This is a genomic window from Lentzea sp. NBRC 105346 (assembly GCF_030269605.1).
Lineage (GTDB): Bacteria > Actinomycetota > Actinomycetes > Mycobacteriales > Pseudonocardiaceae > Lentzea.
In genome coordinates this window covers 1-57,671 of the sequence record NZ_BSTQ01000009.1, presented here as the reverse complement: position 1 = coordinate 57,671, position 57,671 = coordinate 1, and the positions used below count along the sequence as shown (strand labels likewise).

Sequence of the window (57,671 nt, the reverse complement as noted above, 5' to 3'; positions counted from 1 at the left end):
AGGTGCTGGCCGAGGGCGACAAAGCCTTGTGCTTCACGCAGTTCACCGAGTTCGGCAGCATGCTGGTGCCCTACCTGAGCGCGCGCTTCGACACCGACGTCCTGTTCCTGCACGGCGGCACGAACAAGGCGCAACGCGACGCCATGGTCGAACGGTTCCAGTCGACGCGCGGCCCGTCGATCTTCCTGTTGTCCCTCAAGGCAGGCGGCACGGGCCTCAACCTGACGGCGGCGAACCACGTGATCCACCTCGACCGCTGGTGGAACCCGGCGGTCGAGGACCAGGCGACCGACCGCGCGTTCCGCATCGGCCAGACGCAGAAGGTGCAGGTGCGCAAGTTCGTCTGCATCGGCACGCTGGAGGAGCGCATCGACCGCATGATCGAGGAGAAGCGCGCCCTCGCGCAGCTGGTAGTCGGCGCGGGCGAGAACTGGCTGACCGAGCTCTCGACAACTCAGCTGCGCGAACTGCTGGCCCTCTCCGGGGAGGCCGTCGGTGAGTGACCACTGGTCCGGCTACGGCCCCTATCAGAAGCCCATCCGAGTAGAGGGCGGCCTGAAAGCCCGCAGCAAACGCGGCGAAATAGGCCAAACCTGGTGGTCACGCCGCTTCCTGGAAGTCCTGGAGTCGTTCGGCATGGGCGGCCGCCTCACGCGCGGCCGCGCATACGCCCGGCAGGGCCAGGTGCTGAGCCTGTCGCTGTCGACGAGCATGGTGATCGCCCTCGTCCAGGGCTCGCGCCCAACCCCGTACAAAACGCGCATCGCGATCAAGGCCTTCACCGCCGCGGAGTGGCGCCGCATCGAGGAAGCCTTGGCGGGCAAGGCTTTGTACGCGGCCAAGTTGCTGGCCGGCGAGATGCCTCCGGACATCGAGGACCTGTTCGCAGAGCTGGGTCTGCGGCTTTTCCCGACGTCCATGCGCGAGTTGACTATGGATTGCTCGTGCCCGGACTGGGAAGTTCCGTGCAAGCACCTCGCCGCAACCTGCTACCTGCTGGCCGAATCGTTCGACAAGGACCCCTTCGAAATCCTCGCGTGGCGCGGCCGCGGCCGTGACGACCTACTCGAACGGCTCCGCACCCTGCGCGGCGCCAAGGTGCGGGCCGAGCAGCGACTGGCGGCGGTCGGCGAGGGGGACGCACCGCCTCTGACGAAGTGCCTGGACACGTTCTGGACGAAGCAGAACACCATCGCCCTCGGCGGACCGCCCGCGGCGCTGACGGGCCGGCCCGATGCGGTGCTCGACCAGCTCGACGCCGTGCCCGTCACCGTGCGAGGTGCCGGCCTCGTCGACGTGCTCCGGCCCGCGTACCAGGCGCTCGCGGATCCGCCGGCCGAGGCCTGATCGCTGGGGCGGGGCGGCATCGCTGGAGCGGCATCGCTGGGGCGGGCGGCGGCGAAAGCCGCGAGGAAGGCAGTGCAGCGGTGGCCAACGCAGCAGGGCGACCGCGCGCCCCGCTGGCCTGGGGGCGTGACCGCTGGGCGGGCGGCGAGCTGAGGCAGCGGACGCGGTGGCCGGTGCGGCAGGGCTCACGGACGAGGCGTGACGCCGCAGGCATGATCGCTGGCGAGATACCCGGCGAAGGCGGCGGAGTGGCGGCGAACGGGTCGCTGTCCGAGCCGGACCGGGGGGCCGCGGTCCGCCGCACCTGGGGCTGCTGGACGGGTCGGACCCGAGGCCGCTGCCGGTCGATGGCCAGGCGGGACCTGAGGCCGCTGGCCTAGCCGGACCCGAGGCCGCTGCCGGTCGAGCCGGACCTGGGGCTGCTGGCCTAGCCGGACCCGAGGGCACCGCCGGTCGAGCCGGACCCGAGGGCGATGGCCAGGCGGGACCTGGGGCTGATGCCGCTGCCCCCGCGCGCTTCCTTGTTGCGCAACGATTGAGCGGGCCGGTTCGTTCCGCGCGATTGCGGTCAACGGCCCGTTCGCGACACCTATGTCCGCGCCGCCTCGGCGGGTGGGGCGGTACCAGCACAGAGACCAGCAGCGACCCTGCCCGGCGAGCCACGCCAAGACCGGCCACGCGAAGGCGAGCCACGTGGAGACGGGGCTTGGCCGACGCGGGGTGCGGGGCAAGGTCAGCCGCCCGCTACCGACGGGAGGATCTGGATCTCCGCGCCTGGGTTGATCGGCGTTGCGGCGCCGTCCAGCCGGCGGCACTCCTCGCCGTCCACGTAGAAGTTGACGTAGCGGCGCAGGCCCGCGCGCTCGTCGCGGAGTTTGCGGTCCAGCGCCGGGTACTGGGAGGCCAAGGAGTCCAGTACGGAGCCCAGAGTTGCGGGGGCGGCTACATCTACGTCCAGGCGGGACGCGCCGCCCACGGCAGTGCGGAGGACGCCGGGGACTAGTACGGAGACCCTCACGAAGCGATCACCGCCGCTCGCACCGACAGGACGTCCGGGAGGTTGTCCGCCACCAGGTGCCAATGGTCGCCCTCGTCGGGTGACGCGTAGACCGAGCCCGAGCGGGACCCGAAGTAGATGCCCGCCGGCGAGCCGGAGTCGGTGCACATGGCGTCGCGCATTACCGCGGTCCAGAAGGAGTCGGGTAGGCCGGAACCCAAGGCCTCCCAGGTGTTGCCGGCGTCGCGGCTGCGGTACACCCGGCACTTGCCCTCGGGCGGGAAGCGGCGGCCGTCCGTCTCGATCGGGAAGTTGTAGATCGTGTCGGGCTCGTGCGGGTGGACGACCATGGCGAAGCCGAAGTCCGTCGGCAGACCGTCCGCTATGGACTTCCAGGTGACGCCGCCGTCGTCGCTGCGGTACACGCCGTGGTGGTTCTGCAGGTAGAACCGCGAAGGGTTCGAAGCGTGCTGGGCGATCTTGTGCACGCATTGGCCGAACTCGGGATACGGGTCCGGCATGAAGTAAGCCTTGATGCCCGTGTTGCTGGCCTCCCAGGACGCGCCGCCATCCGACGTCCGGTACACGCCGCCGGTCGACATCGCCACGGTCACCCGGGAGGGATCATCAGGCGAGGGCACGATCGAGTGAACTGCCTGGCCGCCGAAGCCCGCGCCCCACTCCGTGCGGTGCGGGTGCTTCCACAGGCCCTCGATGAACGAGTACGTCCGGCCACCATCAGTAGAGCGGAACAGCGCGGACGGCTCCGTGCCCGCCCACACCACGCCCGGCTGACTAACAGACCCCGGCTGCAGTTGCCACACCCGCTCCAAGGACGCATCAGCGGGAAAGGCGATGGGAGCGTGATCGGGTTCGTCCCAGGTGACGCCCAAGTCGTCGGACGTGGCCACCGACGGGCCCCAGTGCTCGGACGTCACGCCGGCCAGCAGGCGAGGTACAGCCGGACGCGTGTCGATCGCCACGGCGTACACGCCCGTCATCGGGTGATGTGGCCCGTCCAGGTGCCACGAAACGCGATCCTCGCTGGTAGCGACCCACAGGCCCTTGCGGGTGCCGATCGCCAGCACTGCCTTCGAAGCCATTGCCGACCTCCCCGGAGTTGTGATGTGGGGCACGTTACGCCGGGGGTCTGACAATTGTGGAAACACCACTTAGCCCCTCAAGTTACTCGCTGGTAGCCTCCGCGGAGACCAAGGAGGTACCAGTGCTGCTCGACCCCAACACCTACGACGCCAAGCACCTCGACGCGGAGACGCAAAGGCTGCTCAAAGCGACCATCGACTGGTTCGAGAACCGCGGCAAGCGGCAGCTCATCGCCGACGCCCAGGACAAGGTCTGGTACAGCGAGTTCCTGGACTTCGTGAAGCGCGAGAAGCTCTTCGCCACCTTCTGCACACCTCAGGCCCAGGACGAGACCAAGCGCTGGGACGCCGCCCGCAACGCCGCGTTCAGCGAGATCCTCGGGTTCTACGGCCTGCAGTACTGGTACGCCTGGCAGGTCACGGTGCTGGGCCTCGGCCCGATCTGGATGAGCGCCAACGAGGAGGCCAAGCGGAAGGCCGCGAACCTCCTCGACAGCGGCGCCGTCTTCGCGTTCGGCCTGTCCGAGAAGGAGCACGGCGCGGACGTCTACTCGACGGACATGATCCTGACGAAGACGCAGGACGGGTACAAAGCCAACGGCAGCAAGTACTACATCGGCAACGGCAACGTCGCCGGCATGGTCAGCGTCTTCGGCAAGACCGACAGCGACGACTACGTCTTCTTCGCCGTCGACAGCCAGCACAAGAACTTCAAGCTCGTCAAGAACGTCGTGGACTCGCAGATGTTCGTCAGCGAGTTCCGCCTCGAGGACTATCCCCTCACGGAACAGGACATCCTGCACCGCGGCCCCGAGGCGTTCTCCGCCGCGCTCAACACGGTCAACGTCGGCAAGTTCAACCTGTGCACGGCCAGCATCGGCATCTGCGAGCACAGCTTCTACGAGGCGATCACGCACGCGAGCAACCGGATCCTCTACGGCAACCCGGTCACGGACTTCCCGCACGTCAGGCAGAACTTCGTCGACGCCTACGCCCGCCTGCAGGCGATGAAGCTCTTCGCCGACCGCAGCGTCGACTACTTCCGCACCGCGGACGAGAACGACCGCCGCTACCTCCTCTTCAACCCCATCACGAAGATGAAGGTCACCAGCGAGGGCGAGCAGGTCATCGACCTGCTGTGGGACGTCATCGCCGCCAAGGGCTTCGAGAAGGACACCTACTTCACCCGCGCCACCGCGGACATCCGCGCGCTGCCCAAGCTCGAGGGCACGGTGCACGTCAACCTGGCACTGGTGCTGAAGTTCATGCCGAACTACCTCTTCAACCCCAAGCAGTACGACGAGGTTCCGAGCCGCCACGAGCCGAAGGACGACGAGTTCTTCTGGCGCCAGGGCCCCGCGCGCGGCCTCGGGAAGATCCAGTTCCACGACTGGGAGCCGATCTACACCGAGCACGCGGACATCCCGAACGTCGCCCTGTTCCACGAGCAGGCCACGGCGATCAAGACGCTGCTGACGACCGCGGCTCCGGACGCCGAGCAGCAGAAGGACCTCGACTTCCTGCTCAACCTCGGCCACCTGTTCACGCTCGTCGTGTACGGCCAACTGGTGCTCGAGCAGGCGAAGATCACCGGCGTCGACCACAAGGAGATCGACCAGATCTTCGACGTCCTGGTTCGCGACTTCAGCGCCTACGCGGTCGCGCTGCACGGCAAGACCAGCTCCACCGAGGCGCAGCAGAACTGGGCACTGCAGCAGGTCAGGAAGCCGAAGACCGACCAGGCTCGCTTCGACCACGTCTGGCAGCAGGTCCAGGCACTGTCCGGTAAGTACGAAATGCGCCCTTGACGCATCACACGATCGAACGTTTTGATGTGTCCGATCGTGTTCAACCTTGTTCCACTTTGAGGTCCGCCGCCGCCAGTCCGAAACACAGGAGGCGCGTGCCGTGGATCAGCGCAGATCGAAGTGGCGCACAGTCGTAGTCGCGGCGGCCGTCGGCGCGGGAGTGCTCAGCACCCCGCAGACGGCCGCCGCCATCGATGACGGCCTGGCCCTGACCCCGCCCATGGGGTTCAACAACTGGAACTCCACGCACTGCCGCGCGGACTTCAACGAGGCGATGGTCAAGGGCATCGCCGACATCTTCGTCGACAAGGGGCTGAAGGACGCCGGCTACCAGTACGTCAACATCGACGACTGCTGGGCGCTCCCGCAACGCAACGAGCAGGGCGACCTCGTCCCCCACCCCGAGCGCTTCCCCAACGGCATCAAGGCCGTCGCGGACTACGTACACGGAAAGGGCCTCAAGTTCGGCATCTACACCAGTGCCGGCACCAAGACCTGCAACAAGGACGGCGGTTTCCCCGGCGGCCTCGGCCACGAGGAACAGGACGCGAAGCTCTTCGCCAGCTGGGGCATCGACTACCTCAAGTACGACAACTGCAACAACCAGGGCGTCGACGCCAAGCAGCGCTACACCAAGATGCGCGACGCGCTGAAGGCCACCGGCCGCCCGATCGTCTTCTCCCTGTGCGAGTGGGGCCAGAACAAGCCGTGGGAGTGGGCGAAGGACGTCGGCCACCTGTGGCGCACCACCGGCGACATCGGCGACAACTGGAACTCCATGGTGTCCATCGCCAAGCGCAACATGGTGCTCGCCGACTACGCGGGCCCCGGCCACTGGAACGACCCGGACATGCTCGAGGTCGGCAACGGCGGCATGACCGACGTCGAGTACAAGAGCCACTTCGGGCTCTGGGCGATCATGGCGGCACCGCTGCTGATCGGCGCGGACCTGCGCAAGGTCACGCCGCACACGTTCGAGATCCTGGGCAACAAGGACGTCATCGCGGTCGACCAGGACAAGCTCGGCGTACAGGGCAAGGCGATCCGCTCCGAGGGCGGCCAGTACGTCTTCGTGAAGCCGCTCTCCAACGGCGACAAGGCCGTCCTGCTGTTCAACGAGAACGACAGCGGCGCGCAGATCAGCACCACGGCCCAGGAGATCGGCCTGCCGAAGTCGTTCGCCTACACCGTCCGCGACCTCTGGGCGAAGACCACTGCACACTCCGCGGGCTCGATCAGCGCCGCGCTCCCGCCGCACGGCAGCGCGATGTTCCGCGTCAGCGCGGGCGGCGACTGGTACAGCTACCCGCCCGCCGTCACGGCCGGCGCCGACGCGGCGGTGCTCTACCCCGGCGCGATGCCGCTCGTGACGCCCGGAAAGCCCGTCACCTACACGACGACCGTGCGCAACACCGGCCGCACGCCGATCATGAACCTCTCGGCCAAGCTGTTCGTGCCGGACGGCTGGAGCGTGCAGGCGAAAACCTCCACCACCAAGCTGATCCTGGCCGGCGAGAAGCAGTTCCAGACCACGTGGGAGGTCAACGTCCCGACCACCGCGGAGCCGGGCCGCTTCCCGGTCAACGCCGCGTTCGCCTACACCACGCCGCAGAGCCGGACACCGGTCAGCACGGGCTACCAGACCGAGGCCGTGGTGCCCGGCGCGGCGCCGACCGGCGTGAAGTTCCTCAGCGACCACAAGTGGTTGCGCGCGGTCAACGGCCACGGCCCGGTCGAGCTCGACACGACCAACGGCGAGGCCAAGGCCGGTGACGGCGGCCCGATCTCCATCCGCGGCCAGAAGTTCACCAAGGGCCTCGGCACGCACGCGCCCGCGCACATCGAGTACTACGCGGGCGGCAACTGCACCAAGGTCACCGCGGTCGTCGGCATCCAGGACAACAAGGTGAACCCGCTGAGCCTCGTGACCTACGAGGTGTGGGGCGACAACACCAAGCGTTACGAAAGCGGACCGGTCACCGGCACCGATCCCGCCAAGGAGCTCAGCGCGGACGTCACCGGCGCCACGGTCGTCCGGCTGATCGTCACCGACGGCGGCAACGGCAAGTCCTACGACCACGCCAACTGGGGCGATCTGAAGATCACCTGCGCCTGATCGACCTAACCGACCTGGAGGCCGTGTCGCACCGCCAGCGACGCGGCCTCCAGCCGCGAGTGCACCCCGAGCTTCGTCAGCAACGACTGCACGTGCGTGCGCACGGTCGTAACGGAAACACCGAGGCGCTGCGCCATCGCGGCCGTGCCCAGCCCTTCGACCAGCAGCCCGAGACATTCCCGTTCGCGTGGCGTCAGGTACGCGGCCAGCCGCCGCACGTCGGAGCACGGAAACCCCTGCCACGCCGGGACATCCACCACGGCCTCGCCACCGGCGACCCGGCGGATCGCCCGCACCAGCGCCGCCACGTCCCGCGACTTGTGGACATAACCGAGCACACCCCGGTCCAGCGCCCGCATCGCCGCGTCCGCGTCGCCATCCGCCGTCAGCACCAGGACTTTCGCGCCGGAAGCAAGAACACGAGGCAACACCTCGACGACGTCGCCGTCGGTGAAGTGCCGGTCGGCCACGCACACGTCGGGTCGCACGGCGTGCACGCGTTGCAACAGGGCGGCCACCGATCCCGCGACGGCCACCACGTCGAAACCGTGCTGCCGCAACACGGTTTCCAACGCCTCAAGGAACACCTTGTGGTCGTCGGCGAGCACCAGGCTGATCACGGCGACCAGCGTCGGAGGACCGGCCGGGTGAGAGCTAGAGGCAAAGGGCCTACTTTACGAACTACCTACGTAGTAACGAAATCACGGTGTGTGGCCGCACCCCCGCCGCACGGGCGACGGACATGGCCTCCAGCCGGCTGTGCACGTCCAGCTTGGCGAAGATGCTCTGCGTGTGCGTGCGCACGGTGTTCGCGGAAACGTTGAGCTGACCGGCGATCTCGTCGCCGCGCCGCCCGTCGACCATGGCCTGCAACACCTCGCGTTCCCGCGCGCTGAGCACGTCCAGCGGATCGCCGCCTTCGCGGAGATCCCGCAGCACCGCCCCGAGGTGCTCGGGCGGGAAGTACGCGTCACCGCGGCACACGCCGTGCAGCACCTCGACGAGATGCTCGACCGGACAGGACTTGTGCACCCACGCGTCGGCCCCCGCCCGCGCCGCTTCGACCACCTGCCGCCGGTCGCGGCTCGCGGTCAGCACGACCACCCGCGCTGCCGCGCCCACAACGTCGTGCACGTGGTCGGCCTCGACCGTGATGACGTTGGGGCGCAACCGGAGCACCATCTCGGCGAGGCCTTCCTCATCGGGCACGCACGTGCCGGCGACCCACAGGCCGGGCTCCGCGGAGAGCCGCACGGCCAGTGCCTCCGTGAGCATGCGGTGGTCGTCGACGAGCAGGACCCGCAGGAGCTTCACGCCACCAGGGTCCTCCCGAAAAGCGCCCGTGTCCTCGTGCGAACGCATTAGTCGCGCGGGTAGTCCTCGAGCGCCTTGATGAGCAGTTCGAGGCCGAACTCGAACTCCAGGTCGTGGTCGTACTCGCCGAGCGAGTCGAGCACCTCCGCCGTGCGCGGAAACGTCATGGCGTCGACCGGTTGGTACGGTGAGAGCGCTACCCCGCCGAGCTCCGGCGTGGTCGCCATCTCCCGGATCAGCGTGCCGAGCAGGAACGACACCAGCACGCGGATGATCCGCACGGCCGTGTCGCCGCGGAACCCGGCGCGTTCCATGTTCCTCAGCCCGGCCTCGATCGGCCGCACCCCGGTGTCCGAGCTCATCCGCCGGGTCGCCAGCAGCACGAACGCCCTGGGGTGCTTGCGCGCGTGGTCGCGTACCGCACGCGCGTGCGCCCTTATGTGGTCGCGCCAGTCGTCACCGTCAACGGTGTACGCCTCGACGTCCTCCATGATCCGCTCGGCCGCGAGGTCCAGCAGCGCGATCTTGCTCGGCACGTGGTTGTACAGCGACATCGTGCCCGCGCCGAGCTCAGCGGCCACGCGGCGCATCGACACCGCCCCCACGCCCTCGCGCTCGATCAGCCGCACCGCGGCATCCACGATGCGCGCGCGGGTCAACGGTTCACGAAGTTCGGACACTGGCGCAAACGATACGTGGTGGAGTAGCTTCGCTGCGACGTACGGCGTACGTAGGAGGATTTTCCGGCATGACCGAATCCAAGGCGCTTCGAGCGCTGCGCGAGGCGATCGTCCTGGAGCACATGGACTCGGAGAACGATCACGAGTTCGAGACGACGCTCTCGACGTTCCACCACCCCCGCTACGAGATAGTGGCGACCGGGCAGGTGTTCGACGGGCCGGAAGAGGTCAGCGCGTACTACGAACGCACCCGGCAGGCCTTTCCGGACCAGCGCAACAAGCTGATCGAACTGCACCACGCCGACGACGCGGTGATCGTGGAGTTCGAACTGGAGGGCACGCACCGGGGCAGCCTCATCGGCGAGGAGCCGACGGGCCGGCCGTTCAAGGTGCGGATGACCGCGTTCTTCCTCTTCGAGAAGGACCGGCTGGTGTGTGAGCGCGTTTACGGCGACATGGCGACCGTGCTGGCGCAGCTGGGGATGGCTCCCGAGTTCACCATGTGACGTGGCTGGACGGCGCTCGACCGCAGACCGAGGCGGGCGTCCCCCCGGCTTGGGGACCCCCTGCTTTCATTCTCCCAGCCGGCACCGACAGTTCCGGGCACTCACCACGTGACCCGGACCTCGCCCACCACCTGATCCCCACCGGTCACCGGCACGGTCAGCAGGGCCGAGGCCGGCGACACGTCGAACCCCATGGCGGACAACGCGGTCAGCCCGATCGCGGTCGTGGCACGCGGGTTGCCGTCGATCACTTTCACGGCCACCGCGTGCCCCAGAGCGGTCCCGAGCACGAGCACGCCCTCGGCCCCACCCTTGGCCACCACACCGGGCAGCAGCCGCATCACCGAGGTGTTGACGTGCCCGGTTCCCCCGACGTACTCGGGGTGCTCGCGCATCGCCGACGCGACCGGCGTGTCCATCAACGACCGAATCGCCCTGGCCAGCCCGACGAGTGAGAGCGCAACCAGCGGCGCCCCACAGCCGTCGACCGCCACACCGGCGGACCGCTCCTCCGCCAGCTCCTCGTGGGTGCGCAACACCAACTGCTGCAACGGATGCCCGAAATCCAGGTAATCGGCGGTCGGCCACCCGTTGACCACACAGGCGGCGAGCATCGCGGCGTGCTTACCCGAGCAGTTCATCCGGATCCGCGACGGCGCCGAGAGCCGGGCTCGCGTCTGCTCGTCCTCCGGCCACGACTCGGGGCACTGCAACGCCGAGACCGGCAGCGAACCCAGCAACGCGCGCACCACGTCGACGTGCCGCTGCTCCCCCGTGTGGCTGCCGGCCGCGATCGCCAGCGAGGCACCCGAAAGCGACGCCCCGGCCGACAGACAGGCAAGCGCCTGCAGGGGTTTGCCGCACGACCGGGGCAGCACCGGGTCGGTGACCGGGCCGCGGGAGACCTCGACGGCGCTGTTCGGGCCGATGCCGACGACACTGCCGTGGTGCAGGCTCTCCACGAACCCGGACCTGGTGACCTCAGCGAGCAGTGCGTGCAAGGGATGCCTCCAGATGGCGCGAGAACGACGACAACGCCAGGTTGACCACGAGGTACACCAGCGCGATGACCAGATAGGTCTGGATCAGCAGGTGGTTGTAGTTCGCCAGCACGCGGCCGGTGTACAGCAGCTCCGTGTAGCTCACGACGAACCCGAGCGCGGTGTCCTTCAGCAGCCCCACGGTCTGGCTCACCAGCGACGGCAGCATGTTGCGGATCGCCTGCGGCAGCACGACGAACCGCAACGTCCCGCGTTCCGTGAGACCGAGCGAGAGTCCGGCCTCACGCTGGCCGGGGTCGACCGAGGCGACACCCGCCCGGAAGATCCCGGCGAACAACGCCGCGTGCGACAGCGCCAGCGGCACCACGAGCTTCCAGAACAGAGGGAGGTCCAAGCCGTACGACGGCAGCACGAACAGCATCACGTAGATGATCAGCAGCACGGGAACCGTGCGCATGATCTCGACGTACCAACGGGCGAGAAAGCCCTTCGAGACAGCCAGCAGCAACCCGAAAACAGCCGCGATCACACCCGTGGCGAACGCCGCCAGCACGGTCGCCCACGCGCCGGTCAGCAGGAACCGCCACACCGGCCACGTCAGGAACGGCCGCCACTTCGCGAAGTCCAGCTGGCCGCTGTCACCGAACCGCCGCAACGCCAACAAGACCAGCAGCGCAACGACCACAACGGACACGAGCGACACCAGGCGGATCCGGCGGCGAGCCCGCGGGCCAGGAGGATCGAACACGTCAGGCGAACCGCCGTTCCAGCCGGAAGACCACGGCACCGATGCCCGCCGCCAGCACGAGGTAGCACAGCCCGGCGCCGGTGAAGATCAGCAACGGCTGCGCCTCGGCCAGGTTGATCCGGTTCGCCGCTCGCGTCAGCTCGACGACCCCCACGGCGCCGGCGAGCGAGGTCGCCATGGTCAGCGCGATGAAGATGTTCCCCAACGGCTGCACCACCTTGCGCGCCGCCTGGGGTACGACGACGTGCCGCAGCGACTGGGCGAACGTCAGCCCCAGCGCCCGCGCCGCCTCGCCCTGGCCGTGCGCCACGGCGTTGACGCCCGACCGCAGCGCCTCCGCGACGTAAGCCGCCTCGTACAAGGAGATCACCACCGCGGCGGTCCAGAACAACGGGAAGCTGATCCCGATCTCCGGGAGCCCGAACACGAACAGCACCAGCCACACCAGCAGCGGCACGTTCTGGAACGTCTCCACGTACGCGGTCCCGATGCCGCGCAGCACCGGGACCGTGCTGATCCGCAGCACCACGACCACGATTCCCAGCAGGCACGCGGACACGAACGACAGCCCGGTCAGCGCGAGCGTCGTGAGCAGGCCCTCGACGAGCAGGCTCACGAGCCCTGGGCCGACCCGATCGCGGGCGGCACGGGCGCCTCGCCCTTCACGACGGTGCCGATGGAACCGCGCCACACCTCGTGCCACAGACCGGACCGCTGGATCTCGCGCAGCCAGTCGTTGACGAACGTCTTGAACTCCGCGTCACCGTGCTTGAGCCCGATGCCGTACGGGTCGGTGGTGAACGGGTCGCCGACGAGCTGGATGTCGCGGTCCAGGCTGGCGTCCGCGATGAGGATCGACTGGTCCTGCACGTACGCGTCCGCGCGGCCCTGCTTCAGCGCGGTGAGGCATTCGGGGTCGGAGCCGAGCTCGAGGATCTTCGCCTTCGGCGCCACCTGCTGGATCGCCGTGACCGCCGGCGTGTTGGCGCCCGCGATGACGGTCTTGCCGTCCAGGTCGGCTGGTTTCGTCACGCCGGAGGTGCCCTTGCGCACCGCGATCGACTGGCCCGACTCGTAGTACGGACCGGCGAACGCCACGCGTTCCGCGCGCTTGGGAGTGATCGTGTACGTCTGGAAGATCACGTCCACGGTTCCGTTGGCCAGCAACGGTTCCCGCGTCTCGGACGTCGCCGTCACGAGCTTGGTGCGCGGCTCGCCGATGATGTACTTGGCCAGCAGCCTGCTCAGCTCGGCGTCGAACCCCGTGACCTCGCCCGTCGCCGGGTTCTGCTGCGACAGCAACGGCGCGTCGAGCGAACCCCCGACCAGCAGCTCACCGCGTTTGCGGATCTTGTCCATCGTGGACCCGGCCGGTAACTCACCCGCGACCGGCGCCTTGGCCATCAGTTGGTCTGCTGTGGTGGTAGACCCCGGGACCGCGCTCTCACCACCGGCGCAGCCCGTCAGCAGCAGCGCCAGTGACAACGATGTCAACAGCTTCCCCATGTTTTGGAACGCTACTGGGCGCGTTCAAGCGTGCACAAGGGGTATCTCACCTGGTCACGGGTTCAGTCCTCATCGCTGAACACGAGCTTCTTCGCCTCCGTCCGCCGACCGCGCAATCTTCCGAGGACACCCGGCGCGTACGGCAGCAGCAGCGACAGCACCGCGAGAGCGAGGATCACGAGCGTGAGCGGACGGCTCACGATCGCCCCGAAGTTCCCGTCGGAGATGACCAGGGCGCGGCGCAGCTGCGTCTCCATCATCGGCCCGAGGATGACGCCGAGGATCACCGGCGCGATCGGGAAGTCGTGGCGCCGCATGAAGTAGCCGAGCACGCCGACGCCGTAGGCGATGAAGACCTGCAACACGTTGCCGGACAACGAGTACACGCCCAGCGTCGCGAGCACGAGGATGCCGCCGTAGAGCAGCGGGCGCGGCACCAGCAGCACCTTCACCCAGATCTGGATCAACGGCAGGTTCAGCACGAGCAGCAGCACGTTGCCGACGAAGAGCGACGCGATCAACGCCCACACGAGCTCACTGGACGTCTGGAACAGCTGCGGCCCCGGCTGCAGGTTGAAGATCTGGAACGCCGCCAGCATCACCGCCGCGGTCGCCGACGTGGGCAGCCCCAGCGTCAGCAACGGCACGAGCACGCCGGAGAAGCTCGCGTTGTTGGCCGCCTCCGGTCCGGCCACCCCCTCGATGGCGCCGCGGCCGAAGTCGTCGCGTCCCGCCCGTTCCGCCCGCCGCTTCTCGAAGGTGTACGAGAGGAACGTGGGCACCTCGGCGCCACCCGCGGGCAGCGCGCCGAACGGGAACCCGATCGCCGCGCCACGCAACCACGGCCGCCACGACCGCGACCAGTCCTCACGCGACATGTACCCGGTCCGCAGCCGCGCCTTCTCCAGCGGTTCGATGGTGTCGTGCCCGGTACGCACGCGGGACGCGACGTACAGCACCTCACCGATCGCGAACAGGCCGACGATCACGATGGTGATGCCGATGCCCTCGGTCAGCACCGGCGCGCCGAACGTGAAGCGCGTCTGCCCGGTCACCTGGTCGAGCCCGACCAGCCCCAGGAAAAGGCCCAGCACCAACGAGATCAGCCCGCGCACCAGCGACGCGCCGAGCAGCGCGGTCACCGACACCATGGCCAGTACGGCGAGCGCGAAGTAGTCGGCGGCCTGGAACTTCACCGCGAGGTCGCCGATCGGCTTCGCCACGAACGCGAGCAGCACGGTGGAGATCAGGCCGGCGACGAACGACCCGATCGCGGACGTCGCCAGCGCCGCGCGCGCTCGTCCGCGCCGAGCCATCAGATGCCCCTCGATCGCCGTGGCGACCGAGGCCGACTCCCCCGGCGTGTTCAGCAGGATCGACGTCGTGGAACCGCCGTACATCGCGCCGTAGTAGATGCCGGCGAACATGATGAACGCGCCGGTCGGGTCGTCGAAGTTGAACGTGATCGGCAGCAGCAGCGCGATCGTCAGCGCCGGGCCGATGCCGGGTAGCACGCCGACCAGCGTCCCGATCGTCACGCCCAGCGCGGCGAAGACGAGGTTGATCGGCTGCAGCACCGTGGCGAAGCCGTTGAGGAGGTCGATCACAGCGGCAGCACCCCTCGCGGCAGGCGGATCGAGAGCAGTTCGGTGAAGGCGAAGTAGACGGCCGACGCCAGCAGCACGGCGACGACGATGTCGCGCACCAGCCTGTGACTGCCGAGGATCCGCGCGGTGAGCACGAACGACACCGCCGTGGAGATGATGTATCCCAACGGGATCACGACGTAGGCGTAGCCGATGAGCGTGACCATCAGCAGCAGCGCCGTGCGGTCGAACCCACCCTCCCGTGGCTCGCGCATCCGCCGGGCGGCCTGTCCCGTGTAGATCACGGCGAGCACGACCCACGCGGCGCACACGAGCAGCGGCACGAACCGGGGTCCGCTCACCGACCAGCCCTCGGCGCCGGGGATCGCCCACACCTGCGTCAGTGCCAGCACACCCAGCGCGACGAGGACGAGCCCGAAGATCAGCTCTCCGGGCCGCGTCCGCTGCTCGACCTCGGCCGTCGTCATGACAGCCCGAGTTCCTTCACGAGATCCTTGATGCGCTTGGTCTCCGCGGCGATGAAGTCCTTCGCCTCGCTGTCCTTCTTGTAGAAGTCCTCCCAGCCCTGCTTGGCCAGGGCTTCCTTCCACTTCGCGGAGTTGTGCATCTTGTCGACGGTGTTCACGACGGCCGTGCGGTCCGCCTCGCTCAGTCCGGGACCGGCGACGACGCAGCGCCAGTTCATCAGCTCGGCGTCGTAGCCCGACTCCTTCAGCGACGGCGCGCCTTCCTTGCCCGCCGGGCTGGTGACCGCGAGCAGCCGCATCTGGCCCGCCTGGATGTTCGCCTTGAACTCGCTGACACCCGACACACCGGCGGTCACGTCGCCGGACAGGATGCCCGCCTTCGCCTCACCGCCACCGGAGTAGCCGACGTACTGGATCTTCTTGACGTCCGCGCCCGCAGCCTTCGCGAGCACCGCGACCACCAGGTGGTCGCTGCCGCCCGCGGAGCCACCGCCCCACTTGATGGCCGCCGGGTTGGCCTTGAAGTCGTCGACGAGCTGCTTGATGTTCTGGTACTTCGAGTCCGCCCGCACCACGATGGCCTCGGCCTCGGCCGTCAGCGTGGCGATCGGCGTCGTCTTGGTGAGGTCGGTGTTGTTCTTGGCGCGTTCCGCCGCCCCGATCATCACCAGGCCGGTGACCATCCACTGGTGCGGGTCGCCCTGTCCCTTGCTGAGCAGCTGCGCCAGCCCGGTCGCACCACCCGCGCCGACCACGTTGCTGACCTCGATCGACTTGTCGACGATCTTCTCGTCCTTGAGCGCGGACTGCATCGAACGCGCCGTGAGATCCCAGCCGCCACCGGCCGCCGCGGGCGCCATGATCTCGAGATTTCGGCTGGGGAACGTCGAGGAACCACCCCCACCGCCGGACGTGTCGGTGAACTGACCACACGCGGACACGGCGAACGCAGTGATCACTGCTATCAGCGACGGCTTCATTGCACGTCTTCCCTTCGGTCCATCTAGTGGTACTTTCGAACCGCCTGGCGGTTAGATCGGACTATAAGTCGCCCATTCGGCGGTGGCAAGGCTCACAGGAAGGCGGCCGCGCATGCTCCTGGACGGGATTCGGGTGCTGGACCTGACGAACGTGCTGGCCGGGCCGTTCGCCGGCTACCAGCTGGCTCTCTTCGGTGCCGACGTGGTGAAGGTCGAGGTACCCGGCACGGGCGACCTGGCGCGTCAGCTCGGCGCCGACCCCGAGCTCAACGCCCGCCTGCTCGGCGCCTCGTTCCTCGCCCAGAACGGCGGCAAGCGTTCGGTGGAGGTCGACCTGAAGTCCGCCGCGGGCCAGGAGCGGTTCCGCCGCCTGGTGCGGACCGCGGACGTCGTGCTGGAGAACTTCCGGCCCGGCGTTCTGGCCCGGCTCGGCTTCCCCTGGAGCACGCTGCGGCAACTCAACCCCGGCCTCGTCTACTGCGCGATCTCGGGGTTCGGCCAGACCGGCCCGATGCGCGACCGCCCCGCGTACGACCAGGTCATCCAGGGGCTGGCCGGGATGATGAGCGTGACCGGCACGTCCGACGCCGCGCCACTGCGCGCCGGTTACCCGATCGCCGACACCATGGGCGGACTGGCCGCCGCGTTCGCCGTGTGCGCCGGGCTGGTGCAACGCCGGCGCACGGGCGAAGGCTGCTTCCTCGACGTGTCGATGCTGGAGACCGCGATCACCGCGCTCGGCTGGGCGGTCTCCAACTACCTGATCGCGGGCCAGGAGCCGACACCGCTGGGCAACGAGAACGCGACCGCCGCCCCGTCCGGGACGTTCCGCACGCTGGACGGCGAGCTCAACATCGCAGCCAACAAACAGGAACAGTTCGAGACGCTGTGCCGCCTGGTGGACCGCGGCGACCTCATCGACGACCCGAGGTTCGCGTTGCGCGAGGACCGCAAGACCCATCGGGAGGCACTGCGGGACGAACTGGAGCACGCGCTGGCGACCCGGTCCGCGGCCGAGTGGGAGAAGACGCTCTCCGCCGCGGGCGTACCCGCCGCCCGCGTGCTGACCGTGCCGCAGGCACTCGAGCTCGTCGACACGCATGAACTGCCGTTCCCCGGCGACCCGGACCGCACGATCCGCGTGCTGGGCAACGGGATCCGGGTCGACGGCGTGCCGTCCGCGCCCACCGCGCCACCGCCCCTGCTCGGCGAGCACAACCACCTGCTGGAGGAGCTGTGATGGACGAGCGGGCGGTCACCGGCTGGTGGCGGACGTCGCTGGTGCGGATCGAGCCCGGCGAGATCGCGCTGCGCGGCTACCCGATCGAGCAGCTGATCGGCGCCGTCACGTTCCCGCAGACGATCTGGTTGCTGCTGAAGGGAGAGCTTCCGTCACGCGAACAGGCCGCACTGCTGGAGGCCGCGCTCGTCGCGGCGGTCGACCACGGCCCGCAGGCGCCGTCGATCGCGGCGGCCCGCATGGCCGCGACGTGCGGACTCGGTCTCAACAACGCCGTCGCCACGGGCGTGAACCTGCTCGGCGACGTGCACGGCGGCGCGGGCCAGCAGGCGATGGCGATGTACGAGGAGATCCGCTCGAGCGAGCTGCCGCTGGCCGACGCCGTGCGGGACTACCGGTCGCGGCACCGCTACCTGCCCGGCTTCGGCCACCGGTTCCACCCGCGCGACCCGCGCCGCGACCCGTTGCTCGGCCTGGTGCGCGCGGCCGTCGCGGACGGCACGGTCGGCGGCGAGTACCTGGCCGTCGCCGAGGAGATCGAGCGGCAACTGGGCCCGGTGCCGATGAACATCGACGGCGCCACCGCGGTGATCTACGCGGAGCTGGGGTTCCCGCCCGAGCTGGGGCGGGGCCTGTTCGTGCTGTCGCGGTCGGTCGGCATCCTGGCGCACGCGTGGGAGGAGAAGCAGTCCGGCACCCGCATCAAGGGCCCGCTCCCCCGCCCCCTACTTCCCACCTACACCGGCCCAGCCCTCCGCGACCTGTAGTCAGGGGGTGCCGTCAAGGCCACCTTTACAGCGTTGAGCGTTGTAAAGGTGGCCTTGACGGCACCAACTCAGGAGGCGACCGGGGGAAGGCCCAGTACGGAGATCGTGGTGGCGGTCTCGGTCAGCGCCGCCCGGAACATCGGGATCTTCTCTTCGGTGAAGCGGGTGGTCGGGCCGCCGAGAGCCAGCGCGGCGACCACGGCACCGGAGACGACGATGGGCACGGCGGCACCGGAGGCACCGGACTCGCGTTCGCCGTAGCTCACCGAGAAACCCTCCCGAGCGGCCAGCGCGACGTCGGACCGCAGCTGCTCCCCGGCCCGCTCGACCATGGCGTCCAGCACCTCGGCCGGAGCGCCTACCAGCAAGATCTTCGACGCCGCGCCCACCCAGAGCGGCATCTCGTCACCGGTGTGCACAACGTGCCGCAACGACTGCGGGCCCTCGGCCTGCGCGATGCACACGCGTGCGGTCCCCTGCCGGACATACAGGTTGACGGTCTCACCACAGGTCAGCGCGAGGGCCGCCATCGCCGACCGCACGGCCTCGGGCAGCTCCCACGCCGCCCGCGCGAGCCGGGCCCAGCGCAGCAGGCCCGCGCCGACGGTCACCTGGCCGTCGGGCCGCTCCCACAGCATGCCGGTGGCCGCGAGGGTCGCGACGAGCCGCACGACGGTCGTCTTCGGCAGCCCGGACGCCCGCGCCAACTCGGAGACCGGCCACACCATCCGCCGCTCGGTGAAGTGCCCAAGCAGATCGAGCGCCCTGGTGACGCTCCGCACCGACGAGTCCACCGCACCACGGTACAGGCGGACCACCTGACGGTCGCACCCTACTCCAGCAGCGCCTCGACGATGACGTTGTCGCGATAGCTGCGGACCGACGGGTCGAACGAGCCACCGCACGTGACGAGCCGCAGCTCGGACCGCGGTGCCGGCGCGTAGACGAGATCGGTCGGGAACGCCGTCTTCGCCACCGAGTACGTCCGGCTGACGACGTACCGCAGCTCGCTGCCGTCCGCGCGCGACACCAGCACCAGGTCGCCGGGCCGCAACGAGCCCAGCCGGTGGAACACGCCGGGGCCCGCGCGGGAGTCGACGTGCCCGGCCAGCAACGCCGGTCCGGGTCCGCCGGGTGCCGGTCCCGCGGCGAACCAGCCGGCCACGTCGAACCGTTCCGGCGGCACGAGCGCGCCGGACGCGTCGATCCCCAGCTCCGCCAACGGACTCGTCACGCCGATCGCGGGCACGCGCAGCCCGACCGGCCGCGGCACGGGCGGAACGACCACCGGTGGCACGACCGGTTGCACCGACACCGGTCCCCATCCCGATGCCACCACGGGTGCCCCCACCGCCGGCGCGACCAGGGCGTCGGCGGCGAGCAACACCAGCGGCAACAGCGCGGCGATCAGGCGAGCCTGCGCCGCAGCGCCAGGAACGCGATCACCACGAGACCGCACAACGCGAAAGGCTGCCACGGCACGTCCATCCCGCCGACCCCGGTTTCCATCCCGCCGACCGGCACCACCGCGGCGCCCTTGGCGTCGACCCGCACGACCGTGGACAGCCGGCCCTGGTTCTCCAGCACCAGAACGCTGTACACGGCACCGGCTTCGAGCGTGACCGGCAGGTCCAGCGGTCCGCCCGACTTCGGCGTCACCTTGAGGCCCGAGACACCGGCCGCGACGAGCGTGTACGGCGTCGCCGAGCCGAAGGCCGCGTTGTCGACCACGGCGGCGTCCCCGCGGACGATCTTCAGCTCACCGGTCGAGGGTGCCGCGTTCACGACGCGCATCCGGGCCTGGCCGGACGGCGGCAGCGTGATGTCGTCCTCGATGACCTTCAACGCCAGCGCGGCGAATTTGCCCAGCCCGGCGACCGTGTAAGCCTTGCCCTCGGCGGCGGACAGCGACGCCGAGATCACCGGCGGGCTGTTCGGGTCGGCACCGGCCGGGCGCATCGCGATGGTGTACGTGCCCGGCTGGATCAGCTGGTAGTCCGACAGCACGCCATAACCGACACCCGGAACGCGCAGCGTCGCCTCGGGATGCTCGAACGACGTGACGGTCACGTCGACCTGCGGTGTGTCCGGCGACAGGTGCGCGAGCCGCATGTAGGTGCCCGTCGCGGCCTGCGCCGGGACGACCACGATCGCGGCCAGAAGTATTGCCAGGACAGCGAAAACCCTCATGATCCCTCCTGCACCAGCCAGGTGACGACCGCGCCCGTCGGCGTGATCCGCGTGCTCGACGGCGCGTACGGCGGTCGCTGCGCGCCCAGCCAGGTCTGCAGCACCCGCGAACTGCCCACCTCATGACCGTCCACAGCGGACAGAACGAGCTCACGGCGTGGGGTGCCAAGACCGCGTTCGGGTTCGGTGACGCGCGCGTCCGTGACGACCACCTGGTGCTGGCCGGCCAGCCCGGCGAGCAGGGTCATCGCGCGCAGGTCCACCTCGCCCCGCCGCAACGCGCGCCGGACGTCGTCGGTGATGGCGAGCCTCGGGTTGGCAGCGAGCTGGGCACCCGCGTCGACTCGTTGCAGAGCGTCCTCTGTGGACGGGCGGTCGGGCCGCCACACGCCGTACTCGCCGAACCGCGCCACCGCCGTACCGGGCCCGGTGCCGGCCACCACGTCGAACGTCGCGGGCGCGTCCCGCCGCACCCGCTGCCCCAGGCCGGCGTGCGCGAGCTCCGACCACAGCCCGGCGGGCGCGGTGAACGTCGCCTCGGGTGGAGTGTTCTCCGCCAGCCAGGCGGCGACCGCGGGCTCGTCGTGCCACCGCCCGCCCGGCGGCAACACGACGACACCGGCGACCGCGGCCACCGCCGCCAGGACCGCGGCGGGTCGCAACGCCTCGACCAGACCGGCGAGCACCACGGCCGAGAGCGCGGCCAGCGTAGGCAACAGAACATCGCCGCGTAGCCACACGCACTGGACGGCGACCACCAGTGTCAGCACCGCGAACAGCCGGGTCTCCCGGCGCCACAGCGCGGGCACCGCCACCGTGAACGCCGTGGCGAGCAGCACGACCCGATGCGTGAGGGGCAGCTCCGCCTCCACCGGGACGCGCGCGACCAGCAACGTCTGCAGCGCGAACGCCAGCACCGCCAGCACGACCGCCAGGTACGGCACCCGCACCGCGACCAGCACCACCAGCGGTACGAGCAGGAACGGCGAGGTCAGCACGGCGAACAGGGCCGCGACCACGCCGAGAGCCACCAGCACCTGGCGGCCGGAGGTGAGCAGGGCGAGCGCGAGCGTCGTCCACGCCGCAGCGAGCACGCCCGGCCCGATCGGCGTGAGCACCGCGATGATCGGACCACCGCACGCCAAGACGGCGACGGCCACACCGGTCGCGGCGGGCCGCGCGCGCACCAGCGCCACCACCGAGAGCACGACGACGATCGTGGCGACGATCGAGAGTTCGCGAGCGGCGAGCAGCACGCTGTCGTATCGGTCCAGGCCGCGGGTCAGCCACAGGTACCCGCGCAGCTGCAGATCCACCGGGGTGCGTCCGGCGCCGGCGAACGCGGAGTCGATCAGCTGCCGTTCGGCGCCGGACGAGGGCAGCTCGGGCGCGACGAGCACGACCCGCGACACCACGGCGATCGTCCCCGCGCCACCGAGCACCCAGGGGATCACCCCATGGACGCTAGGCGCGCCACCACCGTTGCGGATCATCAGCAAGGACGATCCGGCCTACGCAACCGGCAGGAAGCCGGTGATGTGCCCGCGACGCGGCGAAGGCCGCCGCCCCCCGAGGGGACGACGGCCTTCGCGACCTAGCCGAGCTAAATCAGGCGTTCAGCGGCCGGACAGCCTGAGCCTGCGGGCCCTTCTGACCCTGGCCGATCTCGAACTCCACCCGCTGGTTCTCGTCCAGACTCTTGTAGCCGTTGGTCTGGATCTCCGAGTAGTGGACGAACACGTCGGCGCCACCGTTGTCGGGGGAGATGAAGCCGAAGCCCTTCTCCGCGTTGAACCACTTGACGGTGCCCTGTACTGCCATCTTGCTACTTCTCCTCTAACAGGTGCCGGATCGCGCTCGCGACCACCGGGTCAAGTTCGAACGGCCACTTCTCCGGTACCTGGAGGAAAGCACCACGTCCGCAACTTCGTTCCGCGAGCGTGGTGAAACACGAACACAGAAACGTACGACCTCCGACAGTCAACCACGACGAGGTGGCCTCAGTCGAGCCGCCTTCACGCTGCTACCGTCAGATCTTGACCACTGGAGGTTGTAATGCCTGAACCCGTTCTCGTCTCGATCGCCGCCGCGCTGGCGGGACGCGCGGTGGTGGGGCTCTACCAGTACGTCAAGGACCGCTTTTCCGACGACCCGGACGCGACGGCCGCCCTGGAGGCCGCGGAGCAGCTCACCGAGGCGGCGGAGGACTCGCCGGAGGTCCAGGAGCTCAGCGAGCACCTCGAACGCGCCGAGCAGGCCGACCCGGAGTTCGGCAAGCGTTTGCGGGCCGAGTGGGCGGCGGTGCAGCTGCACGCCGAGACCGGCGGCGTCACGAACCAGATCTCCGGCACCGTGCACGGCAAAGTGGTCCAGGCGCGCGATATCCAGGGTGGCGTCAGCTTCTAGTGGCGTAACCTGGATGCCCCAGTTGGCTCCAGGGGGCGTTGCTTGCTCAGCTCCGGCAGTTCCCGGCTGTTGTTCTTCTTCGTCGGGCTCGTTCTCACGTTCGTGTTCATCCGGATCAGCGTGCGCCTGATCCGGGCGAAGGTGCGTTGGTGGCCGGGCAACATCGTGGCGGGCGACACACACGTCCACCACGTGGTCTTCGGCACCGTGCTGCTGCTCGTGTCCAGCGTGGGCGGGCTCGTCATCCCCGATGACCTGGGCGGACTACGCAACGCGTTCGCCGCGATGCTGGGCGTGGGCGCCGCGCTCGTGCTCGACGAGTTCGCCCTGATCCTGCACCTGCGCGACGTGTACTGGACGAACGCGGGGCGCCTCAGCGTGGACGCGGTGTTCCTCGCGATCGGCTTGACGGGACTCTTCCTGCTCGGCGCGCGGCCGCTCGGCTACGACGACTTCCTGGATCTCGACCCGGAGTCCACGCCGCTGGACGCGTGGCTGCTGCGCATGGCCGCGATCGCGGTCAACCTCGGTTTCGCGATCGTCGCGCTGCTCAAGGGCAAGATCTGGACCGGCCTGCTCGGGGTGCTGCTGCCGGTCGTGCCCGCGATCGGCGCCGTGCGGCTGGCCAGACCCGGCTCACCGTGGGCGCGCTGGCGTTACACGGAGGGCTCGCGCAAGCTCGCCCGCGCCTATCGCCGCGAGGCGCGCCTGCGCCAGCCCATCATCAAAGCGAAGATCGCGGTGCAGGAGTTCATCTCCGGACGCCACGACTTACCTGACTGACCGGTCAGCTGACAATGATGTTCTGCTCCGCGCAGAACCTCGCCACATCCCCTTCACACAACTGCGCCGGCTTCACGACACCCGCGGTCACGAGCGTCCGCACGGTGTTTCTGGTGATCGCCGTGGCGCCCAGCAGCACCGCCTTCATGTCGCGCTTCGCGACCGGGTCGCGCATGTTTCCCGTCGCCAGGTCGTCGGCGCCGTTCTGGTCACCGCGGGCGATCGCGATGGCGAGCCGTGCGGCCGCCTCCGCCTCGGTCCGCACGGGTTTGTCGACCGTCATGCACTGCTCGCCACGCAACACCGCGCGCAGACCGTCCACAGTGGCGTCCTGACCGGTCACCGGGACCTTGCCCGCGAGCCCCTTGCGCTTGAGCACCTCGATGACCGCGCCCGCGAGCCCGTCGTTGGCCGCGACCACACCGTCGACCTTGCCGCCGTTGCCGTCGAGGATCTGCTCGAACAACTGTCCACCGAGGACGTTGTCCCAGTCCTGGACCGGCTGCGACTTCACCAGCTTCAGCGTGCCGTTGTCGTACTTGGAGCCGAGCCGCGACCGTTGTCCCTGCGAGAACAGCGTGGCGTTGTGGTCCGACGGCGCGCCCTCGATCTCGATGATCTGCGCGCCCGGCTTGTTGCCCAGGCACTGCATCAGCCCGTCGGCCTGCAGCGCGCCGACGTTCACGCTGTCGAACCCCACGTGGTACTCGGCCTGGCCGCCCAGCGTGACGCGGTCGTAGTCGATGACCGGGATGCCCGCGGCCTTCGCCTTGCGCTGCGCGTTGAGGCCGCCCTCGGCGCTCAGCGGCGTGATCACGAGGACCTTGACCTTGCGCCGCACCATCTCGTCGGCGATGGAAGCGAACTTGCCCTCGTCGCCCTCGGCGTTCTCGATGAACGGCTCGATGTCGGCGTAGCTGAACGCCGAACTGAGCAACGGCCGGTCCTGTTCCTCCCAGCGCGCGGACGTCGTCTTGTCGGGCAGGATCACTCCGACAATCGGTTTCGCGGCACGCGTGGTCGTCGCGGGTCCACCACTCTGCCCCGCTTGGCCGCACGCCGAGAGCAGAAGTACCAGTGAACCCGCCAGCACCATTGCTGGTCTTCGCATGAATGCGGACTTCACTACTTGCATATGTGTTAAGTCAAGATTCCGGTCTTACTTTCACAGTGCCCATCACCGTCCGTTTCTGATCGACTACAGTTGCGACCTCCTACGAAAGGCGCTAACGCGCGGGTCTTTTCCCGTGTCAGGGTGTCGCCCTCGTGCATCGGTTGTGAGGAGCTCAGGTGAGAACACGCAGAACCGTTCCTTCGGCGCTGGTGGTGGCGACCACGCTGTCGCTGATCGCCGTGGGAGCACAGGCGGCGGGGGCAGCGCCGACCGTGTCTGCTGGCCAGGAGAAGACCACCGAGTACACCGTCCTCGTAGAAGACGGCGCCAGCCGTGACGCCGCCGTGAAGGCGATCAAGGCGTCCGGCGGCGAGGTCACCAAGGAGAACGCCGCGGTCGGCCTGCTGACCGTGAAGGCGCCCGCGCAGGGCTTCGTCGAGCGGGTCTCGGCGACCGACGCGGTGGCCGGCGCGGCGCACGCCAAGCCGATCGGCCACTCGCCCGTCGCCAAGTCCGCGCAGAAGCCGGCCGCGAAGCGCGACGAGGTCGAGAAGGAGAACAAGACCGCTCCGGCGAACGCTCCGGCCAAGACCCAGGCGGCCACCGCCGGTCTCGACCCGCTGGACGACCAGTACCTGTGGGGCCTGAAGCTGACCCGCTCGGACATCGCCCGCAAGAAGCAGGCCGGTGACAAGCGCGTCTACGTCGGCATCATCGACACCGGTGTCGACGGGTCGCACCCCGACATCGCGCCGAACTTCAACAACGAGCTGTCGCGCAACTTCACCGTCGACATCCCGAAGGACTCCGACGGCAACGACTTCGACGGCCCCTGTGAGTTCCGCGGCTGTGTCGACCCGGCGAACTGGGACGACGGCGGCCACGGCTCGCACGTCGCGGGCACCATCGCCGCCGCCGCCAACGGCTCCGGCGTCTCCGGTGTCGCGCCGAACGTGTCGATCGTGAACGTCCGCGCCGGCCAGGACGCGGGCTCGTTCTTCCTGCAGCCCGTGGTCGACGCGCTGACCTACAGCGCGGACGTCGGCATCGACGTGGTGAACATGTCGTTCTACGTCGACCCGTGGTACATGAACTGCCTCAACGACTCCACGGCCACGCCGGAGGAGCAGCTGGAGCAGCGCACCATCATCAAGTCCGTCCAGCGCGCGCTGAACTACGCGCACAACAAGGGCGTCACGCTGATCGGTGCGGCGGGCAACAACCACGAGGACCTGGGCAAGCCGCGCCAGGACACGCAGTCGCCGAACTACCCGCCCGGCCACAACCGGCCGCGCCCGGTGGACAACGCCACGTGCCTCAACCTCCCGACCGAGGGTGACCACGTGATCTCGGTGGTCGCGCTCGGCCCCTCGACGGCGAAGGCGGACTACTCGAACTACGGTCTCGAGCAGGCCGCGATCTCCGCGCCGGGTGGTTACTTCCGCGACGGCTTCGGCACGCCGTGGTTCCGCACGAACGAGAACCTGATCCTGTCGACGTACCCGAAGAACGTGGCGATCGCCGACGGCAACGTCGACGCCGCGGGCAACGTCACCCCGGCCGGCGAGGCCGCGGGCGTCAAGAAGGTCGTCACCGGTGACCAGGTGGGCTACTACCAGTTCCTGCAGGGCACCTCGATGGCCGCTCCGCACGCCACCGGTGTCGCGGCGCTGATCGTCAGCCAGTACGGCAAGAACGACAAGAAGCACCCCGGCACCCTCACCCTGTCCCCGGACAAGGTCGAGTCGGTGCTGTACGGCACGGCCATCCAGCGCGCGTGCCCGAACCCGCGCACGGTGTCGTACGCGAACGAGGGCCGTCCGGCCGAGTTCGACGCCACCTGCGAGGGTGACACGAAGTTCAACGGCTTCTACGGTCGCGGCATGGTCGACGCCTACGGCGCCGTCACCCGCGGCAGGGACTTCCTGTAACCGCAAGCCGAACGAAGGCCCCCAGGCTTCCTGGGGGCCTTCTTCTTTTCCGGTCGTGTAAACGATTCCACAAATAGTTAAGAGCCTTTCCAATACAGGTCTGGGCCAGTTACCGTCGTCGCGCCGCCGCCGGGTTGTCCCCGGAAAGCATTGGGAGTCCCTGTGAAAACGCTGCCCAGGCTCGCGGCCGTCGTCATCTCGGTCGCCGCCCTGCTCACGACCACCGGCACCGCCTCCGCGGCGGACCTGACCGACCCGCGCCTCAAAGACATAGCGATGCAGCTGGTGTCCAGTGCGGAGAACTCCACTTTGGACTGGCGCGGTCAGTTCCGGTACATCGAGGACATCGACGACGGACGCGGCTACACCGCCGGCATCATCGGCTTCTGTTCCGGCACGGGCGACATGCTCGACCTGGTGCGCCTGTACGGCCAGTGGAAGCCGGGCAACGTGCTGGAGAAGTACCTCCCGGCCCTGGAGTCCGTCAACGGCTCGGACTCGCACGAGGGCCTGGACCCGGACTACCCGGACGACTGGCGTGCGGCCGCTGAGGACCAGACGTTCCGGGACGCACAGGAACACGAACGTGACCGCGTCTACTTCAACCCCGCCGTGTCGCAGGCCAAGAACGACGGACTGCGCGCTCTCGGTCAGTTCGCCTACTACGACGCCTACGTCATGCACGGCAGCATCACGTCGATCCGCAACGACGCATTGCAGTCGGGAGCCGTCCCACCATCCCAGGGCGGCGACGAAGCTACGTGGCTGCACGCGTTCCTCGACGCCCGCGTGGCGGAGATGAAGAAGGAACCCGCCCACGAGGACACCAGCCGCGTGGACACCGAGCAGCGCCGATTCCTCAACGAGGGCAAGTTCAACCTGGAGACGCCCCTGCGCTGGCAGGTCTACGGCGAGAGCTACGAGATCTCCTAGTTGTCCGTTTCGCCCGCTGTAAAGGGTTACCGAAATGGTTAAGACTCTTGCCTGTTAGAGGTATGGACCGGTAACTTTCGATCAGTCGCCGCCGGGTCCCCTGAACCCATCCGCCCGGAGGAAAATCCCGTGAAGATCTCAGGCCGCATCGCGGCCGCTCTGCTGGCCTGCGTGGCGCTCGTCGGCACCACGTCGGGCACCGCCTCCGCCGCTCCCGACCTGAACGACCCGCGCATGAAGGACATCGCGATGCAGATCGTGTCCAGCGCGGAGAACTCCTCGTTGAACTGGCGCGCCCAGTTCGGCTACATCGAGGACATCAAGGACGGTCGCGGCTACACGGCGGGCATCATCGGCTTCTGCTCCGGTACCGGAGACATGCTCGACCTCGTCGAGCTGTACTCGAAGCGCAAGCCGGGCAACGTGCTGGAGAAGTACCTTCCCGCACTGCGCAAGGTGAACGGCACGTCCTCGCACAAGGGTCTCGACCCGAACTACACCAAGGACTGGAAGACCGCGGCCAAGGACAAGGCCTTCCAGAACGCGCAGGAGTCCGAACGGGACCGGGTGTACTTCAACCCGGCCGTGTCGCAGGCCAAGAAGGACGGCGTGCGCGCGCTCGGACAGTTCGCCTACTACGACGCGATCGTCATGCACGGTGACGGCAGCGACAAGACCAGCTTCTCGAGCATCCGCAAGCGCGCCCTGGCCAAGGCGAAGCCCCCGGCACAGGGCGGCAACGAGGTCACGTGGCTCAACGCGTTCCTCGACGCGCGCGTGTGGGCGATGAAGCAGGAGCAGGCGCATGAGGACACCAGCCGGGTCGACACCGCCCAGCGGGTGTTCCTGAAGAACGGCAACCTCGACCTGAAGACGCCTCTCAAGTGGAAGGTCTACGGCGAGTCGTTCGAGATCAAGTGAGACGATGTCCGTGAACGGGCCGTCGCGTCAGCGGCGGCCCGTTTGCTATCTTCCCCGCAGTCGCCGCCGAGCCCACTTCATTGTGCTCAAAGGAAATTCGTGAAGATCACCGCCTGGCTCACGGCTGCGCTCGTTGCGGCCGTCACCCTCACCTCCACCGGCACGGCCTCGGCTTCCGACCTCGCCGAACCCCGCATGAAGGACATCGCGATGCAGATCGTGTCCAGCGCGGAGAACTCCTCGTTGAACTGGCGCGCCCAGTTCGGCTACATCGAGGACATCAAGGACGGTCGCGGCTACACCGCGGGCATCATCGGCTTCTGTTCCGGCACCGGTGACATGCTCGACCTCGTGGAGCTGTACGCCAAGCGCAAGCCCGTCGCGAACGTGCTGGAGAAGTACCTTCCCGCGCTGCGCAAGGTGAACGGCACCGACTCGCACGAGGGTCTCGATCCGACCTTCACCGCGGACTGGAAGACCGCGGCCAGGGACTGGATCTTCAAGGACTCGCAGGAGTCCGAACGGGACCGCGTGTACTTCAACCCGGCGGTCACCGCGGCCAAACTGGACGGTCTCCGTGCGCTCGGCCAGTTCGCCTACTACGACACCTTCGTCGTGCACGGCAACGGTGATGACCGGACCAGCTTCAGGAGCATCCGCAACCGAGCGCTCGCCCACGCCAAGCCGCCGACGATGGGCGGCAGCGAGACGGCGTGGCTCAACGCGTTCATGGATGCCCGCGTGTGGGCGATGAAGCAGGAACCGGCCCACGAGGACACGAGCCGCATCGACACCGCACAGCGCGTCTGGCTGAGGGCGGGCAACCTCGACCTCAGGACGCCGCTGCGCTGGAAGGTCTACGGCGAGTCGTTCGAGATCAAGTGACAGAGCTCGTGAGTGGTTTCCGTCGCCATGGCAACGGAAACCACTCACGACCGTCCTACAGCTGCGACCAGTCGAGCACCGGGGCGGCGTAGTCCCTAATGGACGCCAGCAGACCCAGCCGCGCCGCCTTCACCTTCTCGTCCTCGGCCATCACGAGCACCTCGTCGAAGAACGTGTTGATCGGCGCGGTCAGCGCACCGGCCGCCGCGGCGAACGCCGCCAGCCCGGCCGGACGCTCCGCCAGGTCCGAGAAAGCCTTGTGCAGCGCCACTTCCGCCGGCTCGACGAGCACCGACGGGTCGTAGGTCGCGGCCACGTCGGCGGGCACGATCCGGCGCACCCGCTGCAGCGCGGCCACCAGCGACGCGAACTCGGGGTCGCCGGCGAGCTTCGTCAGATCCGCCAAGGTCTCGTCGGCGAGCACCGGCGAGTCGGCCAGCGGCAGCACGGCGTTGACGAACCGGTGGTCGTTGCCCGCGTCCAGCAGCTGCTGCTCGTACCGCCGCACGGTGAACTCGCGCGCGGTGTCCATGGCAGACACCTCAAGCCCTTCCGCGGCAAGCGAAAACGCGCGGGTCAGCGTGATCTCACGCAACTCGGGGAACGCGCGCAGGATGCTCACCGCACCGAGCGCCGCGCGGCGCAGGCCGAACGGGTCGGAGCTGCCGGTCGGGTTCGCGCCGATGCCGAACAGGCCCGCCAGCAGGTCGAACCGGTCCGCCAGCGCCAGCACCGCACCAGGCACCGAAGACGGCAGCGCGTCGCCCGCCGAGCGGGGCAGCTCCATCTCGAACAGCGCCTGCGCGACCTCGGGGGTCTCTCCCGCCCGCGCGGCGTACTCGCGGGCCATCACACCCGCCAGCGACGACAGCTCGATGACCATCTGCGAGCCGAGGTCGAACTTGGCGAGCTGACCGGCGCGCCGCAGCGTGTCGCGGTCGACGGACACGTGCTGGGCCAGGCGGTCCGCGAGGGAGGCGATGCGGTCCGCGCGGTCCGCCATCGAGCCGAGCTTGTCCGCGAACGTGAGCTTCAGGAGGCCCCTCTTCATCTCGTCCAGGGGCGTCTTGAGGTCGGCCCGCCAGAAGAACGCGGCGTCCTCGTACCGGGCGCGCAGCACGGCCTCGTTGCCGGCGCGGACCAGGCCGGAGTCGACGGATCCGTTGGCCACAGCGACGAAGTGAGGCAGCAGCGCGCCGTCCGCGGTGCGCACCGGCAGGTACCGCTGGTGCTTGCGCATCACGGTGGTGAGGATCTGGCCGGGCAGCTCGAGGTAGCGCTCCTCGAACGAACCGAGGATCGGCGTCGGCGACTCGACGAGGTTCGTCACCTCGTCCAGCACGCCGTCGTACTCCACGACGCCGCCGACCGACGCGGCCAGCTCGTCGGCCCGCGCGATGATCTTCGCTCGGCGCACCGCGGCGTCGGCGTCGATGTCGTGCTGCGCCAAGAAGTCCAAATAACCGTCCGCAGTGGACACCGAAACGACCGGCGACGCGGCGGTGCGATGCACGCGAGTCTCAGGTGACGCCGACAAAGACGACACCGAAACCGGCACCGGCGTCGACCCGAGCAGCGCGGTCAGCCAGCGGATCGGGCGGGTGAACGACAGCTTCGGGTCGTTCCACTTCATGTTCTTCTCGGCGCGCAGCTCGGCGACGACCTCCGCGAGCAGCCCGCTGAGCACCTCGACCGCGCCGCGACCGGTGTCGGTCTTCACCAGCGCGACGAACTCGACGCCGTTCTCCTCGACGCGACCGAGATCGTCGACGGATACGCCCTGACCGCGGGCGAAGCCCTGCACGGCCTTGGTGGGCTGACCGTCGGCATCGAAAGCGGCCGACACGCGAGGACCACGAACCGTGCGCTCGGCATCGGGCTCACGCGGCGACACCGAGTCGACCAGCACGACGATCCGGCGCGGCGTGCCGTGCACGGTGACGTCGCCGTGGGTCAGCCGCGTCGCGGCCAGCTTGCCGGTCACGGCCTGGCGCACCGCGTCGATGGTCCGGGTGACCTCGTGCGGCGGCAGCTCCTCGGTCCCGATCTCGAACAACAGGGTCTCCGCCGAGGAAACGTCCACAAAGGACGAAGGCGCGGGCGCGAGCGCCGGCGACTCGGCAAGCCCCAGCGGGTGACCGAGCTCCGCCCGGCGTTCCGCCCACAGCGCGGCGACCTCCCGTGCGAGACCACGCATCCGGCCGAACGCGCGGGCGCGTTCGGTGGTGCTGATCGCGCCGCGGGCGTCCAGGACGTTGAAGATGTGCGAGCACTTGAGCACGAAGCTGTGCGCGGGCACGGGCAGGCGCGCGTCGAGCATGCTCCGCGCCTCCTGAGCGAACTCCTCGAAGAGACGCTTGTTGGCCTCGACGTCCGCGTCGTCCAGGTAGTACCGCGACATCTCGTACTCGGACTGGCCGAACGCCTCGCCGTAGGAGATGCCGGGCGCGTACGCGATCTCCTTGAAGTGGCTGACGCCCTGCAGCGCCATCATGATCCGCTCGATGCCGTAGGTGATCTCCACCGACACCGGGTCGAGCGTCTGGCCGCCGGCCTGCTGGAAGTATGTGAACTGGGTGATCTCCAGGCCGTCCAGCCAGACCTCCCAGCCGAGGCCCCAGGCGCCGAGTGCGGGCGAGGCCCAGTTGTCCTCGACGAACCGCACGTCGTGCGCCCGCACGTCGATGCCGAGCGCTTCCAGCGAACCGAGGTAGAGCTCCTGCGAGTTGCCGGGGTCCGGCTTGAGGATCACCTGGAACTGGGTGTGCGTCTGCAGGCGGTTCGGGTTCTCGCCGTACCGGGCGTCGTCGGGCCGCACGCTGGGCTCCACGTAAGCGACCCGCCACGGCTCGGGACCCAGCACGCGCAGCACCGTCGCCGGGTTCAGCGTCCCGGCTCCGACCTCGGTGTTGAAGGGCTGCACCACGATGCAGCCGCGATCGGTCCAGTACTTGGTCAGCGCGAGCAGCGCGTCCTGCATCGTCAGCACGGCCACGAGTCTACGAACGCCTCAAAACCGCTGGTCAAGGGCCCACGAATACGTGTCATCGGCCACTGTGTCACCCTTTGCACAACCTGGGGGACATCCGCCGCGTCCTTCTGGGGTATTCACAAAGGCCTGAGAGGAGTGGGTGTGGAGAACCGGCCGCCGCGATCCGGTGAACCGAGCGGGTTCCCGAGGCGACCATCGGCGAACCCGCGCCCACCTGCGGGTCAGCCGCGCCGGCCGCAGGTGCCGCCGCGCTCCGAACCACCCCGCTCCGAGCCCCCGCGCCGGGAACCACCGCCCCGCCGCGAGCCGCCGCGCGAGTCTTCGCGCCGGGCCGAACCCCCGCGCAAGGCCGAACCGCCGCGCAGATCCGAACCGCCGCGCCGCACGACGTCGGCCAGCCGCTCGGAAGCGCCGCCCCGGCGCAGCACCATCGCGGACCGCCCGACCGTGAAGACCCCGCCCGCCAAGCCGAAAGCCCCGGCCCGCCGCCCGGCTCCCCCGCCGCGCCGGCCGAGCGGTGCCGCCCGCGGCGCCTCGAACACCGGCAAGGTGTTCGTCAGCCTGCTGTCCGCGGTGATCCTGCTGGTGACCGGCATCGCGTGGAAGAACATCAAGGCCCTGCAGGACGGCCTCACCACGCAGGACGTCATCGGCGAGGAAGGCGGCGGCGAACGGCCCGCCGACGGCGCGATCGACATCATGCTCGTCGGCATGGACAGCCGCACCGACGCCAAGGGCAACCCCTTGCCGCAGGAGGTCCTGAACGAGCTGCAGGCCGGTGACAGCGAGAGCGGTGGGCTCAACACCGACACGTTGATCATGATGCACATCCCGAACGACAGCAGCAAGGCGTACGCCGTGTCGTTCCCGCGCGACTCCTACGTGCAGATCGCCGGCGGCTACGGGCGGCACAAGATCAACTCCGCGTACGGCTACGGCAAGGCCGCCGCGATGGAGAGGCTGCAGGGCGAGCGGGACGCCGCCAAGAAGGAGATGGAGTCCCGCAAGGAAGGCGCCAAGAACCTCATCAAGACCGTCGAGAACCTCACCGGCGCCACCATCGACCACTACGCCGAGGTCAACCTCGTCGGCTTCTACGACATCACCAAGGCGATCGGCGGCGTCGACGTCTGCCTGAACGCGCCGGTGAAGGACAAGTTCTCCGGCGCGAACTTCCCGGCCGGCCAGCAGACCATCCAGGGCCGCGACGCGCTCGCGTTCGTCCGGCAGCGCCACGGCCTGGTGATGGGCGACCTGGACCGCGTGGTGCGCCAGCAGGTGTTCATGGCGGGCCTGGCGAAGAAGATGCTCTCCGCCGGCGTGCTCACCGACTCGCAGAAACGCGGCGACCTGATCAAGGCCGTCACCAAGTCGATCGTGCTGGACCCCGGCTGGGACATCACGAAGTTCGCGCTGCAGATGAAGGACATGACGGGCGGCAACATGTCGTTCCAGACGATCCCGACCGGCACGCCGGAACTGCAGACGAAGGAGGACGGCGTCGCCATCGAGGTCGACGACGGCGACGTGAAGAAGTTCGTCAAGGAGCTCGGCAAGACGCCTGCCTCGACGTCGCCCGACGCCGGTGACTCGAAGGTCGACCCGAAAACGGTCATCGTGGACGTGCGCAACGCCTCCGGTGTCGCCGGACTCGCGGGCGCGGTGCTGCAGTCGTTGGTGGCCAAGGGTTTCGCCGAGGGTGACGCGGCCAACGCGGACAGCAACATGGCCACGTCGGTGGTGAAGTACGGCAAGGGCGGCGAGGCCGCCGCGGCGGCGGTCCAGAAGGCGCTGGGCGGGATGAACGTGCGCGAGGACGCCAACGTCCCGGCCGGCCGCGTGCGGGTCTTCGTCGGCTCCGACTACTCCGGGCCCGGCGCGCAGGGCATGGCGCCGAAGAAGCTCGTGCAACTGGACGGGACCGCCCGCCAGCAGCCCGCGACACCACCCCCGCCGATCACAGCGGACGGCGTGCGCTGCGTGAACTGACCGGCAGGGGCACCCTTGCGACGTCTCGCGTCTCAAGGGTGCCCCTAACGGCACTCACCTCGACCGCGGCGACCGGCCGTGGGCTGCCCTAACTCATACCGAGAGTAGAGAGTTATCGCCCATTCGGGGGATTCTCCTAGTAAGTTGCGTAAGCGGCGAAGCACTCGCGCCTTCCATCACCGTGAAACCCGCTCACAGGGTGGAGGAACAGGGTGCAGATCGACACAGTGGCGTACCAGCGGGTGCTGGGCGACGAGCTCCGCACCCTCCGCAAGCAGCGCGGCTGGACGCGCAAGGAACTGAACTCCAGGCTGCAGACCGAGATCTCGCTGCAGACGCTGGCGACCTACGAGCTGGGCACGCGTCAGTGTTCGGTGGTGCGACTCGTCGAGATCTGCCACGCGCTGGACATCCCGGCGCACGAGGTGATGGCCCGCGTCCACGAACGCGTCTTCGGGGACACGCCGGCCGGCCACCTCACGTTGAACCTCGACGCGATCGCGGCGGACGACAGCACGCACCTGATGCCGTTGCGCAGGTGGGCACAGGGGCGGCTGCACCAGCTGGCGCCGGGCCACACCCGCGAAGTGCACCTCGACCTGCCCGCACTCGAGTACCTGGCCCAGTTGTGCCAGCTCAGCACCGTCGAACTGATCAGGACCCTTAGGGGCGTGGGAAAAGCGTCCCGGTAGAGTCGCCGGGGTGAACGATTCGCCCGCCCGCCTGCCCCTGCGGACCGCCGCCGCCGTGCGGCTGGGCAACATGAGCTCCAAGCTGTCGCAGAAGATGGGCCTCGGCGCCGGCGGCATGATCGGTGGCCGCATCGCGCTGAAGCTGGACCCGCAGGCCCTCGCCCGTCTCACCCAGGGCCGCACCGTCGCGGTTGTCACCGGCACCAACGGCAAGACAACGAGCACGATGATGCTGGCGCGCGCGGTCTCCGCGCTCGGCGAGGTGGCGACGAACCACAGCGGCGCGAACATGCCCGACGGCCACGTGACAGCGCTGTCGAAGCAGCCCGACGCCCCCTACGCCGTCCTGGAGTGCGACGAGGGCTACTTCCCCGCGGTCGCGGGCGCCAGCGGCCCGAAGGTCGCGATGTTGCTGAACCTGAGCCGCGACCAGCTCGACCGCGTCGGCGAGGTTCGCACGATCGAGCGGTCGCTGCGCACCGCCATCAATGCCCTGGAAGGCACCACGATCGTCGCGAACTGCGACGACGTCATGGTCACCTCCGCCGCCTACGACGCGAAGAACGTCGTCTGGGTCGCGACCGGCACCGGCTGGCACCAGGACTCGGCGAGCTGCCCGCGGTGCGGCGACCCGATCCGCTGGTCGGGCGAGGACTGGCACTGCACGGGTTGCGACCTCAAGCGCCCCCGGCCGCAGTGGGTCACCGCCGACAACGCCCTGATCACCCCGGACGGCACCAAGGTCGAGCTCGGCCTGCGCCTGCCCGGAAAGTTCAACCAGGCCAACGCCGTCATGGCCACCGCGGCCGCCCACGCCGTCGGCGTTCCCGTCGACGAGGCGGTCCGCCGCCTGCGTGGCGTCTCCAACGTCTCGGGCCGCTACCGCACGATCCAGCGCAACGGCCGCAGCGCCCGGTTGCTGCTCTCCAAGAACCCGGCGGGCTGGAGCGAGACCCTCACGGTCGTCCGCGAGGCCGACCACCCGGCCGTCCTGGTGATCAACGCGCAGGAGGCCGACGGCCGCGACCTGTCGTGGCTGTGGGACGTCCCGTTCGAGAAGCTCCAGGGCCGCACGGTCATCGCATCGGGTGAACGTGCGACGGACCTCGCGGTCCGCCTGACCTACGCCGAGGTCGAGCACACGATCGTGCCGGACCCGCTGAAGGCCATCGACCAGATGCCGCAGGGCGACGTCGAGGTCATCGCCAACTACACCGCTTTCCGCGACTTGAATGCCAGGGCAGCCGCTGATGAGTGAGTCCACAGTCCAGATCGCACTCGTGCTGCCTGACCTTCTGGGCACCTACGGCGACTTCGGCAACGCCGTCGTGCTCGAGAAGCGCATGACGTGGCGCGGCATCAAGGCCGAGATCGTGCCCGTCATGTTCGGCGAGCCGGTCCCGGACAGCTGCGACATCTACGTCGTCGGCGGCGGCGAGGACACCGCGCAGACCCTCGCGGTCAAGCACCTGCGCGAGCACCCCGGCCTGCAGCGCGCGGTCACGAAGAACGCGGTCGTGCTCGGTGTGTGCGCCGGTATCCAGATCTTCGGCGAGTCGTTCACCCGCGCGGACAACGTCACGCACCCCGGCATGGGCCTGATCGACTCCACGTCGCACGCCGGTGGCAGCCGCGCGATCGGCGAGGTGCTGGCCACGCCCGCGAACAACCTGTTCGAGGGCGTGCTTACGGGGTTCGAGAACCACCAGGGCCGCACGGTCCTCGGCCCGGCCGCGCAACCGCTGGCGCACGTCAAGGTCGGCACCGGCAACGACGGCAGCGTCGAGGGCGCCGTGCAGGGGCGCATCGTGTGCACCTACCTGCACGGCCCGGTGCTCCCCCGCAACCCGCAGCTGGCCGACCTGCTGATCGAGTGGGCAACGGGCACGAAGCCCGCCCCGCTCGACCTGCCCGCGGTCACCCGGCTGCGGAACGAACGGCAGCGCGCGGCGAGCTGACTCAGCCCGAGGTCACCAGCTCGATTTGGCCTGGGGAAGCCAGGTCAAATCGAGCCCCCGCAAAGGCGACCAACGCAGCTGATCAGCTATCTCACTTCTTGGCCAGGAAGTACCAGCCCGCAGGCCAATTGCCCTGCTTCGGATAGTGCTTGCAGTGGACGACGATGGTGTACCCGCCATTCACCACCGCGCCATATTCCGCTCCTTCACAAACCGTCTCACTGTAGGGCCCGAACCATTGGGCCCCCATCGGCTCAACACCATCCGCTGACGCTTCCTGCACCGGTGTCAACAGCGCCAGGGCCGTCGCCGCGGTCATCAACAGGGTTCGCATTCCACACTCCTTGACCAGGTGTAGTCGGCGGCAAAACGGACCGTAACAGGCATCTGGCGAGCACAAGAAGCGTCAAAACGATCTGAGACGAATTCCAAACCGCATCTTCAAACGTTTTCAACCACGTCAAGAAGCAGTAATGCACAACGGGCCGTCAGGACAATTTACTTCGCGGTCATCTCAACAGCGCGCGGCGAGCGGACAACGCAATAGTCTTCACGGCGTACCGTTTTGGTGCGCATCCAGTAGCGCCAGGTGAAACCGGGCCAGATGGTCCGGTTGACGCCCTGCGCATCGAGGTACCAGCTCTTGCAGCCGCCCTGGGTCCACACGCCCCGCTTGAGCTTCCGCTGCATCTCGTCGTTGAACCGCCGCTGCGCGTCGGGCCGCACGTCGATCTCGTCCGCGCCCAGCTCGTCGAGCAGCTCCAGGCACTGCGAGACGTACCGGATCTGCGACTCGATCATGAAGACGACGGAGTTGTGACCGAGACCGGTGTTGGGGCCGAGCAGGAAGAACAGGTTCGGGAATCCGGACACCGTGATCCCGAAGTACGTCTCAATCCCCTCCTCACGCCACTTCTTCGCGAGGTCGACCCCGCCGCGCCCCTGGACGTCCAGGTAGTCGAACGAGTCGGACACGTGGAACCCGGTGCCGTAGATGATCACGTCGACGTCGTGCTCGACACCCTTCGCGTCCACAATGGACGACTCGCGCACCTCGGCGATTCCGTCGGTGACAAGGGAGACGTTCGGCCGCCGCAACGCCGGGTAGTAGTCGTTGGAGATCAGGACCCGCTTGCACCCCATCGTGTAGTCGGGCTTCAGCGCCCGCCGCAGTTCGGGGTCGGGCACCTGCGTTTTCATGTGCCGCAAGGCGATTCCCTGCGCCAGCTTCATGATCTTCGGGTTGACGGCGAACCCGAGCGCGCTCGATTCCCGCACCCAGTAGACGAAGTCGCGGTACAGCCGTTGCGTGAAAGGCAATGCGCGGAACATCCGCTGCTCCCAGCCACGGATCTCGCGGTCCGCCTTCGGCATGATCCACGGCGGCGTGCGCTGGAAGATCTTCAACTCCGCCGTCGCCCCGGCGATCCGCGGCACGAACTGGATCGCCGACGCGCCCGTGCCGACCACCGCGACCTTCTTGCCGGTCAGGTCGTACGAGTGGTCCCACTCGGCCGAGTGGAAGGCCTTGCCGGCGAAGTTCTCGATGCCGGGCAGCTCGGGGACGTTCGGGATGTGCAGCGCCCCGACGCCCGCCACGAGCGCCTTGGCGCTGTAGGTGTCGCCGTGCTCAGTGGTGACGTGCCAGCGCTTGGTCTCCTCGTCCCACCGCGCCCCGGACACCTTGCTGCGGAACCGGATGTGCGGCCGCAGCCCGTACTTGGAGGCGACCCGCTGGAGGTAGTCCCAGATCTCCCGCTGCCCGGCGAACATGCGCGACCACCGCGGGTTCAGCTCGAACGAGAAGGAGTACATGTGCGACGGCACGTCGCACGCGCAGCCGGGGTAGGAGTTGTCCCGCCACGTGCCGCCGAGGTCGTCCGCCTTCTCCAGGACCACGAAGTCGTGCTCACCGCGACGCTTGAGTTCGATCGCCATGCCCAGCCCGCTGAAGCCGGATCCAACGACGAGCACTTTGGTCTCGCGGTGCATGACAGACCCTCCCACGCGTCGACATCTACTCGCCAGTAGGTTACTCGAAGTAAGTTACGAACGGTAGACTACGTTCGTGGAGACCACCCGGCGACGCATGCCGAAGGCACAGCGCATGGAGCAGATGCTCACCGTCGCGGAGGAGGTGTTCGCCGAGCGCGGCTACCTGGCCGCGTCGATGGACGAGATCGCCGAACGCGTGGGCGTTTCGAAGCCGATGCTCTACGAGTACTTCGGCTCGAAAGAAGGCCTGCTCATCGCGTGTGTGCACAAGGCGCGCATCGAGCTGAGAGCGAAGACCGAGCAGGCGATCGCGAACGCCTCGACGCCCGAGGAGTTCCTGCGGCTCGGGCTGCTGGCGTTCTTCGAGTTCATCGCCGAGCACACGAAGTCATGGGCGATGCTGCGCCAGGAAACGGCGATCGCGCACGAGGAAGTCGAGGCCGTGCGGCGGCAGCAGACGGACCTGATCGCGTCCGTGCTCACCGGGTTCGCGCCGGGCATCGACGCGCTGGAGGCGGAGGCGTTCGCGGAGATCGTCGTCGGCGCCTGCGAACGGCTCGCATTGTGGTGCGAGCGCAGGCCCTCGGTGGGGCCCGCGCTCGCGACCGACTACATCATGGACGTCGTGTGGAACGGCGTCGCACGGCACATCAAGGCTTGACCGTCACGCGGGAGCCCCGCGATGCGTGTCATGCATCGCGGGGCTCCCGCGTGACCGAAAACGTCAAGGCTTGACGATGACCTTCAGCGCGGTGCGCTCGTCCATCGCCTGGTAGCCCTTGGCCACGTCGTCGAGCGACACGGTCTTGTCGAACACCGGCGAGGGGTCGATCCGCCCCGCCAGGACGTCCGCCAGCAGCTCGGGCAGGTAGGCCCGCACGGGCGCCACGCCGCCGCCGACGTTGACGTTGCGACCGAACAGCTTGCCGAGCGGCAGACCGGGCATCTCGTGCGGCACGCCCACGTAGCCGATGCGACCGCCGTCGCGGACGATGTCCATCGCGGTCGTCCAAGACTGCTCGGTGCCGACGCACTCCAGCACCGCGGAGGCGCCCAGGCCGCCGGTCAGTTCGCGCACGGCCTCGACGGCCGCCTCGCCGCGCACGGCCACCTGGTCCGTCGCACCGAACAGGCGTGCCACGGCGGCACGGTCCTCGTGGCGGCCCATCGCGATGATCCGCTCGGCGCCCAGCCGCTTGGCGGCGAGCACGCCGCACAGGCCGACCGCGCCGTCTCCGACGACCGCGACGGTCGAGCCGGGGCCGACGCCCGCGGCGACCGCGGCGTGGTGGCCGGTGCCCATGACGTCGCTCAGCGAGAGGAACGCGGGCAGCAGGTCCGCGGACGCGTCGTTGGGGACACGCACGAGCGTGCCGTCGGCGAGCGGGACGCGCACCGCCTCGCCCTGGCCGCCGTCGGACTCGCCGGAGCCCCAGAAACCGCCCTGGGGACAGGACGTCTGCAGGCCGGCCGTGCAGTACGCGCAGGTGCCGTCGCTCCACACGAACGGCGCGATGACGCGGTCGCCGACCTTGATCGACTCAACGGAGGAGCCGACCTCCTCGACGATGCCGATGAACTCGTGACCGATGCGCTGGCCGGCCTCGCGCTTGGCGACGCCGCGGTACGCCCAGAGGTCGCTGCCGCAGATGCACGCGAGCTCGACGCGCACGACGGCGTCGGTCGGCTGGCGTACGGCCGCGTCGGGCACCTCTTCCACTCGGATGTCGTGAGAGCCGTGGATCGTGGTCGCCCGCACGGGGCCCCTCCTCGAAGATCGATGGCGTGACCGCACCATCGTCCCCCTGGACCGGTCGCCACGACTAATCGACGCGCTGTGGACTTACTCTCAGTGACCTGCGGGAATAAGGGTCCGGACGATGCGCACGCCCTCAACGGCGAGCCGCGCGAACGCCACCGCGGCGCCGGGCAGCAACATCCACAGCCACCACCCGCCGGACCTCGGCTCGCTCGCGTACAGGACGGCGAAGAGCCCGGCCGCCACGACAACGTGCAGCGCCAGCCACCCCATCCGGCCCACGTAGTTCCGCCACGCCGGACCGCCCCCGCCACGCAGGTCGATCCAGTACCCCCGGCGCTCGGCCACCGGCACGAACGCGAGCGGGACGAGCAGGAAGGGTGCGAACAGCACCAACCATCCCAGAACCATGATCTCTACCCCCAGAACCCCAGCGTAGAAGACCGCGGCCCGGTAGGAACGCGGGCCGCGGCCGGGGTGGGGCAACTCTCGTCAGGACCGGCGCGACCTCCGGCCGACGACCAGGGCCGTGCCACCGGCACCGACGAGCACGAGGCCCGCGAGACCGGCAGGCAGCAGGTCGAACCCGGTGAACGCGAGTTCGTCGGCCGCCGCCTTCGCCGCTTCGCCGCCGGCCTGGGCACCACCGGGAGGTGCCGGGGTGTCCGAGGACGGCGGGTTCGACGGCGGCGGGGTGGAACTCGTCGGAGGCGTGGTCGGCTTGCACCCGGTGTGCGCCGGGTTGGTCTTGCCGATGCCGTGGTTGGTGTCGCACTCGTAGCCCGCGTTGAGGTCCGAGCCGTCGGGCATCTGTCCGGGCGGGTTCTTGTTGTCGGCCTTGCCGACGCAGCCGGCGCACGGCTTGCCCACGGCTTCGCCGGTGCCGTTGCCGTTCAGTGACGGCGAGCCGTCGCGGGTCGAGTCGTACGGACCCGACGTGTTCGCGCCGTTGTCCGTGAAGTCGGCGTTGGACGGCTCCTGGGGCTGGGTCAAGTCCTGATCGGACTGTCCAGGTGGGACGTGCGGGTTGTTCGTGATCCCGTTGCCGTTGCCGTTGCCGGGATCCGCCAGAGCCATCGCAGGCGCCAGCGCCAGACCGAGAGCAGCCACGAAGGTGGGGACTATCCGGGCTCTATTCATATCCGGTTTATATAACCCGGATGTGGGCTGCGTTACACGCATTACCCACATCCGGGTGGTTTAAACGGGACACGTACTACGCACAGGTGATACGCGGTGACGCCCAGTCGGCGTGATCGGAGTTGATGCCGTCACCCGAATCGGTGACGACGAGGCGGAGGTTCTCCGCATCCGTCAGGGACGCCGTCAGTGTCTTCTGTGGATCGGTCCCGGTGAGCTTGCCGCTGTCCGCGACCTTCGCGGAGTCCGCGAAGATCTGGAACACCACGCTCCCCTTTCCGACCGCGACCTCGTCGTCGACACCCACCGCCACCGAGATGGTCGAGCACTTCTTGCCCAGGTAGAACTCGATCGACGACGACGCGTGCGCGCCGAAGCCCTTCGTGTGGGTGACGCCGTTGATCGTCAGCGCCTTGCCGTCACCGGCCTGGTTGCCGCCGACGCTCTTGTCGATCTCGACCGGGCCCCAGCCGTTGGTCGACGACGTCGCGTCGAACTCGGACAGGTCCGTGGTGCCCGCGGGCGGCGTCGGCAGCTGGCCGCCGCCGTTCTTGCTGACCCGGTAGATCACCGTGCCGTGCGACGGGACCGAGGCGCTGATCGCGCCGGTGGTGTTGCGGGTCGCCTTGGACCAGAGATCCTTCAGCGTCGCCGTGCCGGAGCCGAAGCCGATCTCCTGCAGCGAGGTGCTGATCGTGGCCGTGCCGCCGGTCTTGTTGAACAGCGCGACGGCCTTGTCGCCGTTGGCCAGGTCCTTCACGATCACGTCGGTGCCGGACGTGCCGGTCGTCTTGATCCGCCTGCCCTGCTTGCCGAGCTTGTCCTGGTCGACGGCGATGACGTCGCGGTTCTCCAGGATGGTGAACGTGTCGGCGTTGACCTTGCGCAGGTCCGAGCCGATCAGCAGCGGCGCGGCCATGACCGCCCACAGGCTGAAGTGGCTGCGGTACTCGGTCGCGGACATCTTGCCGTTGCCGACCTCGAGCATGTCCGGGTCGTTCCAGTGGCCGGGGCCCGCGTACTTGTCGAGCACGACGTTCTTCTCGTAGATCGACATGGTGCGCGGCCACGTGTCGTTGATGTCACCGGTGGTGCGCCACAGGTGGCCGGTGTCGCTGGCCCACTCCCACGGCTTGTTCTGGCCCCACTCGCACAGCGAGAACACGATCGGGCGGCCGGTCTTCTTCAGCGCGTCGCGCATCTTGCGGTAGCGCTGCTTGGCGTCGACACCCTGGTTGTTGCAGTTGTCGTACTTGAGGTAGTCCACGCCCCACGACGCGAACTGCTGAGCGTCGGACTCCTCGTGGTTCAGGCCGCCGGGGAAGCCGTTGTCCTTGTTGCACGTCTTGGTGCCCGCGCTCGTGTAGATGCCGAACTTCAGGCCCTTGGAGTGCACGTAGTCCGCGACGGCCTTGATGCCGTTCGGGAAGCGCGTCTTGTTCGGGACGAGCTTTCCGTTGGCGTCCCGGGACTTCTCGGCCCAGCAGTCGTCGATGTTGACGTACTGGTAGCCCGCGTCCTTGAGGCCCTTGTTGACGAAGATGTCGGCGATGCCCTTGACCATCGCCTCGTTGAACTCCGCCCGGCACGCGGTGGTGTTCCAGTTGTTGAAGCCCATCGGGGGCGTCAACGCCAGTCCGTCCGGCAGCGCCTCGGCCGCGGGTGCCACGGCCAGGGCGAGCACACCTGCACTGACCATTGTGGACAGTGCCGTTGCCAGCGCGAGAACTTGCCTGCGCATGGGTTTTCCTTTCACACCGATGTGAGCGGGTGGCGACGGAATACAGCGTTGGGCGTCAGCCCGGCAGGCCCCACGGCTTGCCGGGGACGGAGATGGCGACGGGTTTGACGGTCAGGTCGGGCCGCTTCCCCTTGGGGTGCACGAGCACCTCGCGGCCCTTGGCGAGCTCGATCTCCAGCGTCCCGTCACCGCGGTCGCGGTGCTGGACCGGCCCGCCGGACGGCGTGCGCACGGTGACCTCGCCCTCGATGCCGTGCCGCAGCACCAGCGGTTCGCCCGCGCGGCTGCGCACGAGCACGAACTCGGTCTTCCCCGCGGCGCGGCGGGCGGTGACGTCGAACCCGCCCTCCGCGGAGTGCCGGTCGATCATGGCGTCTTTCCACACCGACGGCACGGCCGGGAAGACGCGGATCACGCCGCCCCAGCTCTGCAGGAGGAAGTCGTGGATGGTCTGCGCACCGGAGAGCGGCGTCTCGACGACCGGTCCGGCCTCGGTGTACATCGTGTTCTCCAGCACCGGGAACCGCTTGGTGGTGTCGAACAGCTTCACGAAGTACGCGAGCGCCTCGTCGCCGCGGAACATGCGCGCGGCGATCGAGCCGGAGCCGGAGTAGCTGTAGCCGCGGTGCGCGGGTTCGAGCGACATCCAGTGGTGCAACGACTTCTCGATGAGCTCGCGGTTCTCCGGCTGCTCCCAGTTCACCGTCATCAGCGGGAACATCGCGAGCAGGTGCGAGAAGTGCCGGTGCGACACCGCGAACGGCACCCCGGCACCGATCATGAAGCCGTTCTCGTTCACCGGGAACGGCACGAGGTTGTCCAGGACCTCCTGCCACTTGGGCGCCAGTGGGTCCTCGATCTTGAGGATCTTCGCAGAGTCGATCAGCGTCTGGCAGCCCCACCGGATCAGCTGCAGGTCGTAGTTGCAGTCGGGCGCGTTGCCGTACTCGGGCGAGGTGGTCTCGTCGAGGTGCAGCTTGCCATCGTTGCCCTTGGTCAGGAAGTGCAGGTAGTAGTTGATCGCCCGGCGCAGCAACGGGAACACGACGTCGGCGAGGATCGTCTTGTTCATCGAGTGCCGGTACGACAGCCACACGTTGTGCAGCGCCCACGTCAGGTTGCCGAGCTCCTTCGTGCCGCCGCCGGGGCTGGGCACGGCGAGGAAGCCGGTGTTGCTGGTGAACCGGTCGGTGCTGCGGTTCACGCCGGCCGAGTCGTGCTGGTACTCCGGCCGCACGTTCTTGACGAGCTGCTCCTGGTTGGCCTTCAGCGTCGTGGTGATCGCGTCCAGCTCGAGGTGCCCGGAACCGTGCAGCAGCCAGTACTGCAGCTGCATGTTCAGGTTCCACCAGGCGCCGGCCCACGGCGTGCTCTCCAGCCACGGCCCGGTCGTCGCCATCACGGGCCCGCCGGCGCGCGAGCCGGACGCCACCTTGTAGAGCTGGATCCAGTAGAACGACTGCATCCGCTGGTCCGGAATCGACAGGAAGCTCTTCTGGTAGAAGGCGTTCCACCACATCCGGTGGGTGACCTCGAGCATCCGGTCGCCGAGCGCCGCCGCCGACCGCACCAGGCTGAGCGCCTTCACCTCGGCCGTAGCGTCCGGGTACGTGTGCGCGACGGCGAGCAGCAGGGTCTGGCTGCGGCGGCCCTTGGTGATCCGATAAGCGGTCGCGGTCTGGCCGCCGACGAGCAGGTTCTGCGTGACCAGCTGTTCCTTGCCGTCGGTCCTGGTCGTGAAGTCCGGGTTGAACTGGTAGCCCTCGGGCAACGGGTTGAACGCCGCGCGCGGCGGGATGGCCTTCGACGGGTTGAACGCGACGACGGGCTCTTCCTGCCCCTCGGTCTCGACCTTGATGCGCAACACGGACCGCGAGGTGTGCACGTACGCGCGGAACTCGATCACGCCCTTGTCGGTCGTGACGGTCCCCTTGAGTTCGGCGTTCCACAGGTCGAGGCGCCAGTCGATCCCGGTGACCGTGCCGGTCGCAGTGACGACGAGGTTGCCGACGGGCAGGCGGCAGACGCCGAACTGGGTGCCGTCCTTGGCGCGGTGGTCCTGCACCTCGGCGTGCTGCACGGTGAACCGCACGGTGTTGCCCTCGGCGTACACGACGCTGCCGAGCCGGCCGTCCCCGAGGAACGGCGCCTGCCCGTACTTCGTCGGCGCCGACTTCCAGATGAGGTCCTGCGCGCCGATGAACGCGCGCCAATCAAGTTCCGACATACCTTCGCAAGCAGAGACGTCGGATGACAGCGGCTCCGCAACGGCATGAGCTCCCGTGGGAACGAGCAGGCCGGCGGTGACCGCCGCCGTGGTGCCGCCGAGGAAAGCCCTTCTGTCCACGCCCATCCCAGCTCCTCACCGCGCAGGCCGACAACAGCGGTCCAGGTGCGCGGCGGTGCAGCCTGGTCCAGACAATTCGGAAAGGTAGGAGTTCTGGGCCACATCGCGCAAGAGCCAACTACAAAGAACATGAAGCAACATCGGGCGCGTTTGGGCCTCGATGCTCATCCGGACGCCTAGGATGTCCGGCCTATGGGCCGTGCTGTGCCCGTTCTCCAGGGAGGTGGCATGGCCGTGACGACAGCGGCGTACAGCGGCGACAACAGATCCGTGCAACGCGGACGGCCGCGCGACGCCAGCAGGGACGACGCCTTACGACAGGCCGCCCTGGAAGTGATGGCCGAGGTCGGCTACCGCGCACTGACGATGGACGCCGTAGCCGCGCGCGCCCGTGCCGGCAAAGCGACCATCTACCGCCGCTGGGAGTCGAAGCTCGACCTCGTGATCGACACGTGCACGCAGCTCGCGTCGCAGAACCTGGCCGCCCCCGACACGGGGTCGCTGGCCGGTGACCTGCGCTCGTTCCTGTCCTCGTTCGCCGCGTTCCTGTCCGGCCCGATCGGCAAGGCGGCGCAGGCCCTCGTCGGCGAACTGCCCCACGAGCCGGAGCTCGCCGCCGCGTTCCGCGAGACCTTCCTGATCTCGCAGCGCAACACGCTGCAGGGCATCCTCGACCGCGCGTCCGAGCGCGGCGAACTACGCCCCGACGCGCCACGCGGCATGGCCGTCGAACTCGCGGGGGCGGCGTTGACCTATCGGTTGATGCTGACGGGCGACCCGCTCGACGAGGCGTTCGTGGAGAAGATCGTCGAGCAGGTCCTCGTCCCCCTCGTCAGGTCGTGAGTGGTTTCCGTCGTCATAGCGACGGAAACCACTCACGAGCACTGATCAGCGGAAAAGCTTGCGGAGGAGGCCGAACGCCACCACCGCACCCACTGCGATCAGGGTGTACTTGACCTTCGGCTCGTTCAGCGTGGCGAGGAGGTTCGCCTTGCCCGTGTCGACGAGCTTCTGCGGGTTCGCCCGCTCGCCGAGCTCGTCGAGCGTCGCGGCCAGCGCGTCACGCGCCTGCTCGATCTCACGCTGGATGGTGTCGGGGTCGCGAGCCACAGAAGTCCTCCCTAGCAGCGGTATGTGCACACCGTAGTGGAGCAACCGATAGGCTTGCCCACCGCCGGGGTCGTAGCCCAATTGGCAGAGGCACTGGATTTAGGTTCCAGCCAGTGGGGGTTCGAGTCCCCCCGACCCCACTCGAGCAGGCGGAGCCTGCTCGCGGAGAGCGCTCGCCATTGCTCTCGGGGGGTGTTTTCTGGGGGGCAACCCCCAGACCCCGCCCGGCGGGCTTGGCCCCCGGACCCCCGTCGGTGGTCGCCCTCGCCCCATCGGTCACCCCACCCCGTGGTAACCAGCGCCGGCGCCTTCGCGGGCACCCACCCCCGAGGCAAAGCAACGAGGCCCGCCGCGGGGGCTGGACCCGCGGCGGGCCTCGCGGGCCCCGCTCACCGGCGACGGGTACCCGGACCTGTGACGTCAAGGACGTCCGATGCACCAACGCTAAAGCGGCTCGTGATCATGCGGCAGTCGGCAAAACCCGCAAGGCGTAACACGAGACGGCGGTGTTACAAGTGCTGCGCCGCCCAAGCCGCGATCTGCGTGCGCGAACGCAGATCGAGCTTCTGCCGCACCCGCTGCAAATGAGCCTCGACGGTCCGTTCCGAGATGTGCAACGTCGACCCGATCCGCTGGTTGGTGTGCCCAGCGGCCACGAGCGACACGACCTGGCGCTCCCGGTCGGACAGCACCCGCTCGGGCTCGGCGTCGAGCACGTACTCGACGACCTGCTCGGGCGTCATCTCCCGCCCCGCCGCCAGCACGTCCTCCGCCTCCGAGTGCTCCAGCACCGCGCGGCACGAGCGGATCGTGGCGTGCAGCTCCTCCTGCCACTGCGCGTCCTGCTTGGCCTGGCCCACGGTCCGCACTCGGGACGCGGCGCCGACCAGCCGCAGGGCGCGGCGGGGGTCGCCGCGGCGCAGGGCGACCATGGCGAGCCCCTCGATGACGTGCGAGAACCAGAAGCTGCCGACCGAACAGGTACGCACCGACTCCTGGAACCGGGCCAAGGCCTCGTCGAGATCACCGCGACGTAAAGCGCGGATGCCCACGGTGTGCAGGAACACGGCCAACCGCGGCGGCGGTGCGAGCCTGCGGTAGACCGGTAGGACGTCGTCGATCAGCTGGTCCGCGAACTCGACGTCACCGCTTTGCAGCGCGACCCACGCGAGGTTGTGCTCGACGATCGCGATGTCGAGCGGCTCCCCCACCGGCGCCAGCAGCGCCACGGCCTCCTCGTAGTACTTGCGCGCGTGGTCGAGGCGTTCGGCGCGGGTGTGCTCGCCGGCGAGGCCGTTCAACGCGCGGGCCAGCGCGATCGGGGAGTCCAGGCCGCGGGCCAGTTCGACCGCCTGTTCGGCGAAGCGGAAGCCGGCCGCGTCGTTGAGGTCGGTACCCGCGAGGAAGGCCAGGTGGCACAGCGCGATGCAGCGGTCCTCGGGGGTGCCGTCGGACGTGCGCACGACGTTGTCCAGCAGCCGTCGCCCCTCCGACACATAGCCCTGGTCGCGCCACGTCACGGCGAGCAGCGTCGCCAGCGGCAGTTCGGACGGGTCACGCCGGGAGGTCGCCCACTCGACGGCCAGCTGCAGCGCGCCGGACTCCGCGCTCAGCGGTTCCAGCAGCTCGGACGGGCTGAACATGGAGAGCGAGAACTTGCGCCACACCTCCATGAACCACGCGACCACGCCGAGAGTGGTCGCGTCGCACTCGCCGGACTCGACGAGCTTCTCCTTGCCGTACAGGCGGACGGACTCGAGCTGGTCGAACCGCGCCACGCCGTTCGCCGACGTTGTCGCGACCAGCAGCGACTTCGCCACGAGCACGGACAAAAGTCCCAGCACGCGGTCCGGCGGCAGCGTCTCGTCCGCGCACGCGGCGACCGCGATGTCGACGCCGAAGCCGCCGGAGAACGGCGACAGCCGGCGGAACACCCGCTGCTCGTGGGCGTCGAGGTTGTCGTAGCTCCACTCGATCGCCGCCCGCAGGCTCTGGTGCCGCTCGGCCGCCGTGCGGTTGCCGCGGTTGAGCAACGCCAGCCGGTCGTCCAGCCGCGCCAGCACCTCGGCGACCGGCAGCACGGTCACCAGTCGCGCGGCCAGCTCGATCGCGAGCGGCAGGCCGTCCAGGCGGGCGCAGACGCTCGACATGATCTCCTGGTCGGCCAGGTCGAACGTCAGGCCGAGGTTGTTCGCCCGCGCGCGGTCCTCGAACAGCTCGACCGCCGACGCGATCGGCAGCGGGTGCACCTGGTAGACGACCTCGCCGGGCACGCGCAGCGCCTCGCGGCTGGTCGCCAGCACCCGGATGCCCGGACAGCCCATCAGCAGCGCCTCGACCAGGTGCGCGCACTCCGCGACCATGTGCTCGCAGTTGTCCAGCACCAGCAACAACGATCGTTCCGACAACGTGCGCAGCAGCGTGCGCACCACGGGCTCGCGCGCCACCTCGGCGACGCCCAGCGCGGTCGCGATGGCCTGCACGACGAACTCGCCCTGGTAGACCGAACCGAGTTCGACCCACACCGCGTCCGGCGCGAACTCCTTGGCCAACCTGGTCTTCCCGACACCGGCGGGTCCGACGAGCGTGAGCATCCGGCAGGCGCCGGCCAGCCGTTGCAGATAGGCCAGCTCGTCCGCGCGGCCGATGAAGCTGTCCAGCGAGGCCGACAGGTCGATGTCGCGCGACGCGCGTTGCCGGTAGGCCCGCTGACGGCAGGCATTGGAGCAGTACCTCGCGTGCCTGCGCCTGCCCGTGGAGGTCGCGGCTCCGCAGGTCTCGCAGGTCCCCGCCAGCTCCGTCACCACACGCATCGTAATCAAGCGATTACTTGGTGGAAAGGGCTTTCCGGAAGCGGAGCGTCACATTGGCACGCCCACCCGATCTCTGCATGAGGAATGTGCCCTGCGGACGTAGACCCGACACTTTTGACCGCGTATACATCGGACCTATCGCCGCCGCGTTGTCGACCGTTGGAGGAGACCCGACGATGCTGTCCTCTGCCGTGCGGCGGTGCGCGGCCGGCGTGCTCGCCGCCGTGCTCGTGGTGCCGCTGGCACCGCAAGCCGTTGCCGCCGAACCACGTTCTTCCTGGCCGAAAGCGGAAGTCAAGGTCGAGAACGGCACCGTGACGCTCGGCGTGAGCCGCGAGGGGCGGACCGTGCTGGAGCCGGGCCCGGTCGGTGTGGTGACGGAAAGAGCCGACCTGTCCAAGGATCTGAAGCTCATCCGGCACACGTCTCGACAGGTGTTCGAGCAGTACACATCCACGGTCGGCAAGCAACGGCGCCGCACGGTGTTCCACCGCGAGGATCGCTACGAGCTCCAGGGCGTGGCCCGGCTCGATCTCGTGGTGCGCACCGGCGAAGACGGTGTCGCGTATCGATACGAGTTGCCGGAGAACACCGGCGCCGTGCTGCGCGAGACGTCCGCCTTCCTGTTCCACACCGCCGCCAACGCGTGGCTGGCGAAGTACCGGCGCGACTACGAGAACCCGTTCGTGCAGACCACCGCGGGCGGCGCGGAGACGGCGGAGTACCTGTTCCCCGCGCTGTTCGAGGTCGCGGGCTCGTACGCCCTGCTCACCGAGTCCGATGTGGACGGACGGCACTCGGGTGCGCACCTCGTGCACACCGCGGGATCCGGCGCCTACCAGGTGAAGTACTGGGACGAGAAGGTGCTCGTCGACGGGCCATGGCAGTCGCAGTGGCGCACCGCGATCGTCGGCTCACTCGAGACGGTCTCGACGTCCACGCTGGTGGACGACCTGGCGAAGCCGTCGCAGGTGCGCGACACGTCGTGGGTCAAGCCGGGCAAGGTGTTCTGGAGCTGGCTCGCCGGCGGCCGCGAGGCGGGGCAGAGCCTGGCGATGCAGAAGGGGTACGTGGACTACGCGGCCGCGCACGGCTGGCCGTACGCACTGGTCGACGCGGGCTGGTACTTCGACCCGAACTGGGACTACGACCCGGCATGGGAGAAGACGTCCTGGATTCCCCAGCTGGTCTCCTACGCCGCCGCGCGTGGCGTGAAGATCCACCTCTGGGTGCACTACGACGAACTCGACACCGCGGCGGAACGCGCGTCTCGCCTGGCGCTCTTCGAATCCTGGGGCATCGCGGGCCTGAAGATCGACTTCATGGACTCCGACGGCCAGGACCGTTACCGGTGGTACGACCGGATCCTGCCCGAGACCGCGGCGCACCACCTGCTGGTCAACTTCCACGGTTCGACCATCCCGCACGGCCTGCAGCGCACGTGGCCGCACGTGATGACCATGGAAGCCGTGCACGGCGGCGAGAAGTCCAGCGGCCTGTCCGGCACGCACATGACGTCGTTGCCGTTCACCCGCAACGTCGTCGGTTCGATGGACTACACGCCGATGGCGTGGCACCGCCCGAGCCGCGTCACCTCGGACGCGCACGAGCTCGCCCTGGCGGTGACCTTCGAGTCGGCCCTCGCGAACTTCGCGGGCAAGCCGGAGGACTATGCCGCACGTCCGCTGGCCGAACGGTTCCTCGACCAGGTGCCGACGACGTGGGACGAGACGAAGCTGCTGACCGGCCGTCCCGCCGACCACGCGGTGTTCGCCCGCCGCTCGGGCGACCGCTGGTTCATCGGCGGCGGCTACAACGGCGCCGCGCGCACGGTCCAGGTGCCGCTGAACCTGCCGTCCGGCCGGTGGAACCTGGAGATCGTCCGGGACGGCCCGGCCGGCCTGGTGTCCGAACAACGCACCGTGCGCGCCGGCGACACCCTGACGCTGGACGTCAAGCAGAACGGCGGCTTCGCGGCGATCGCGTGCCGCAACTCCTGCTACCGCCCGGTGCACCGGGTGCCGGCGACGACCGTTTCGGCCTCCGCCAAGGGTTTCGAGGTCAGCGGCACGTTCATCGCGAACGAGGCGGTCTCGCGGGTGTCGTTCGCACCGCGCGTCCCGGCCGGGTGGACGCTCACCGGCGCCCCCGTGACCGCGCCACGGTTGCGCGCCGGTGAGTCCGTGTCCGGGAAGTGGACCGTCGCTCCCCCGGCGTCGCCGTCTTCGTACGGGTACATCGACATCCCGGTCGTCGCATCGTTCAACGGCGGCGTCGAGGACGAGCAGGCCGTCAAGGTGCATCTGGTGAAGCCGCTCGAACCGGGGTGGAAGTACCTGAGCGACATGCCGTTCCTGACCGCGGTCGGCGGCGACGGCCCGGTCGAGCGCGACCTGGCCAACGGCGGTGCCGCGGCCGGTGACGGGCGCGGGATCGCCATTCGGCGCACCACGTTCGGCAAGGGCATCGGCACGCACGCGTCGTCCGAGATCACGATCGCGCTGGACGCCCGCTGCACGGCTTTTGCGGCGTCGGTCGGCGTCGACGACGAGGCCGGGCTGGACGTGGCGCGGCAGAAGGCAGGCGGGACCGTGTCGTTCCAGGTGCTCGGCGACGGCGTCGTGCTCGCGGACAGCGGTGTGCTCGGCGTGCGGTCGCCGGTGTCGGCGTGGAGCGTGGACCTCACCGGCGTGAAGGTGCTGACGCTGCGGGTCGGCGACGGCGGGGACGGCAACCAGAACGACCACGCGTCGTGGGGCGACGTCAGGGTGCGCTGCTGACCTCAGGCCCGGAAGAAGTCGTCGAGGGCGTCCTGGTCGGCCACGAAGCCCCAGCCCTCGGCGACCCGGCCGGACTCGTCGAGCCGGATCACGTGGTGGCCGTCCATGTCGATCCGCACGCCGCGCCGCTCCCCGGTGACGTGCACCGCGACCAGCGCCACCCGGTCGCGCTCGTTGGTCTCCACATCGGTCACGGTGAAGCGCCACTCGTCGAGGGGCCCCATGCGCTGCGGCATCGTGGTGAAGTAGTCCTCGCCGCGATACTCACCGGATACGGGGTTGTCGCCGGGAACGTGCCACACCACGTCCGGCGCGAACGCCGCCCGATAGGACTCCGGATCCCCGGACGCGAAGGCGGCGTAGACGTCACGAACCCGCTGGGTCAGCTGCGCGCGTTCCATCAGCGCACGGTAACTCCGCCCCGGCCGGGGCGCCCGAGATCAGCGTGCCGCGTCCGGGCGCGGGCCGGCTCTACCGGAGGAAATACCCAGTTGTGGGCTTGGCAGCGCTTCCGGGGGCGACGAATGATGATTCCCTGTGACATCGATTGCGATAGTCGGGGCCGGGCAGGCCGGAATCGTGCTGGGCGCGGGACTGTTGCGCGAGGGGTTCGATGTCACGCTCTACTCGGACCGAACGCCTGACGACTACCTGCAGGACCGCGGCCGGCCGACGGCGTGCCTGTGGGGCGACTCGGTGGTGCGCGAACGGGAACTCGGCCTGAACTTCTGGGACGACCAGGCGCCGGGCATCGGCCGCATCCACCTGGACCTGTGCCTGCCGGACCCGATGGTCGCGTTCACGATCTGCGCCCCACTGCGCAAACCGGCGCTGGCCGTGGACCAGCGCCTGAAGTTCTCGCGCGGCATGCAGGAGCTGGCCGAGCGCGGCGCCGACGTCGTGATCGACCACATCTCCGCGCCGAAGCTGGAGAAGATCGCGCAGCAGCACGATCTCGTCGTCGTGACGACCGGGCAACGGTCGCTGACCGAGCTGTTCCCGCGCGACGACGCGCGCAGCGTCTACACCGAACCGCGGCGCAGCCTGTTCATGATGAACATCGCGGACTACGACCTGTCGGCGCGGACCGAGCACGAGGACCTCGCGTTCTCGTTCATGCCGGGCGTCCTCGAGATGTTCTGGGTTCCGTTCCTGGACAAGGACGCCGGCGTCACGCGCAGCCTCGTCGTCGAGGCGATGCCGGGCGGGCCCGCGGACCGGTTCGGCGACGTCAAGACGGCCGACGAGGCTCTCGACGCGTTGCGAGGTCTCGCGAAGGACCTGTTACCGTGGGAGTCCGGCTTCCTCGCGCCCGCGCGGCCGACCTCACCGGTGACGTGGCTGGCCGGTTCGCTCGTTCCCGTTGTGCGGCAAGCAGTTGGGGTGCTGCCGTCCGGCAGACCCGTGCTCGGGCTGGGTGACGCGATCGTGCTCAACGACCCACTCGCCGGGCAGGGCGCGAACAACGCGACGCGGATGGCGACGTTCTTCACCCACAAGATCGTCGGACGCGGCGAGGACTTCTCGCAGGACTGGCTGACCGAACAGTTCGACGAGTTCTGGGACTACGGCAGGCACGTCAACGACTTCTCGAACGTCTTCCTCGAGCCGCTGCAGCCGTTCCAGCAGGAACTGCTGCTCGCCGCGTCACGCAACGACACCATCGCGGGCGCGGTCTTCGAGGGGTTCAACGACCCGGCGAGCTTCACGCCGTGGTTCACCGACCGCGGGCAGGCCCGCGACTTCCTCGCCACCCACGGCGTGCACAAGATGGACGTGCTGCGCTACAAGCTCGGTGTCGCGAAGAAGGTCTTAAGCCACAAGGTTTTCGGCCGTCAGGTGTGACATCAGCTCGCGCACGGCCACGCGACCGGCCCGGTTGGCGCCGACAGTGCTCGCGGACGGGCCGTAGCCGACGAGGTGCACTCGTGGATCCGCGACGACCCTGGTGCCGTCCATGACGATCCCGCCGCCGGGACCGCGCAGGCGCAACGGCGCCAGGTGGTCGAGGTCGTGCCGGAACCCGGTCGCCCACAGGATGACGTCCGCGTCGAACGCCTCGTCGTCCCACGCGACGCCGTTCGGCGTGATGTGGTCGAACATCGGCTTGCGGTCAAGGATTCCGGCGCGGATTCCTTCCCGCACTTCAGGGGTGAGCGCCAGTCCCGTGACGCTGACGACGCTGCGCGGCGGCAGGCCGGCGCGCACGGCCTCGTCGACCATCGCCACCACGGAGCGGCCGTACTCGGGCGTGAACGGGCCCTCGCGCCAGATCGGCTCCGTGCGCGTGACCCACCTCGTGTCCGCGGCGACCTGCGCGATCTCCAGGAGCTGCTGGACCGCCGACGCGCCGCCACCGACCACGACCACCCGCTTGCCCGCGAACTCCTCGGGCCCGCGGTAGTCCGCGGTGTGCAACTGGCGGCCCAGGAACGTCTCCTGGCCCGGATAGCGCGGCCAGAACGGCCGGCGCCACGTGCCGGTCGCGTTGATCAGCCCGCGGGTGGACCAAAGTCCTTTGTCCGTCTCGATTCGCAGCCGGTCGCCGTCGTCGGAGACGGTCCGCACCTGCACGGGCCGGATCACCGGAAGGTCGAACTCGCGCTCGTACCGTCCGAAGTAGGCGGGGATGACCTCGTTGGCCTTCGCGCCTTCGTCCGGTTGCTCGAACGCCATTCCGGGCAGGTCGTAAATGCCGTGGACAGTCCGCATGCGCAGGGTGTCCCACCGGTGCCGCCACGCGCCGCCGGGGCCGTCCTCCGCGTCCAGCACGACGTGGTCGATCCCGTGCCTGCGCAGGTGGTACGAGCTGGACAGCCCGGCCTGTCCCGCCCCGATCACCACGACGTCCGTCATACCTCGATCAACCTGTCGATCTGCTCACATCGTCCCGAATGTGAGCCACGAGTCAGCGCGGCTGGGTAGCTTCCCCGCCCGTGAAGCTCACACGCATCCTCGTCGCGGCCACGGCCGCGGCGGCGTTATCCGTTCCGTCCACAGCGATCGCCGCTCCGGCGGTCGACCCCGGCGTCACCGCCGCGTACGCGGTGTACGACCGCAACACCGGGCATATGAAGCTCTCCAGCAACGAGCACATGAAGATCAGATCCGCGTCGATCGTCAAGATCCTCATCGCGCTCGACTACCTGGAGAAGCGCGGTCCCGGCGCGACCATCCCGCAGGCCGACCTGGACAGGCTCGTGCCGATGCTGCGGTCCAGCGACGACAACGCCGCCTCCTCGCTGTGGGTCCAGGAGGGCTGGGAGAAGATCATCCAGCGGATGATCGTCCTGATCGGGCTGGAGGACACCGAGCCGCCCGCCAACGTCGGCTTCTGGGGCTACACCGCGGTCAGTGCCTCGGACATCGTGAAGATCTACCGGTACATCCAGGAACGCGCGAACCCGTCGTTCCACAACTTCATCATGACCAACCTGCACTACGCGACGAAGTGCGCGACGGACGGGTTCGACCAGTCCTTCGGCATCCCGAGCGCCGTGCCCGGTTACCCGGGATGGAAGCAGGGCTGGTCGCGGTTCGGCGACACGCCGCCGCGCCCGTGCGCCCAGGCACAGGCCAAGGACCCGTTCATCGGCGCCGCCAAGGAAGGCCCGGTGGAGCCCGGCATCGCGTCGGCGTCGGACATCGACCTGACCTCGCCCGCGATGCACACCAGTGGCGTCTACAGCCGGTGGGACCGCAAGATCATGGTCGTGCTGACCCTGCAGCCCGCGGGCACCACGTGGGACGTCGCGGCCGAGCGCGTGACGCGTCTCACCGGCGAGCTCTACGCGGCCGAGCTGGGCAGTTAGTTCGAATTCCTTCCAAACGAGAGCGAGACGTCAGCGGTGGTCGGTAACTTTCCGGCTGTGAAGGTCTTCCGCACACTGGCCACGGTCGCGACCGTGGCGTCACTGGCAATGCTCAACTCGACTGTGCCTGCGGGCGCTGACGCAGGCTCCGACCCCCAAAACAGCGCTGTGGCGGGCCTCGAATCCGGCGTCACCGCGGCGTTCGCGGTGTTCGACCGCAAGACCGGGAAGACGACGCTCGAGCACAACGAGCACAAGCAGATCCGTTCGGCGTCGATCGTGAAGATCCTCATCGCGCTCGACTACCTGGAGAAGCGAGGTCCCGACGCGGAGATCCCGCAGGCCGACCTCGTGCGGCTGGTGCCGATGCTGCGCTCCAGCGACGACAACGCCGCCTCCGAGCTCTGGGTGCAGGAGGGCTGGGAGAAGATCGTCGAGCGGATGGTCGTCAAGCTGAAGCTCGAGGACACCGAGCCGCCGGTCAACGTCGGTTTCTGGGGCTACACCGCGCTCAGCGCGTCCGACGTGGTGAAGATCTACCGGTACATCCTCGACGAGGCGCACCCGAAGTTCCGCGACTTCATCATGGGCAACCTGCACCAGGCGACGGTGTGCGCGACGGACGGGTTCGACCAGTCCTTCGGCATCCCGAGCGCCGTGCCCGGTGAGGTGGCTTACAAGCAGGGATGGTCGCGGTTCGGCGACACGCCGCCCCGCCCGTGCGTCGAGCCGCAGAAGCCGCGCACGGACCTCGGTGCCGCCAAGGAGGGCCCGGTCGGACCTGGGATCCGGTCCGCCGACCTGGACCTGACCAGCCCGGCCATGCACACCAGCGGCACGTACGGCACGAACGACCGCAAGATCATGGTCGTGCTGACGCTGGAGCCCGAGGGCACCACGTGGGACGTCTCGGCGGACCGCCTGACCAAGCTCACGCGTGGCGTCTACCTCGCCGACCGGCACATCGACTGATTGCTATGGGGGGAGCTTTCCCAGCGCTGACCGCTGGCTGGTGTTTTAACCAGGGGTGAGTTCCCTAGCGGGCCGTCGCGTGAGCGGCGGCCCGTTTGTTGTTTGCTGTCTTGGGTTTGCTGGGCCTGCGTTGTTTGCGGATGACGGGGTGTCGGGGGGCGGGTGTGGTGGTGTGGCCTGGTGGGCGGCCGGGTCCTGGCCGGATGGGTTGTCGGGGCTTG

53 protein-coding genes and 1 tRNA gene (1 of these 54 running past the window's edge) are annotated in these 57,671 nt (G+C 68.8%); 24 read left to right on the top strand and 30 right to left on the bottom strand.

All coding sequences use genetic code 11. The features are described 5' to 3' along the window. Positions 1–503 carry the end of a DEAD/DEAH box helicase gene (locus tag QSK35_RS20210; protein WP_285748406.1) on the top strand. The gene continues 2,479 nt to the left of window position 1, outside the view, so 503 of the gene's 2,982 nt are visible here — the last part of the coding sequence; the start codon falls outside the window, past its left edge; its stop codon occupies positions 501–503. Then, entirely contained in the window at positions 496–1,347 is an 852-nt protein-coding gene (locus QSK35_RS20205; RefSeq protein WP_285748404.1) for an SWIM zinc finger family protein, read from the top strand. Before QSK35_RS20210 ends, QSK35_RS20205 begins: the two co-directional genes overlap by 8 nt. 733 nt (positions 1,348–2,080) lie before the next feature. On the opposite strand, the gene QSK35_RS20200 is transcribed toward QSK35_RS20205, so the two are convergent. Then, complete coding sequence (locus QSK35_RS20200; RefSeq protein ID WP_285748402.1) at positions 2,081–2,365, bottom strand: MoaD/ThiS family protein; 285 nt, start codon at positions 2,363–2,365, stop codon at positions 2,081–2,083. Continuing rightward, positions 2,362–3,447: a WD40/YVTN/BNR-like repeat-containing protein gene (locus tag QSK35_RS20195; RefSeq protein ID WP_285748401.1), complete on the bottom strand. Its 1,086-nt coding sequence runs from the start codon at positions 3,445–3,447 to the stop codon at positions 2,362–2,364. The genes QSK35_RS20200 and QSK35_RS20195 overlap by 4 nt, the downstream gene beginning before the upstream one ends. A 122-nt stretch (positions 3,448–3,569) precedes the next feature. Here QSK35_RS20195 and QSK35_RS20190 point away from each other — a divergent pair, with 122 nt between their 5' ends. Then, entirely contained in the window at positions 3,570–5,255 is a 1,686-nt protein-coding gene (locus QSK35_RS20190; RefSeq protein ID WP_285748399.1) for an acyl-CoA dehydrogenase family protein, read from the top strand. A 100-nt stretch (positions 5,256–5,355) separates the two neighbouring features. After that, positions 5,356–7,371: an NPCBM/NEW2 domain-containing protein gene (locus tag QSK35_RS20185; protein WP_285748397.1), complete on the top strand. Its 2,016-nt coding sequence runs from the start codon at positions 5,356–5,358 to the stop codon at positions 7,369–7,371. A gap of 5 nt (positions 7,372–7,376) precedes the next feature. Here the strand turns inward: QSK35_RS20185 and QSK35_RS20180 are convergent, their stop codons facing one another. From QSK35_RS20180 to QSK35_RS20170, 3 genes are all read right to left on the bottom strand, one after another. Beyond that, on the bottom strand, positions 7,377–7,991 hold the full coding sequence (locus QSK35_RS20180) for a response regulator transcription factor (RefSeq protein WP_285748395.1): 615 nt from the start codon (positions 7,989–7,991) through the stop codon (positions 7,377–7,379). 61 nt (positions 7,992–8,052) lie between these two features. Then, positions 8,053–8,685 (bottom strand): LuxR C-terminal-related transcriptional regulator, encoded by a 633-nt coding sequence (locus QSK35_RS20175; RefSeq protein WP_285748393.1) that lies wholly within the window; start codon positions 8,683–8,685, stop codon positions 8,053–8,055. A 47-nt stretch (positions 8,686–8,732) separates the two neighbouring features. Further along, positions 8,733–9,365, bottom strand: coding sequence for a TetR/AcrR family transcriptional regulator (locus QSK35_RS20170; RefSeq protein WP_285748391.1), 633 nt, complete (start codon positions 9,363–9,365; stop codon positions 8,733–8,735). A gap of 68 nt (positions 9,366–9,433) precedes the next feature. On the opposite strand from QSK35_RS20170, the gene QSK35_RS20165 reads away from it, so the two are divergent. Continuing rightward, positions 9,434–9,871, top strand: a complete 438-nt coding sequence (locus QSK35_RS20165; RefSeq protein WP_285748389.1) for an ester cyclase — start codon at positions 9,434–9,436, stop codon at positions 9,869–9,871. Between the two features lie 101 nt (positions 9,872–9,972). Here QSK35_RS20165 and QSK35_RS20160 read toward each other — a convergent pair whose 3' ends face one another. The 7 genes from QSK35_RS20160 to QSK35_RS20130 form a co-directional block, all read right to left on the bottom strand. Continuing rightward, positions 9,973–10,872 carry an asparaginase gene (locus tag QSK35_RS20160; protein ID WP_285748387.1) on the bottom strand — a complete coding sequence of 300 codons (900 nt, stop codon included), beginning with the start codon at positions 10,870–10,872 and terminating at the stop codon, positions 9,973–9,975. Then, entirely contained in the window at positions 10,853–11,620 is a 768-nt protein-coding gene (locus QSK35_RS20155; RefSeq protein WP_285748385.1) for an amino acid ABC transporter permease, read from the bottom strand. Before QSK35_RS20155 ends, QSK35_RS20160 begins: the two co-directional genes overlap by 20 nt. 1 nt (position 11,621) lies before the next feature. Further along, positions 11,622–12,236 carry an amino acid ABC transporter permease gene (locus QSK35_RS20150; RefSeq protein ID WP_285748384.1) on the bottom strand — a complete coding sequence of 205 codons (615 nt, stop codon included), beginning with the start codon at positions 12,234–12,236 and terminating at the stop codon, positions 11,622–11,624. After that, on the bottom strand, positions 12,233–13,126 hold the full coding sequence (locus QSK35_RS20145) for a glutamate ABC transporter substrate-binding protein (protein WP_285748382.1): 894 nt from the start codon (positions 13,124–13,126) through the stop codon (positions 12,233–12,235). Before QSK35_RS20145 ends, QSK35_RS20150 begins: the two co-directional genes overlap by 4 nt. A gap of 62 nt (positions 13,127–13,188) precedes the next feature. Continuing rightward, on the bottom strand, positions 13,189–14,730 hold the full coding sequence (locus QSK35_RS20140) for a tripartite tricarboxylate transporter permease (protein WP_285748926.1): 1,542 nt from the start codon (positions 14,728–14,730) through the stop codon (positions 13,189–13,191). Beyond that, positions 14,730–15,200: a tripartite tricarboxylate transporter TctB family protein gene (locus QSK35_RS20135; RefSeq protein WP_285748380.1), complete on the bottom strand. Its 471-nt coding sequence runs from the start codon at positions 15,198–15,200 to the stop codon at positions 14,730–14,732. Before QSK35_RS20135 ends, QSK35_RS20140 begins: the two co-directional genes overlap by 1 nt. Continuing rightward, positions 15,197–16,159 (bottom strand): tripartite tricarboxylate transporter substrate binding protein, encoded by a 963-nt coding sequence (locus QSK35_RS20130; protein ID WP_285748378.1) that lies wholly within the window; start codon positions 16,157–16,159, stop codon positions 15,197–15,199. Before QSK35_RS20130 ends, QSK35_RS20135 begins: the two co-directional genes overlap by 4 nt. Before the next feature lie 133 nt (positions 16,160–16,292). Here QSK35_RS20130 and QSK35_RS20125 point away from each other — a divergent pair, with 133 nt between their 5' ends. Next, positions 16,293–17,420, top strand: coding sequence for a CaiB/BaiF CoA transferase family protein (locus QSK35_RS20125; RefSeq protein ID WP_285748376.1), 1,128 nt, complete (start codon positions 16,293–16,295; stop codon positions 17,418–17,420). Beyond that, positions 17,420–18,187 carry a citryl-CoA lyase gene (locus QSK35_RS20120; protein WP_285748374.1) on the top strand — a complete coding sequence of 256 codons (768 nt, stop codon included), beginning with the start codon at positions 17,420–17,422 and terminating at the stop codon, positions 18,185–18,187. The genes QSK35_RS20125 and QSK35_RS20120 overlap by 1 nt, the downstream gene beginning before the upstream one ends. 68 nt (positions 18,188–18,255) lie before the next feature. Here QSK35_RS20120 and QSK35_RS20115 read toward each other — a convergent pair whose 3' ends face one another. The 5 genes from QSK35_RS20115 to QSK35_RS20095 form a co-directional block, all read right to left on the bottom strand. Continuing rightward, positions 18,256–18,981 carry an IclR family transcriptional regulator gene (locus tag QSK35_RS20115; RefSeq protein WP_285748373.1) on the bottom strand — a complete coding sequence of 242 codons (726 nt, stop codon included), beginning with the start codon at positions 18,979–18,981 and terminating at the stop codon, positions 18,256–18,258. Positions 18,982–19,019: 38 nt separating this feature from the next. Further along, on the bottom strand, positions 19,020–19,646 hold the full coding sequence (locus QSK35_RS20110) for a sortase domain-containing protein (RefSeq protein WP_285748372.1): 627 nt from the start codon (positions 19,644–19,646) through the stop codon (positions 19,020–19,022). Beyond that, complete coding sequence (locus QSK35_RS20105; protein ID WP_285748370.1) at positions 19,595–20,377, bottom strand: DUF4397 domain-containing protein; 783 nt, start codon at positions 20,375–20,377, stop codon at positions 19,595–19,597. Before QSK35_RS20105 ends, QSK35_RS20110 begins: the two co-directional genes overlap by 52 nt. Further along, a complete protein-coding gene (locus QSK35_RS20100; protein WP_285748369.1) occupies positions 20,374–21,831 on the bottom strand; it encodes a hypothetical protein in 1,458 nt (485 codons plus the stop codon). Before QSK35_RS20100 ends, QSK35_RS20105 begins: the two co-directional genes overlap by 4 nt. A 154-nt stretch (positions 21,832–21,985) precedes the next feature. Then, entirely contained in the window at positions 21,986–22,198 is a 213-nt protein-coding gene (locus tag QSK35_RS20095) for a cold-shock protein (protein ID WP_285748367.1), read from the bottom strand. 234 nt (positions 22,199–22,432) lie between these two features. On the opposite strand from QSK35_RS20095, the gene QSK35_RS20090 reads away from it, so the two are divergent. Beyond that, positions 22,433–22,783, top strand: a complete 351-nt coding sequence (locus QSK35_RS20090; RefSeq protein ID WP_285748365.1) for a hypothetical protein — start codon at positions 22,433–22,435, stop codon at positions 22,781–22,783. Between the two features lie 42 nt (positions 22,784–22,825). Next, positions 22,826–23,566: a hypothetical protein gene (locus QSK35_RS20085; RefSeq protein WP_285748363.1), complete on the top strand. Its 741-nt coding sequence runs from the start codon at positions 22,826–22,828 to the stop codon at positions 23,564–23,566. Positions 23,567–23,570: 4 nt separating this feature from the next. On the opposite strand, the gene QSK35_RS20080 is transcribed toward QSK35_RS20085, so the two are convergent. Further along, positions 23,571–24,677 (bottom strand): sugar ABC transporter substrate-binding protein, encoded by a 1,107-nt coding sequence (locus QSK35_RS20080; protein WP_285748360.1) that lies wholly within the window; start codon positions 24,675–24,677, stop codon positions 23,571–23,573. A gap of 179 nt (positions 24,678–24,856) precedes the next feature. On the opposite strand from QSK35_RS20080, the gene QSK35_RS20075 reads away from it, so the two are divergent. The 4 genes from QSK35_RS20075 to QSK35_RS20060 all read left to right on the top strand — a co-directional run bounded on the left by QSK35_RS20075 (position 24,857) and on the right by QSK35_RS20060 (position 29,350). Then, positions 24,857–26,611 (top strand): S8 family serine peptidase, encoded by a 1,755-nt coding sequence (locus QSK35_RS20075; RefSeq protein ID WP_285748358.1) that lies wholly within the window; start codon positions 24,857–24,859, stop codon positions 26,609–26,611. Positions 26,612–26,773: 162 nt separating this feature from the next. Continuing rightward, a complete protein-coding gene (locus tag QSK35_RS20070; protein WP_285748357.1) occupies positions 26,774–27,544 on the top strand; it encodes a chitosanase in 771 nt (256 codons plus the stop codon). Positions 27,545–27,673: 129 nt separating this feature from the next. Beyond that, positions 27,674–28,465 (top strand): chitosanase, encoded by a 792-nt coding sequence (locus QSK35_RS20065; protein WP_285748355.1) that lies wholly within the window; start codon positions 27,674–27,676, stop codon positions 28,463–28,465. Between the two features lie 99 nt (positions 28,466–28,564). Then, positions 28,565–29,350: a chitosanase gene (locus QSK35_RS20060; RefSeq protein WP_285748353.1), complete on the top strand. Its 786-nt coding sequence runs from the start codon at positions 28,565–28,567 to the stop codon at positions 29,348–29,350. Between the two features lie 55 nt (positions 29,351–29,405). Here the strand turns inward: QSK35_RS20060 and QSK35_RS20055 are convergent, their stop codons facing one another. Beyond that, positions 29,406–32,330: a glycine--tRNA ligase gene (locus QSK35_RS20055; protein ID WP_285748923.1), complete on the bottom strand. Its 2,925-nt coding sequence runs from the start codon at positions 32,328–32,330 to the stop codon at positions 29,406–29,408. Between the two features lie 153 nt (positions 32,331–32,483). Between QSK35_RS20055 and QSK35_RS20050 the strand changes: the two genes are divergently transcribed. The 4 genes from QSK35_RS20050 (at position 32,484) to QSK35_RS20035 (ending at position 36,981) form a co-directional block, all read left to right on the top strand. After that, positions 32,484–34,331 (top strand): LCP family protein, encoded by a 1,848-nt coding sequence (locus QSK35_RS20050; protein WP_285748352.1) that lies wholly within the window; start codon positions 32,484–32,486, stop codon positions 34,329–34,331. Positions 34,332–34,543: 212 nt separating this feature from the next. Further along, positions 34,544–35,023 (top strand): helix-turn-helix domain-containing protein, encoded by a 480-nt coding sequence (locus QSK35_RS20045; RefSeq protein WP_285748350.1) that lies wholly within the window; start codon positions 34,544–34,546, stop codon positions 35,021–35,023. Positions 35,024–35,033: 10 nt separating this feature from the next. Continuing rightward, positions 35,034–36,281, top strand: a complete 1,248-nt coding sequence (locus tag QSK35_RS20040; RefSeq protein WP_285748348.1) for a Mur ligase family protein — start codon at positions 35,034–35,036, stop codon at positions 36,279–36,281. Beyond that, positions 36,274–36,981 (top strand): type 1 glutamine amidotransferase, encoded by a 708-nt coding sequence (locus QSK35_RS20035; RefSeq protein WP_285748346.1) that lies wholly within the window; start codon positions 36,274–36,276, stop codon positions 36,979–36,981. Before QSK35_RS20040 ends, QSK35_RS20035 begins: the two co-directional genes overlap by 8 nt. 91 nt (positions 36,982–37,072) lie before the next feature. On the opposite strand, the gene QSK35_RS20030 is transcribed toward QSK35_RS20035, so the two are convergent. Both QSK35_RS20030 and QSK35_RS20025 read right to left on the bottom strand, forming a co-directional pair. Further along, positions 37,073–37,315, bottom strand: a complete 243-nt coding sequence (locus tag QSK35_RS20030) for a hypothetical protein (RefSeq protein WP_285748343.1) — start codon at positions 37,313–37,315, stop codon at positions 37,073–37,075. A gap of 164 nt (positions 37,316–37,479) precedes the next feature. Further along, a complete protein-coding gene (locus tag QSK35_RS20025) occupies positions 37,480–38,973 on the bottom strand; it encodes a flavin-containing monooxygenase (protein ID WP_285748342.1) in 1,494 nt (497 codons plus the stop codon). A 97-nt stretch (positions 38,974–39,070) separates the two neighbouring features. On the opposite strand from QSK35_RS20025, the gene QSK35_RS20020 reads away from it, so the two are divergent. Then, positions 39,071–39,637 (top strand): TetR/AcrR family transcriptional regulator, encoded by a 567-nt coding sequence (locus tag QSK35_RS20020; protein ID WP_285748921.1) that lies wholly within the window; start codon positions 39,071–39,073, stop codon positions 39,635–39,637. Between the two features lie 63 nt (positions 39,638–39,700). On the opposite strand, the gene QSK35_RS20015 is transcribed toward QSK35_RS20020, so the two are convergent. From QSK35_RS20015 to QSK35_RS19995, 5 genes are all read right to left on the bottom strand, one after another. After that, on the bottom strand, positions 39,701–40,735 hold the full coding sequence (locus tag QSK35_RS20015) for a zinc-dependent alcohol dehydrogenase family protein (RefSeq protein ID WP_285748341.1): 1,035 nt from the start codon (positions 40,733–40,735) through the stop codon (positions 39,701–39,703). Positions 40,736–40,825: 90 nt separating this feature from the next. Continuing rightward, positions 40,826–41,146, bottom strand: coding sequence for a hypothetical protein (locus QSK35_RS20010; protein WP_285748338.1), 321 nt, complete (start codon positions 41,144–41,146; stop codon positions 40,826–40,828). An 81-nt stretch (positions 41,147–41,227) separates the two neighbouring features. After that, positions 41,228–41,845: a hypothetical protein gene (locus QSK35_RS20005; RefSeq protein WP_285748336.1), complete on the bottom strand. Its 618-nt coding sequence runs from the start codon at positions 41,843–41,845 to the stop codon at positions 41,228–41,230. 106 nt (positions 41,846–41,951) lie between these two features. Continuing rightward, positions 41,952–43,616: an NPCBM/NEW2 domain-containing protein gene (locus tag QSK35_RS20000; RefSeq protein ID WP_285748334.1), complete on the bottom strand. Its 1,665-nt coding sequence runs from the start codon at positions 43,614–43,616 to the stop codon at positions 41,952–41,954. 55 nt (positions 43,617–43,671) lie between these two features. Next, complete coding sequence (locus QSK35_RS19995) at positions 43,672–45,969, bottom strand: glycosyl hydrolase family 95 catalytic domain-containing protein (RefSeq protein ID WP_285748332.1); 2,298 nt, start codon at positions 45,967–45,969, stop codon at positions 43,672–43,674. A gap of 222 nt (positions 45,970–46,191) precedes the next feature. On the opposite strand from QSK35_RS19995, the gene QSK35_RS19990 reads away from it, so the two are divergent. Beyond that, positions 46,192–46,806, top strand: coding sequence for a TetR/AcrR family transcriptional regulator (locus QSK35_RS19990; protein WP_285748330.1), 615 nt, complete (start codon positions 46,192–46,194; stop codon positions 46,804–46,806). A 45-nt stretch (positions 46,807–46,851) separates the two neighbouring features. On the opposite strand, the gene QSK35_RS19985 is transcribed toward QSK35_RS19990, so the two are convergent. Further along, entirely contained in the window at positions 46,852–47,073 is a 222-nt protein-coding gene (locus tag QSK35_RS19985) for a DUF3618 domain-containing protein (protein ID WP_285748329.1), read from the bottom strand. A 66-nt stretch (positions 47,074–47,139) separates the two neighbouring features. Here QSK35_RS19985 and QSK35_RS19980 point away from each other — a divergent pair. Further along, positions 47,140–47,213 (top strand) — tRNA-Leu (locus QSK35_RS19980). A 369-nt stretch (positions 47,214–47,582) separates the two neighbouring features. Here QSK35_RS19980 and QSK35_RS19975 read toward each other — a convergent pair. Then, complete coding sequence (locus QSK35_RS19975) at positions 47,583–49,877, bottom strand: ATP-binding protein (protein ID WP_285748326.1); 2,295 nt, start codon at positions 49,875–49,877, stop codon at positions 47,583–47,585. Between the two features lie 185 nt (positions 49,878–50,062). Here QSK35_RS19975 and QSK35_RS19970 point away from each other — a divergent pair, with 185 nt between their 5' ends. Then, positions 50,063–52,666, top strand: a complete 2,604-nt coding sequence (locus tag QSK35_RS19970; RefSeq protein WP_285748324.1) for an NPCBM/NEW2 domain-containing protein — start codon at positions 50,063–50,065, stop codon at positions 52,664–52,666. Positions 52,667–52,668: 2 nt separating this feature from the next. Here the strand turns inward: QSK35_RS19970 and QSK35_RS19965 are convergent, their stop codons facing one another. After that, positions 52,669–53,067 (bottom strand): nuclear transport factor 2 family protein, encoded by a 399-nt coding sequence (locus QSK35_RS19965; protein WP_285748322.1) that lies wholly within the window; start codon positions 53,065–53,067, stop codon positions 52,669–52,671. A 136-nt stretch (positions 53,068–53,203) separates the two neighbouring features. Between QSK35_RS19965 and QSK35_RS19960 the strand changes: the two genes are divergently transcribed. Continuing rightward, entirely contained in the window at positions 53,204–54,511 is a 1,308-nt protein-coding gene (locus QSK35_RS19960; protein ID WP_285748320.1) for a styrene monooxygenase/indole monooxygenase family protein, read from the top strand. Here QSK35_RS19960 and QSK35_RS19955 read toward each other — a convergent pair. Beyond that, positions 54,479–55,522: an FAD-dependent oxidoreductase gene (locus tag QSK35_RS19955; RefSeq protein ID WP_285748318.1), complete on the bottom strand. Its 1,044-nt coding sequence runs from the start codon at positions 55,520–55,522 to the stop codon at positions 54,479–54,481. The genes QSK35_RS19960 and QSK35_RS19955 overlap by 33 nt on opposite strands. An 80-nt stretch (positions 55,523–55,602) precedes the next feature. On the opposite strand from QSK35_RS19955, the gene QSK35_RS19950 reads away from it, so the two are divergent. Further along, on the top strand, positions 55,603–56,478 hold the full coding sequence (locus QSK35_RS19950; RefSeq protein WP_285748316.1) for a hypothetical protein: 876 nt from the start codon (positions 55,603–55,605) through the stop codon (positions 56,476–56,478). 57 nt (positions 56,479–56,535) lie between these two features. After that, a complete protein-coding gene (locus QSK35_RS19945; RefSeq protein ID WP_285748314.1) occupies positions 56,536–57,450 on the top strand; it encodes a D-alanyl-D-alanine carboxypeptidase family protein in 915 nt (304 codons plus the stop codon). The last annotated feature ends 221 nt before the right edge of the window (positions 57,451–57,671 follow it).

What these genes read in the sequence shown, in the direction of transcription:
- QSK35_RS20195 (WP_285748401.1), bottom strand. Translation starts at nt 3,447, where the DNA reads ATGGCTTCGAAGGCAGTGCTGGCGATCGGCACCCGCAAGGGCCTGTGG.
- QSK35_RS20165 (WP_285748389.1), top strand. Translation starts at nt 9,434, where the DNA reads ATGACCGAATCCAAGGCGCTTCGAGCGCTGCGCGAGGCGATCGTCCTG.
- QSK35_RS20145 (WP_285748382.1), bottom strand. Translation starts at nt 13,126, where the DNA reads ATGGGGAAGCTGTTGACATCGTTGTCACTGGCGCTGCTGCTGACGGGC.
- QSK35_RS20135 (WP_285748380.1), bottom strand. Translation starts at nt 15,200, where the DNA reads ATGACGACGGCCGAGGTCGAGCAGCGGACGCGGCCCGGAGAGCTGATC.
- QSK35_RS20125 (WP_285748376.1), top strand. Translation starts at nt 16,293, where the DNA reads ATGCTCCTGGACGGGATTCGGGTGCTGGACCTGACGAACGTGCTGGCC.
- QSK35_RS20120 (WP_285748374.1), top strand. Translation starts at nt 17,420, where the DNA reads ATGGACGAGCGGGCGGTCACCGGCTGGTGGCGGACGTCGCTGGTGCGG.
- QSK35_RS20105 (WP_285748370.1), bottom strand. Translation starts at nt 20,377, where the DNA reads ATGAGGGTTTTCGCTGTCCTGGCAATACTTCTGGCCGCGATCGTGGTC.
- QSK35_RS20095 (WP_285748367.1), bottom strand. Translation starts at nt 22,198, where the DNA reads ATGGCAGTACAGGGCACCGTCAAGTGGTTCAACGCGGAGAAGGGCTTC.
- QSK35_RS20090 (WP_285748365.1), top strand. Translation starts at nt 22,433, where the DNA reads ATGCCTGAACCCGTTCTCGTCTCGATCGCCGCCGCGCTGGCGGGACGC.
- QSK35_RS20080 (WP_285748360.1), bottom strand. Translation starts at nt 24,677, where the DNA reads ATGCGAAGACCAGCAATGGTGCTGGCGGGTTCACTGGTACTTCTGCTC.
- QSK35_RS20055 (WP_285748923.1), bottom strand. Translation starts at nt 32,330, where the DNA reads ATGCAGGACGCGCTGCTCGCGCTGACCAAGTACTGGACCGATCGCGGC.
- QSK35_RS20035 (WP_285748346.1), top strand. Translation starts at nt 36,274, where the DNA reads ATGAGTGAGTCCACAGTCCAGATCGCACTCGTGCTGCCTGACCTTCTG.
- QSK35_RS20030 (WP_285748343.1), bottom strand. Translation starts at nt 37,315, where the DNA reads ATGCGAACCCTGTTGATGACCGCGGCGACGGCCCTGGCGCTGTTGACA.
- QSK35_RS20025 (WP_285748342.1), bottom strand. Translation starts at nt 38,973, where the DNA reads ATGCACCGCGAGACCAAAGTGCTCGTCGTTGGATCCGGCTTCAGCGGG.
- QSK35_RS20020 (WP_285748921.1), top strand. Translation starts at nt 39,071, where the DNA reads ATGCCGAAGGCACAGCGCATGGAGCAGATGCTCACCGTCGCGGAGGAG.
- QSK35_RS20010 (WP_285748338.1), bottom strand. Translation starts at nt 41,146, where the DNA reads ATGGTTCTGGGATGGTTGGTGCTGTTCGCACCCTTCCTGCTCGTCCCG.
- QSK35_RS20000 (WP_285748334.1), bottom strand. Translation starts at nt 43,616, where the DNA reads ATGCGCAGGCAAGTTCTCGCGCTGGCAACGGCACTGTCCACAATGGTC.
- QSK35_RS19995 (WP_285748332.1), bottom strand. Translation starts at nt 45,969, where the DNA reads ATGGGCGTGGACAGAAGGGCTTTCCTCGGCGGCACCACGGCGGCGGTC.
- QSK35_RS19990 (WP_285748330.1), top strand. Translation starts at nt 46,192, where the DNA reads ATGGCCGTGACGACAGCGGCGTACAGCGGCGACAACAGATCCGTGCAA.
- QSK35_RS19970 (WP_285748324.1), top strand. Translation starts at nt 50,063, where the DNA reads ATGCTGTCCTCTGCCGTGCGGCGGTGCGCGGCCGGCGTGCTCGCCGCC.
- QSK35_RS19965 (WP_285748322.1), bottom strand. Translation starts at nt 53,067, where the DNA reads ATGGAACGCGCGCAGCTGACCCAGCGGGTTCGTGACGTCTACGCCGCC.
- QSK35_RS19955 (WP_285748318.1), bottom strand. Translation starts at nt 55,522, where the DNA reads ATGACGGACGTCGTGGTGATCGGGGCGGGACAGGCCGGGCTGTCCAGC.